Genomic DNA, 47,976 nt, shown 5'->3' with positions numbered 1-47,976 from the left:
GCCCTCGTCTCCACCCTCCTCGTCCTCGCCATCCTCGAACACTGGTTCATGGTCGTCCCCCTCAACGGCGCCAAACTCTGGCTCTGGTCTTTGCATCCCGAACGCCGCAGTCGCGTCATCGCATCGGATCTGCCGGATGATCCGAAGGAGCTGGTGGCCGATGTGGCCAAGCTGGTGCAGCGCTAAGCGGGGAATGCCCGGTTCACGAGCGAGCGGGCCGGCAGGGGGGCGCCGACACAGGCCGCCGCGCAATGCCGATGTAGGCTAGAGCCTGTCCCTAGCCGGCAGCGACGCGCAGCTGGTAGAGCTCGTCCTCGACGCAGTCGTCGAGTTCGGCTTCGCTCATGCCGAAAAATGCCGCGACCCACGGCTGACCAAGTCGCCATTCGCTCTCATCCTGCGCGTGCTGGAAGAGGCTGATGATGTGCTCACTGATGACACCAAGTGCGATCAGTGCGCAGCTTTCACCGGCGAGTCCGCTGTCGCTTTCCACCCCGAGAACCTGAAAATCGTGGTGCGAGCGAATCGCGCCAGCGAGCACAGCGGACAAGCGCCAGCTACGCGCCAGCAGGTAGCCGATGACCGCGTGGTCGACACCATGGCGCGATTCCTCGACGCTGGTAAACGAATGCTCGCTGCCATTGGCGAGTTGCAGTGTCGCCTTGTAATCGGGGAAGCGGCGCAGCATCAGGGGAATGCCCGCGTCGTGAAACAGGCCGTAGCAGTAAGCGAGGTCGCGCCCGACCCCTCCAAACCGTTCGGCAACGCGCGAGCAGGTAGCGGCGTTGAGCGCGGCGCGTTCCCAGAAACGCTCCAGGCGCGGTCCCCGGTCGCTGCTTCCCGCGCGTTTCAGCAGTTCGGCAACGACAAGGTTGAGGATTTGCCGGCTGCCCAGCATCGAAAGCGCATCGGTGATCGAATTGGCTTGCCGCCGCAGTCCGAGTGCGGGCGAATTGGCGACGCGAATGACGGCCGCGGCGAGCGCGACGTCACGGCTGATCAGCTGTGAGACGCGACGCGTATCAAAAGCATCGCTATTCAGCGTCGATTGCAACTCGCTGAGGATGGCGGGGCAAGGCGGCAGGTCGAAACCGCGCAGCAAGGGAGAGAGGTCGGTGTCGTCTGCAATCTTCATCAGGTATCAAAGCGAACTGCGCGGGAGTGTTGGAGCACATTAGCACTGCCGCGCGAGCGCGCCAATATCCATAAAGGCATATGGGCAGAAAACCGTTTGCATACAGCCGGACCTGATTTCGCCGCGCCCGGGAACGGCGACTCTGCGGATGCCTGGTGCCGGAGCTTACGCTTCATTCATGCCGCAACAATCGCAGCGCCGGTGCTACGGCTGCTCGGAAGGATGAGCAGCCCCTCCTATTCGAAATAGTTGCGCGCCGTCTCGAAGCGTTCGGCATAGTAGCGGCTGCTGAGACGGTCAATGCGTACGCGTCCATTGCTGGATGGGGCGTGCACGAAGCGCTGGTCGCCGATGTAAACACCGACGTGAGAAAAAGGCGCGTTGCGCGTGTTGAAGAACACCAGATCGCCCGGCTGCAATTGCTCGCGTGCTACCGGCCTGCCGCGGCGGGCGATATCGGCGGCGCTACCCGCAAGACGCAGGCCGGTGGCCTGCGCGAAAACGTAGGACACCATGCCGCTGCAGTCGAGACCTGCCTCGGGGTTCTTGCCGCCAAAACGATAGCCGGTGTCGATCAGTCCTAATGCGAACATCGCCACCTCCTGCCCGGCATGGCTGGCAAGCGGCCGCTGCGCAAGCGGTGTTTCGGCAATCGGCGGAGTACTGCAGGCCGCGAGCAGGAAGAGGGCGCAGCAAGCCGTCGTGGCGAGCTTCTGCGTTGCGGAAAAGCGGGTGAAATACTGCGTGAACATGTGCGGAGTATAGACTGAAGGCGAGCAAGCAACGGGTAGCCGGACCCAGCTCGAGACGAGCGACGTCATTTCCGGCGCCTGTCGTCCAGCCCGACCCGTATCAGGCGCAAGCCGGCCAATCTTCGCAGGAGGCAAAATGCAGGCAGGCAATACCGATCTTCTCCGAAACGCCTGCCTCATTGGCGGCGACTGGCTGCCGGCGCAGGGCGACAAGGTCTTCGCCGTACACAATCCCGCCAACAACGAATTGCTCGCGCAGCTGCCCGACTGCGGCGAGGTCGAAACGCGGCAGGCGATCACTGCTGCAGCTCTGGCGTGGCCGGCATGGCGGCAGCGCACGGCGCACGAACGTGGCGCCCTGCTCAAGCGCTGGCACGCGCTGATTCTTGCGGCGACGGACGATCTGGCCGCGCTGATCACCGCCGAATGCGGCAAGCCGCTGGCTGAGGCGCGCGCCGAGGTCGCTTACGGCGCGTCCTTCGTCGAGTGGTTTGCCGAAGAGGGCAAGCGCGCCTACGGCGAGACCATTCCGAGTCCGCAGCCGGCGCGCCGCCTGCTCACCCTGCGCCAGCCGGTCGGCGTCTGCGCGGTGATCACGCCGTGGAATTTTCCGCTGGCGATGATCACGCGCAAGTTGGCGCCGGCACTGGCTGCCGGCTGCGTCGTCGTCGCCAAACCGGCCGAGCAGACGCCGCTGACCGCACTGGCGCTGGCGGTGCTGGCCGAGCGCGCGGGGATCCCCGCCGGCGTGATCAATGTCGTCACCGGCAGCGCGGCCTCGGCAGCGGTGATCGGCCAGACCCTGTGTGACGACCCGCGCGTGCGCAAGCTGTCCTTTACCGGATCGACCGAGGTCGGGCGGCGGCTGATGGCGCAGTGCGCGCCTAGCATCAAGAAGCTGTCGCTCGAGCTCGGTGGCAACGCGCCTTTCATCGTCTTCGACGATGCCGACCTTGATGCGGCAGTCGAAGGTGCCCTGCTCGCCAAGTTCCGCAATGCCGGGCAGACCTGTGTCTGCGCCAACCGGCTGTACGTGCAGCAGGGAATCCACGACCGTTTCGTCGCGCGCCTTGCCGAACGCGTGCAGGCGTTCAAGCTCGGCGACGGCGCTGCGCCGGATACCGCGATTGGCCCCTTGATCGACGCTGCGGCATTGAGCAAGGTCGAGGCGCTCGTGGCTGATGCCGTGGCTGCCGGTGCCCGTGTGCTGAGCGGTGGCCAGCGTCGCGCGGAAGGTGGCAATTTCTATCTGCCGACCGTTCTCACCGGCATGACGGCGGCGATGCGCATCGCGCGCGAGGAGATTTTCGGCCCGGTTGCTCCGGTTTTCCGCTTCGCCGACGAGGCCGAGGCGGTCGCGCTGGCCAACGATAGCGAGTACGGACTCGCCGCGTATGTCTATACTCGCGACCTGAACCGCGCGCTGCGCGTTGCCGAGGCGCTCGAAACGGGAATGGTCGGCATCAACACCGGCATCATCTCCAACGAAGTCGCGCCCTTCGGTGGCATCAAGCAGTCCGGCATCGGCCGCGAGGGTTCGCGGCACGGACTCGATGAGTACCTCGAAATCAAATACCTGTGCATCGACGCCGGCTGATTCCTGCCGGCGCAATCAGCTCTTGCCGTCCAGCGCCTTACCCCATTCATCACACCCAGGAGCAAGCATGAACCCACGTAACGGTTACGACATTGAAGATCTGCAACCCGGCATGAGCGGATCGGTTTCGAAAACCGTCACCGAGGCCGACATCGTCCTCTTTGCCGGCATCTCGACCGACGTCAACCCGGTGCATATCGACGAGAGCTATGCGGTGACGACGCCCTTCGGCGGCCGCATCGCGCACGGCATCCTCTCGGCCGGCTTCATTTCCGCCGTGCTCGCCAACAAGCTGCCCGGACCCGGCACGATCTATCTCGGCCAGACGCTACGCTTCAAGGCGCCGGTACGTCCCGGCGATACGGTCACGGCGACCGTCACGGTGAAGGAAGTGATCGTCGGCAAGCGCCGCTGCATCCTCGACACCGTGTGCACAGTCGACGGCAAGGTGGTCATCGAAGGCGAGGCAACGATGCTGTGCACCAGCAGCGCTGCTGCCTGACAAGCTGACTGCAGGCGGCTCCCCGCGTCTGGCGCCGGGTGCTGCCTGCCAGCGCCGCTCGCCGCCGGCGAGCGGCGCTCACAACAGCACGATGTCGTACTGTTCCTGCAGGTAGCTCGGCTCCGCCTTGAGCGAGATCGGCTTGCCGATGAAGTCGGAGAGCATCGCCAGCGCGTGTGACTCTTCTTCCTGGAACAGCTCGATCACCGGCGGGCTGGCGAGGACGCGCAACTCGCGCGCGTTGAACAGGCGAGCTTCGCGCAGCAGCTCGCGCAGGATTTCGTAGCAGACGGTGCGCGCCGTGCGCACCTCGCCGCGGCCCTGACAGGTCGGGCATTCCTCGCACAGCACGTGCGCCAGCGACTCGCGCGTGCGCTTGCGCGTCATTTCGACGAGGCCGAGCGCGGTGAAGCCGTTGACCGTCAGCCGCGTGTGGTCGCGCGCCAGCGCCTTGTTGAACTCGGCCAGCACCGCTTCGCGGTGTTCGGCGGTGTCCATGTCGATGAAGTCGATGATGATGATGCCGCCGAGATTGCGCAGGCGCAGCTGGCGGGCGATCGTCTGCGCCGCTTCGAGATTGGTCTTGAAAATCGTGTCGTCGAAGCTCCTGACGCCGACGAAGCCGCCGGTGTTGACGTCGATCGTCGTCATCGCCTCGGTCTGGTCGAAGATCAGGTAGCCGCCCGACTTGAGCTCGACGCGGCGCGCCAGCGCTTTCTGGATTTCCTCTTCGACGCCGTACAGCTCGAACAGCGGCCGCTCGCCGGTGTAGTGGTCGAGCAGCGGCGTCACCGCCGGCGTGTATTCGGCGGCGAAGTTCGACAGCTTCTGGAAGTTCTCGCGCGAGTCGATGGCGATGCGCGAGGTTTCAGGATTGACGAAGTCGCGCAGCACGCGCTGCGACAGCGACAGTTCCTGGTAGAGCAGTGACGGCGGTGGCGCCGTTTTCGACAATGACTGGATGTCGCGCCAGACGGTACGCAGGAAACCGATGTCGTTGGCCATCTCGCTTTCGGTGGCGTTCTCGGCCATCGTGCGCACGATGAAACCGCCGGGTTCCTCAGGCGGCACCAGGCGCGTGATCTTCTCGCGCAGTGACTCGCGCTCGGCGTCGCCCTCGATGCGTTGCGAGATGCCGATGTGCTTTTCCTGCGGCAGATAGACGAGCATGCGGCCGGCGATCGATATCTGCGTCGACAGGCGCGCGCCCTTGCTGCCGATCGGGTCCTTGATCACCTGCACGACGATGCTCTGTCCCTCGTGCAGGATGCGTTCGATCGGGCGAGGCGGCTCGCCGGGCGCGCGCGGCTCGCGGATGTCGCCGACGTGCAGGAAGGCGGTGCGTTCGAGGCCGACGTTGATGAACGCCGACTGCATACCGGGCAGGATGCGCACGATGCGCCCGAGATAGACATTGCCGACCAGCCCGCGGCTGGCGTTGCGTTCGATGTGCAACTCCTGCACCGCGCCCTGATAGACGATGGCGACACGGGTTTCCTGCGGCGTGAAATTGATCAGGATCTCTTCGGGCATGGGCTCGGGTCTTGGGATAGGTGGCTGCGGGGTGCCGCACGGCAAGCGTGCGTGGCGGTGGCGATGCGCGTGTTACGACAGCCGCTGCGCGGCCGGGGTTGCACTTGCCGCCGTGGCCGCCGGTGCGGCGCGTAGAATGTTCGCCTGTCTGTCGCTGCATTGCTGGCTGACGCCAGCGACTCTCCGAGCATTTTACCGCGTAAGCACCGATGCCCACTGTCCCCGAACTTCTCGCTCCCGCCGGCTCGCTGGCGATGGCCGAGGCCGCCATTGCCTACGGCGCCGACGCGCTCTACGGCGGCCCGCCGCGCTACAGCCTGCGCGCGCGCAACAACGAATTCGGCGACACGGCGCGTCTTGCCGCCGCCATCGCTGCCGCGCACGCCGCCGGACGCCGCTTCTACCTCGTCGTCAATGCGCTGCCGCACAACGGCAAGCTGAAGAGCTTTCACACCGATCTGGCGCCATTGATCGCGCTCGGCCCCGACGCGCTGATCATGGCCGACCCCGGACTCATCGATCTGGCGCGCGAGGCCTGGCCGGACGTGCCGATCCATCTGTCGGTACAGGCCAACACGATGAACTGGGCGTCGGTGCGCTTCTGGCACAAGCTCGGCATCGCCCGCGTGATCCTCTCGCGCGAGCTGTCGCTCGACGAGATTGCCGAAATCCGCCAGCGCTGCCCGGAGACCGAGCTCGAAGTCTTCATCCACGGCGCGCTGTGCATCGCGCATTCGGGCCGCTGCCTGCTCTCCGGTTACTTCAACCGGCGCGACGCCAACCAGGGCAGCTGTACCAACGCCTGCCGCTGGGAGTACACGATGCACGCCGGAACGGCCGACGCCAGCGGCGATCCGCTTCCGCTCGATGTTCCGCAGGGGGCGCCAGCAGCCGGCGAGTGGCTGATCGAGGAGCGCGAACGCCCCGGCGAGCTGATGCCGATCGAGGAAGACGAGCACGGCACCTACATTCTCAATTCGAAGGACTTGCGCGCCATCGAACACGTCGCGCGCCTCGCCGCCATCGGTGTCGATTCGCTGAAGATCGAAGGCCGCACCAAGTCGGCCTACTACGCGGCGCGGGTGACGCAGTGCTATCGCCGCGCCATCGACGATGCCGCTGCCGGCCGCCCCTTCGACGCCTCGCTGTACGCGACACTCGATGCGCTCGCCAGCCGCGGCTATACCGATGGTTTCTACCAGCGCCATCACGCCGCAGCGACGCAGAACTATGCCAGTGGCGCTTCGGCCGGCGGCAGCAGCCGCTATTGCGGCGACGTCGTCAACTTCGATGCCGCACGCGGGCTGGCCGAGGTGGCGGTGAAGAACCGTTTCGCCGTCGGCGACCGCCTCGAAATCGTGCAGCCGGCGGGCAACCGGGAATGCCGCGTCGAGCGCATGGAAGACAGTGGCGGCACCACCATGCGGGTGGCACCGGGAGATGGTCATCGTGTCTGGGTGGCGCTGCCCGCTGACGCCGTCGGGGCGCTGCTGGCGCGCTTCGAGCCCGCGGCAGAGACGGGAAACGCGCCCGATCTGCTGCCGGCTGCGCCCGACGCCCGCTGATGGGGCTTTGTCGGCCACGACGGCGGCTGCCACAGCCGGCACCGAGCGGCGCCACGAACGCTCTCAGACCTTCAGGCCGAAGCTGCGCAGCAGTTGCGTCGTCTCGTACAGCGGCAGGCCCATGACGCCGGTGTAGCTGCCGGCGAGATGCGCGGCGAAAGCGCCGGCGCGGCCCTGGATGCCGTAGGCGCCGGCCTTGTCGAAGGCTTCGCCGCTGGCAACGTAGCGTGCGATGGTGTCGGCGTCGAGTCGGGCGAAGCGCACCTCGCTCACCGACAGCACACACTCGATGCGTCCGGCGTCGGCAACGGCGACGGCAGTCAGTACCCGGTGCGTCTGGCCGGAGAGGCTGTGCAGGATTTGCCGCGCGTGTTCGGCGTCGTCGGGTTTGCCGATGATCTCGCCGGCGAATTCGAGCGTCGTGTCGGCGGCGAGCACCGGCTGCGCGGTGAGCTTGCGCCAGCCGACGATGCGTTGGCCGTGTGCCGCCTTGGCACGGGCGACGCGCACGACGTAGGCGTCGGCGGCTTCGCCGGGGAAGGGTGTTTCGTCGATCTCCGGGTCTTCGCGCGGCGGGTTGCGGAAGGCGATCAGGTCAAAGGCGATGCCGACCTGCGCCAGTAGCTCGCGCCGGCGCGGACTGCGCGAGGCGAGGTGGACGCGCGCTGCCTTCTGCTCACTGGCAGCCGTCGCGGCGGGCGCCGCTGGTGTCGCGTCGGCGCTCAGTTCGTCCGTCCATGGCGTGCTGCCAGCCGCGGTCGGCGGGTTTTTGCGCTCGTTCATCAGCCCTCGCGGTGATAGGGGTGGTTGCGTACGACGCTCATCGCGCGATAGAGCTGTTCGCAGAGCACCAGTCGCGCCATCGCATGCGGCAGCGTCAGGCTGGAAAGACGGATGCGGCGCTCGGCGGCGCTCTTGATCGACTCGTCGATGCCGTCGGCACCGCCAATGATGAAGGCGGTGTCGCGGCCGTCCTGCATCCAGTCGCGCAGACATTGCGCCAGCGCCAGCGTTGTCAGGTCGTCGCCGCGCTCGTCGAGGACGATGACGCGCGGAAAAGCGCCCAGCGCCGCGCGCAGACGCACCGATTCGGCGGCGAGCAGTTGTTCGCGTGTCTTGCCGTGGCGCGGTTCCGGGCGGATTTCGTGGATGGCGAGCGGCAGTTCGCGCGGCATGCGCCGCTGGTATTCGTCGCAGCCGGCGGCGACCCAGTCGGGCAGCTTGTGGCCGACGGCGAGGATACCGAGCTTCATGCGCCGGTGTTAGCCGCCGTGCTGTCGCCGTTGCCTGCGGTTCTCGCACGCGGTGCGCGCAGCAGGCGCGCCGGCAGTTCGCCGCCCCACAGCTCTTCCAGATTGTAGAAGCTGCGCACGGCGGGCTGCATGATGTGCACGACGATCTCGCCGAGATCGACCAGCACCCACTCGCCGTTGTCTTCACCTTCGCTGGAGAGGACGCTGGCGCCGGCTTTACGCACTTCGTCCTGAACATTGCGCGCCAGCGAATTGACCTGCCGGTTCGATTCGCCGGTGGCGACGATGACGCGTTCGAAATGCGGCGTCAGCCGGCGCGTGTCGAGCACGGTGATGTCGTGGCCCTTGATGTCTTCGAGGGCGTTGACGACGATTTTCTCGAGCGTGCTGATATCCATGGGCGGTTTCAATTCCTGCGGTAAAGGTGTTCGTGGCGGATGTGCTCGATAACGGCGTCGGGCAAGAGGTAACGCGCGCTGCCGTTGTTGGACAGCAGCTTGCGGATCTGCGTTGCCGAAATGTCGAGCGCGGTCATCGCGAAGCTGACGATGCTGCCGGCCGGCGATTCGCCGAGTGCCTCGGGCGAAGTGCGGTAACGCTCGCGGAATACCTCGGCCAGCGCCGGCGGTAGCGTGCGCGCGTCGATCGGAAAACCCGGCCGGTGCGCGACGGCGATGTGCGCCAGCGTCAGCAGGCGTTGCCACTCGTGCCAGCCGGGCAGGCCGGCGAAGGCGTCAGCGCCGAGCAGCAGCACCAGCGGCCGTTCGCGCCCGCATTCGTCCTCGCCGCGCAGACGCGCGAGCGTCGGCACGGTGTAGCTCGGCTGCGCACTGCTCACTTCGGCGCTGTCGAGCGAGAAGCGTGCGTTGCCGGCAATCGCCAGTTGCACCATCGCCAGCCGGCTGGCGGCGCCGACCGAGGGCGTCTCGCGATGTGCCGGCTGGCCGGCGGGAATCCAGCGCACGCCGGCCAGCGCCAGGCAGTCGCAGGCTTCCTCGGCCAGGCGCAGATGACCCAGATGCACCGGGTCGAAGGTGCCGCCGAAGATGCCGAGCGGCGCGCCGCCCAGCGGGCCGGTGGCGGCCTTATTCATCCACGTCGGGACTGCGTTCGCGGACGATGAAGACATCGCGGTAGCTTGCGTAGAAGCTGGCGAACAGCGTCGGCGCGAAGATCAGCAGGAAAGGCAGCGACAGCATTTTCGTGATGCTGGCGAGGTTCTGCGGCAGAAAGGCGGCGAGCAGGCCGAGGACGACGCCGGGAACGATGGCGCCGAACAGCAGCGTCGCCGCGCCATAGCCGATGAACGCGCGCCAGTTGCGCAGACAGGCGACGAAGCTGAAGAACAGCGCCTTGCCGGCGGTCAGTCCCTGCCAGGCAACGAGCGCCGGCGCATACCAGTAGGCCATCAGCAGCGGCAGCATCAGCACCAGCGCAATCTGCGCGGCGTTGGCGAGTTCGCCGCTGTTGAGCGCGTCTTCGCTGGGCGCTTCGCCGGCCAGCATCCAGTGCAGCAGTACGCCGTCGTCGGCGAGCGAGCTGATCGCGAGAACCGTCGCCGTCGCCGCGAGGTAGCCGGCGCCGAGGACGAGCAGGGTGCGCGACTGCTGGCGAAAGCCCGAGAACAGGCTCAGCGGGCTGACCTTCTGCGCGCGGTCGAGATCGCGGCAGGCGTTCATCAGTCCGACCGAGAACAGCGGCAGCAGCATGGTCGCCAGCGCCGGCCCGAGCAGCGGAACGCTGTTGAGCAGCGCCATCAGCGTCCAGTAGGCGAAGACGAGGAAAACGAGCAGCGCCGGGCTGCGGCGGAAGATGGCAAAGCCGTCGGCCAGCCAGCGGAAACCTTGGCGCAGGGTGAGCGTCAGCGCTTGCATGGCGGGAGCGGCAGGGAACGGAAGCGGTGTGTCATGATCCGGTAGAAGAAGGATGCCGTGCCGCAGGCGTTCAATCGCGCGACCGTGCCAAAAGCCCGCATGGTAAGGCAAGCAGGCACTCGCCGCACGGTTCGCTCATGTTCTGCATGTCGCTCATGCTCCGACGAAGATGTCGCGGTACGCGGCGTACAGCGATCCGGCGAGCACCGGCAGCAGGACGAGGAAGCCGATGCCGGCCGGCAGCGCGGCGAAAAAGCAGAGCACCAGAGTGATCAGTCCATAGACGAGGAAAACGACGGCGTTCTTCAGACAGGCAGCGAAACTCGCTTTCAGTGCCGCTAGCGGCGCCATGTCGTGAAAGGCGACCAGCGCCGGCGCAAAGCAGATCGCCATGAGCAGCGGCACCGACAGCGCCAGCCAGATGAGCATGGCGAGCATCATGCCGCCGAAGGCGAAACCGAAGCCGGCCGGACGGCCGAGGGCGACAGCACCGGCCAGACTGCCGCCGGCGAGCAGGAAAACCACCGCACTGATCGCCAGCATGCCGAGCATGTAGAGAACGCCGAGCAACACGAGCGGGCCGGTGTTGACGCGAAAGCCGGCAAACAGGTCGGCGACGGTTGGCGATTCGCCAGCGGCGGCGCGACGGCTGGCGAACATCAGCCCGGCGCAAAACACCGGCAGCAACAGGTTGGCAGCAAGCTGGCCGATCAGCGGCACGATCGACAGACCGAACATGGCAACGATGAAGAGCACGGCGATGGCTACCCAGACGCCGGCGTTGACCATGAACATCGCCCAGCCCTGACGGAACCAGTCGAATGCGGCGCTCGGCGGCGCCCTGCGGCTGCTGCCGGCAAACGGGAGTGCAGGGAGGGGGAAGTTTTCCATGGCGGGCGCGTCGTCGAACCCGGCTCAGGCAGCCGGCGGGTCGATCCATACCTGCCGGCGGTTGGCGGCGATGTGCCCACGCAGCAGCCTGCGGTACTCGTCGGGGTCGCGCCGGGCGACAAGTTCGCCAGTGCGCGGCCGGTGTGCGTCGAGCAGTCGTGACAGCCAGAAACGCAGCGCGGCGGCGCGCAGCATCGCCGGCCAGGCAAGGTGTTCGCGTTCGCTCAGCGGGCGCACGGCGTGGTAGGCGTTGAGCAGCGCGACGGTACGCGCTGCGTCGAGTTCGCCGCCTTCCTCAGCGCCACGGCACCAGTCGTTGGCGGCGACGGCGAGGTCGAAGAGCAGCGCGTCAACGCCGGCGAAATAGAAGTCGAGCAGGCCGCTGACGCGTTCGCCGTCGAACAGCACATTGTCGCGGAACAGGTCGGCGTGGATGATGCCGCGCGGCAGTTCACCGCTGACTTGCTGCGCTTCGTGGCGGATTTCGTCGCGCAGCAGCGCGGCATCGTCGGCGGCGAGCAGCGGCAGCAGCTGCTTGGCCGTCTCGCGCCGCCAGGCGGCGCCGCGCTGGTGTTTCTGGCGCACGCCGCAGGATTGCGCGGCGACGTGCAGATCGCCGAGCAGGGTGCCGATGGCGGCGCAATGCGCAACGCCAGCTTGCGTGAGCGAACGGCCGCCGAGGCGGGTGACGATGATTGCCGGTTTGCCGGCGATTTCGCCGACGTATTCGTTGTCGCGGTTGGCAATCGGCGTCGGGCAGGGAATGCCATGCCGCGCCAGATGTGCCATGAGATTGACGAAGAAGGGCAGCTCCTCGCGATTGAACTGCTCGAACACCGTCAGTACATAGCGACCGTGCACGGTGTCGACGAAGAAGTTCGAGTTCTGCAGTCCCTCGGCAACGCCTTCAAGCCGCTCGAGCGCGCCAAGCGAATAGCGCTTCAGCCAGCTGCCGACCTGGTCTGGAGTGAGCGGGGTAAAGACTGACATGCTGGCGACTGGCGTGGGTGGCTGCGCTGAGCTGGGGCGGCGGTGGCGGCAGTCGAGGCAGCGCCGGCAAGTCAGGGCGCCGGCGCTGCGGCCGCCCGCGGCGGCCTCAGAAGGTGCCGATGATCCACTGCGGCACCTGGATGCCGTGGTCGAGCGAATCGGTGCGCGTGAAGCTGCCGTCGCCGCGGTTGTCGATCAGGTAATACGGCGGCAGGCCGTTGGCCGGCGTCACCTTGATCATGTACAGCTTGCCGTTTGCGCGGAACTCCTCGACGGTGTCGGCTTCGCGCTTCTTGATCGTCACCTGCGGTTCGAGCGCGGCGTCAAAGGGAACCATTTCCGGCGGCGGCGGGGGGACGGCGGGCAGCGGTTGCAGATCGCCCGACTGCTGGGCAAAGGCGCTGCCGGCGCAGGCCAGCAGCAGGAGCAGGGAGAAGGACGGGGGCAGCGATCGGCGCATGGCGGACTCTCTTGAAGATGACGCAGCAGGCCGCGAGTGCCTGTGTGATGCCGATTGTATTACAGGTTGAGGAGCATCTCCCGCTCGACCGGCAGCGGCGCAAAACCGCGCGTCTGGTAGTGGCGGAAGATCGCTTCGACGACGGCGTCGGGGTCGTCGATCACCTGGATCAGATCGAGGTCCTTGGCGTCGATCATGCCTTCACCGACCAGCCGCTCGCGCAGCCAGTCGAGCAGGCCGCGCCAGAAAGGCTCATGTACCAGGATGATCGGAATCTTGCGGCTCTTGCCGGTCTGGATCAGCGTCATCGCCTCGAGCAGTTCGTCGAGCGTGCCGAAGCCGCCGGGCATGACGACGTAGGCGCTGGCGAACTTGACGAACATGAACTTGCGCGCGAAGAAGTGGCGGAAGCTCTGCGAGATGTCCTGATAGGGGTTGCTGTGCTGTTCGCGCGGCAGCTGGATGTTGAGCCCGACGCTCGGCGACTTGCCGAAGAAGGCGCCCTTGTTGGCCGCTTCCATGATGCCGGGGCCACCGCCGGAGATGACCGAAAAGCCGGCGTCGGAGAGCTTGCGCGCGATGTTTTCCGTCAGCGCGTAGTACGGCGAATCCGGCGGCGTGCGCGCGCTGCCGAAGATCGACACTGCCGGGCGGATCGCGGACAGCCGCTCAGTGCCTTCGACGAACTCTGCCATAATGCCGAAAATCCGCCAGGATTCCCGTGCCGACAGCGCCTGCGCAGCCTGATCGGCGTCGGCGAGGCGGGGGATTTTTTCCTTTTCGCTCATTCGTTTTCGCGCTTTCTCGTTCGCTGGTCCAGTCGTTCAACTTCCCGGTCTACCCGATGCCCACCCTGCTGCTGGTCGACGGTTCGTCGTACCTTTACCGTGCCTTCCACGCCCTGCCCGACCTGCGCAATCGCGACGGCGAGCCGACCGGCGCCCTCTACGGTGTGCTCGGCATGCTACGACGGCTGGAAGCCGACCACAAGGCGGCGGACGTCGTCTACAAGGCCTGCATTTTCGACGCCAAGGGCCCGACTTTCCGTGACGAGTGGTATCCCGAGTACAAGGCGCAGCGGCCGCCGATGCCTGAGGATCTGGTGGCGCAGATCGCGCCGCTGCACGCGGCGATCAGGGCCTCCGGCTGGCCGCTGCTGATGGAGGCGGGCGTCGAGGCCGATGACGTCATCGGCACGCTGGCGCGGCAGGCGGCAGACGCCGGCATCGACGTCGTGGTGTCGACCGGTGACAAGGATCTGGCGCAGATCGTCGGCCCGCGCGTGCGTCTGGTGAACACCATGAGCGGCGAAACGCTCGACGAGGCCGGCGTGCTCGCCAAGTTCGGCGTCCCGCCGGAGCGCATCGTCGATTACCTCGCGCTGGTTGGCGACGCCGTCGATAACGTGCCGGGCGTTGCCAAATGCGGCCCGAAGACGGCGGTGAAGTGGCTGACGCAGTACGGTTCGCTCGACGGAGTGATCGCCGCTGCCGACGGGATCAAGGGCGTCGTCGGCGACAATCTGCGCGAGGCGCTCGCTTTCCTGCCGCTCGGGCGCAAGCTCGTCACCGTGCGCTGCGATCTCGATCTGCCGCTGGCGCCGGACGAGCTCACGCCGTCTGCGCCCGACCGCGAGGCTCTGGCGGCGCTGTACGCGCGCTACGGGCTGCGCAGCTGGCTGCGCGAAGTGGACGAGGCTGGCGTGCCGGCGGCGGATGCCACGGCCGCGGCGGAGAAAAAACCGGCGACTGCGTCGTCAGCGGAGCCGGGCGCGGCGGTGAGCCCGGCCGGCGATCTGCCGCTCGCGAACGACGGCGCGCACCGCGCCCATTACGATACGCTCCTCGACTGGCCCGCTTTCGAGCGTTGGCTGGCGAAGATCGAGGCCTGCGAACTCGTTGCGCTCGACACCGAGACGACCAGTCTCGATCCCTTCGCCGCGCGGCTGGTCGGCATCTCCTTCGCCGTCGCGGTTGGCGAGGCGGCCTACCTGCCGCTGATGCACAGCGGCACCGAAGCACCGCCGCAGCTGCCGCTCGACGCGGTGCTGGCGCGCCTGAAACCGTGGCTGGAATCGGCGCAGCACGCCAAGATCGGTCAGCACCTCAAGTACGACCAGCACGTCTTCGCCAACCACGGCATCGCGATCAAAGGCATCGCCCACGACACGCTGCTGCAGTCCTACGTGCTTGAATCGGGCAAGGACGGCGTGCGCGGGCACGACCTCGGCCAGCTGGCGCGGCGCCATCTCGGGCTGGAGACGATCGCCTACGAGGCGCTGTGCGGCAAGGGCGCCAAGCAGATCGGCTTCGACCAGGTGGCCATCGAGCAGGCGGCGCCTTACGCCGCCGAGGACGCCGACCTGTGCCTGCGCCTGCACGCGGTGCTCTACCCGCAGATCGCCGCCGACGCCGGCCTGTTGCGCATCTACGGCGAGATCGAGATGCCGGTGCGCGAGATCCTCTTCCGCATGGAGCGCAGCGGCGTGCTGATCGACGCCGGCCAGCTGGCGCAGCAGAGCCACGAACTCGGCACGCGCCTGCTGGCACTGGAGCAGGAGGCTTACGTGCTCGCCGGGCAGCCGTTCAACCTGGCGTCGCCAAAGCAGCTCGCGGAAATCCTGTTCACCAAGCTCGGCCTGCCGGTGAAGAAGAAGACGCCGGGCGGCACGCCGTCGACCGACGAGGAAGTGCTCTCCGAACTGGCGCTCGACTACCCGCTGCCGAAGCTGCTGCTGGAAACGCGGCAGCTGGCCAAGCTCAAGGGCACCTATACCGACAAGCTGCCGCGCATGATCAACGCCGCCAGCGGGCGGGTGCACACCAGCTTTTCGCAGTCGGCGGCGGTCACCGGGCGGCTGGCGTCGAGCGATCCGAACCTGCAGAACATTCCGGTGCGCAGCAGTGAGGGCCGGCGCATCCGCGCGGCTTTCGTCGCACCGCCGGGCAGCGTGATCGTCTCGGCCGACTATTCGCAGATCGAGCTGCGCATCATGGCGCACCTCTCCGGCGACGAACGCCTGCTCGACGCCTTCGCCCACGGCGAGGACGTGCATCGCGCCACCGCCGCCGAAATCTTCGGCGTGACGCCGCTCGAAGTCGGCAGCGACGAACGGCGCGTCGCCAAGGTGATCAACTTCGGCCTGATCTACGGCATGAGCGCCTTCGGCCTCGCCCGTCAGCTCGACCTCGACCGCGGCGCCGCGCAGTCCTACATCGACCGCTATTTCGCGCGCTATCCCGGCGTTGCCCGCTACATGGAAGAGACGCGCCTGGCGGCGCGCGAGCGCGGCTACGTCGAGACGGTGTTCGGCCGCCGCCTGTGGCTACCTGAAATCCGCGCCAGCCAGCAGGGTCGCCGCCAGGGCGCCGAACGCGCGGCGATCAACGCGCCGATGCAGGGCACCGCCGCCGATCTGATCAAGCTGGCGATGATCGCGGTTCAGGGCTGGATTGACGCTGCTGCGCTACGGACCCGGATCGTCCTGCAGGTGCATGATGAACTGGTGATGGAAGTGCCGTCGGACGAGCTAGTGCTAGTGCAGGAGAGGCTGCCGGGGCTGATGACGCGCGTGGCGACGCTGAAGGTGCCGCTGGCGGTCGAGGTCGGGGTGGGGGCGAGTTGGGGGGAGGCGCACTAGCAGCCACGTTGCTTGCTGCGCTGACTATCCCCCGACGATCTCCCGGATAGCAGCTTCCACCTGCGCTTCTTCAATATCCTCGACGGCAAATGTCTGCGGCTGGAGCAGGCGGTGCCTGACTTGCCAAGGATACCAGTGCGTACGCTTGAATTCCGAGTTCTCGAACAGGGCAACGATCGGTAGATCAAGGCCTGCCGCCACGTGCATTGCACCGCCGTCTGAGCCGAGGAAATAATCGCAGGCAGCAATTCCCGCGTTCAACTCTTCCAGTTGCCGCGTTGGCATGGCGACGACCTTGTTTCCTGAGCAGCGCTGGAGTAGTGCAGCTGCCTTCTCGTCATCGCCCGGGTGCATGGGGTTGTTTGCCGATCCAGGCGACCAGAAGATCGCAAATCCCAGATCGGGAATATCCGCCAGAGCATGTATCAGTGCAACGAACTTCTCCAGCGGCCAGCGCCTTGTTTTTTCCCGCGCACTGATATGAAGCGCCAACCAGCGCACACCGTGACCGCATTGTTCCAGCCGTCGGCGGGCGTCTTCCACGAGTCCAGCGTCTGGGAATACTCGCATTTTTCCGGGCGACTGTTCGATTCCCAGCATTTTTCCGGCCAGCGCAACAGCCTCAACTTCGTGCAAGCCTTCCGGATTTCCAGTGATGAAATCGCTCAGTCCGTCCGCCTTTTCGCCGCGAAGAGGGGGAAAGCCAAGTATCCGGCGTGCACCAGCCATTCTTGCCATACGCAACCCGTGCTGGTCGAAGCCTGGTTTTGCAAGAATGGCAAGGTCGAAACGTCGCCCACGCATGTCCGCGATCAGTTTCATGCGGGCATACAGCGCCAATACCCGGCCGCCGATTCGAGACTGATGCTTCAGCTTTTCGTAAGAAAACACTTCGTTGACGTCGGTGTTTCCGTCAAGTACGGCGCGGTTGTAAGAGTTTACAAGGGCGGCGATGTGAGCTCCTGGCAGTGCTTGCCGCAAGCTTCGCAGGAAGGGTGTGGTACAGACGAGGTCGCCGATGTTGTCACGGCGGACGACGAGAATGCGATGCGGGGAGCGAATTTTCATGGTTCGGTGAGTGGGGTAAAGTGCGTTGTTATTGGCACGCCAGCATAGAGTAAGACGTCGACAACTTGGCGCGAAGTTGCGTATCTATCGCCTATCGGTAGCACGCGAACCCGGCATACTCTACTGTCGATATGCCGGGTCGGGGCGCACAAGTCCTTATAATTGTCCGTCACGCGGTAACAGTTCTTCAACCAAATGCAAAAAATTCGATGACAAACGCCTCTTGCGAACTTCCCTTCGACCTCAATGGCCAACAAGTCTGTGCTCTGGGGTCGGCGCCGGGATCGATATTTCCGCCCGATAACGGCGAGCCTTGGACTATCGCCACGGTCAATGGATCTCAAGCAGTGCTGGGGACCTTCGGCATATCGGGGTCGCCAAAATTCACCGTTTTCAATACCTCGTTGATAAAGTCAAGCTTCAAGACCAATGTTGCAACGCGTAAGGCGTTGCGGGGTCTGGGTACAGAAAATCTAATCGTTCTTAGCGACGAGAATGCTTTGAGAAAGCGTCTTCATATCAAACTGCTGCTGTTTTTTTTGCGCTACCGCTACGGTACACTCAAGCTCCTGAACACCATGCGGCGCGTAGAAGTGATGGAAGAAGTGCTGCAAATGAGCTTGGCTGATGCGGAGAAGCCTTCTAATGGAATTTTTTTGGCATTTCTGGCGCTGCATTTAGGCGCCAGGCGCGTCGTGATGAGCGGTTTTTCACTGAGCAAGGCTGGTCATGCTTACAATAAACTGAATTTTTTACGTGGTCATGTCGACGCCGATCGCTTTGTTCTGGCGAGAGCGGTAAGCATCGGCCTCCCAATTTTTACCACTGATAGCGAATTCTCTGCGGAAAGCGGCGTGCCGTTGCTCTGAGTATGGCGGGTTTTTGCATTTGTCATTGCTGTGGGCGGATAAGAATATGGCGGCAACAGTCATCAGACTATTTTCTGCACTCGACTTCGCCCCGGTTCCTCAGGTTCGGTAGCTTTTGACTCTGGCCGGAACTCCAACGGCGATCGCGTTTGGCGGTATGTCTTTCGTAACTACCGCACCCGCACCGATCACTGCTCCATCACCGATAGTGATGCCAGCCAAGATAACGGCGTTTGCACCTATCCAGACGCCGCTACCGATTTTTATCGATTTCCCCACCGTTGGTTGCAGGCGAATCAGCTTCCCGGCAGCGTGCTCGTGCTGATAGGAAATTATTCTTGCCCCTGGACCAATCAACGTATCGTTTCCGATCTCTATTCCGCCAGTTCCGTCGATCACGGTCTGGTTATTGATTTCGACTCCGTCGCCAAGTTTTACTCCACCCGCTCCGCCCTTCAAATCCGCGTAACGATTTATGGTTACTCTTTGGCCAAACTCGATGCGACCTTTTCTCGACGCGTCCAGCGACGAGCTGTCGTGAATTTTGCAATTTCTGCCGAGTCGTATGTTCTCAAAGCCTTTAATATATACGCCAATGGAAACCCTGCTGCCGTTAGATATTCTGTGTTTGAGCGAAAAAATTATATTCCTGAAGGTTTTCATATAAATAGGTTTCTGGCTGAGTTGTGAATGGCAATCGTCTATCCGGTTCAGGTGGTGCTCGACCCCCGAGCTATGACAGCGCTCATCCCGCGGGCGATGGCCGCGATGAGGAAGAGCGCTTCTACCTCCCTTAGCGAGCGAGGGCGACGCCCCGGCGACGAAACTGAATCGAACTTGCGGTCCATTGGTGGCATTGTTTTCCAAGCCAGATGTGCGCGACAAACACGTTGTGCCAGACCTCTTGATTTTGCGCAAAGGCAATATTTTCGAGGGGATTGCCCGCATTCTCTTTGCTGCCCTTGATTAGGGCGCCTGTTTTCGCTCGGCGCTCACGACGAGCAAGACGCCAGTCAGGAAAAAGAAGATCTGCAGCATGTGGTCCTGGTTAACGCTGTCAATCAACATGCGTCCAGTGAAGCCTGTACCCAGGAAAACGAGTACGAGTCCGGCGAGGCGGCGCTCCCTGCCGAAGAACTCTTTCCATCCATGCCATATCAGGCTGGCCATAAAGGCGATCCATAGAAGTAAACCTGGTAATCCGACCGCGGAGCCGAGGTCTACGAAGCCACTATGGGAGTGGCCGCGGTAATGAGGATAGTGTTCCCTCAGTGCGTGACCAAAGGCGTTACGTCCGTATCCAACTCCGGCGGGGTGTTCAGCGATCACGCGCAAACCTGCCCGAATCCAGGAAATGCGATTGTAGGCAGACTCATCTGCGGGTTGTCCATTGGCAAGAAGCGGGCGCGGTAGTGAGGTTCTGTGCCACTCTTCGTGGTTGTCGATATCCCAAGCCAGTTGTGCGGTTTCGCCGAAAACCTTCCAGCGAGCGTCGGCTTGATAGCTGGCCCAAGAGAAAGCACCTATCAATGCGAGCACTCCGATGCCGATGGCAGCCGTGCGCTGCGGTCCGATCCGCGGGTACTGGTCATAGAGGTACAGGAAAAGTGCCGACAGTGAGAGGAAAATCAGGCCGATGGTGCCATTGCGGGCTCCCGCGAGGTACATGGCGAAAAGCGCTACGGACAGACAAACGAGATTGACCGTGAGCGGCACCGGCAAGAGCCGGCCGCGGCCCGTGCTTCTCCCGAGCAAGTCGACCGTCAGAAAAGCAAGCAGAATATTGAGGATAAAACTCATCTCAAGTTTTCCACCGGTCAGGGGGACGAGTCCGCGTAACAGTGCGCCTGTTGTCAGCCAGTGCAGTAGCGACTGTGCGACAGCGATCAAAGCCTGAAGGGAAAAAACGAAAACGATGCCCAGCATCAGTGTCGCGGCGTTTATGAAGCGGGTGGAGCTGGTACCGGATATGCCTTTCGCCAATAGAACTCCGGCTATCAACGCAGCCAGCGCCGGCAACCATTGTCCCTTGAGTTCACCGAGCGCCCAGCTTGTTTCAGGAGAAATGAAAATCGCCTGCATGACAAACCATATGCTCAGGATTCCCAGCAAGCCCAGAGGGATCCGAATGATCTTGATGTCCGACCAACGCAACTTTCCTATTTCGTTCGCCAGAAGAGCAAGCGTGCTGGCAATGAGAAAGTAGCGTAGCGCTATCGTCCCCTTTATTGACCAAACGAATAGAAGGCTCAATGCCGAGAGCAGAGCGAGTGTGAGCCGCATTTTCAGGAGGTCATCGAATCAATAGTTGGCGAACGCTTGGCCCGATGTCGGAGAGAACAGTTGAATCACTCGCATCTGACGTTCAGGTTCTTATATTTCTTGACCGTCTTGTTTGCGCGGGGAGTCTATTGGCAAGCCATTTTGGATTGCCCACGCCTTTAGGTATTTCAGAAAGGTGTATAGCGCGGCATAGGTTGCCGTAATAATCCCGAGAGCACCATCCTTGTATCCACCCTTACGAAAGTACCATTTAAGGAACGCGAATATTGGACTGATGGCTGCCCGCAGCAGGCTGGGGGAGATCGTTTTGTGGCGGACAAGTCGCGAGGTGTAGCCATTGACCTTGTCGAAAACCTCGTTCAGCGAGAAGAAGGTATCGTGCACGACGTGGCCCGGTATCGTCTCGGTCGTGGTGAAGCCAGTTGGTTTGTCATCGACCGGCTGATCGTTGAAACGGGCGGAGATACGATTGAACAGGCGCACCGGATTGTCGGGGGACGATACCGGGTAGATGGCCCGCACTTCACGCCCCAATACGTACCAATGGCGGGTGATCCGGTACGCTTGCCCGACGTCGTCGAGCCGCTTTTTCAGCTCATTGATGCGCTCGACCGTGGCCGGGTCAAGAAATTCGTCACTATCGAGACAGAGAACCCAGTCATTGCTTGCCAGCTCGATGGCAAAGTTCATTTGCCTTGAGTGGGTGTCGTAGGGTCGGTAGACCGGGGCGAGGCCCTGTGTCGAAAGATATTCCAGGGTGCCGTCGGTACTCCCGGAGTCGACAACGATCAACTCATCGGCGACCTCACGTGCGGGCTGCAAGCATCGTTCCAGCGTTCGCAAGGAGTTGAAGGTCAGGATGCAGACAGAAATCTTGGGCATGGGTGGGCGAAAAGGTTGGTGGGTTGCTTCCCGATGGCTACAACTAGCCTGCTCGACTGACGGCGGGGCGGCCGTGAAGCAGGCCTGACCATCGGAGAGCGCTTTGCTTGTAGAAGACTTGTCGCTCGCCGATTGGCACGTATCAGCCACCCACAAATCGCGCCGGTATTTTAACCCGCGGACCGAGGGAGCCCCCACGCGAAGACAAATGTCCGAAAGCAAGATTAGGGGTGGCGTCTATCGAACTGAAAATCGATATCATCAGGTCCGTTTGTCAAGGAGGCTATGTGGCTTCGCAGTTGATTAATCGATCTACCGCCGCTTTTACGCGAGTCAGCGGAATCGCCTGCATACAGGCTCCCGGGGTGAGACACTCCGACGGAGAGCGTCCACAGCGTCGTACCCACGTGAGTTCGCGGCGGAAAAGAAGTTTCTGATCGCGGCAGGGGAAGGGTTCCTCCGCGAGGGCGATGTAAATCGCGTCACGCCAGAATGTGCCTTTGCCATAGATGTCGATGGAACCGGGGCCGAAGAGCGCGATGGTCGGAACGCCGACGACCTTGCCCAGATGTGCTACTCCCGTGTCCGGGCATATCAGTAGCTTTGCGCTGACAAGAAGGGTCCAGAGTTGCGCCAAGCTTAGCGAGCCGCAATGGCGGGGATGCTGGTTTAGCGGATCAATTTCGTCGACCAGAGCAGTTTCTCCAGGGCCGACGCTCCACACCGGTGTGACGCCGAGTTCCACAAGATGCGCAGCCAAGGCACGCCAACGTTCCGCGGGCCACAGTTTCAGTGGCGTCGAAGCGCCGACGTGCAGCACGGCATACGGGCCGCCGGGAACGTGCGGTGGCTTGGCTGCCGGAGCCGGCCAGTCACCGGGTCGGAATGCCTGCGGTGCCGCGCCATCGATGAGTCCTGCCGCCATGTCCGCCCAGGTCGCCGGAACCGTCGAATGGGGATGCGATTCATCAACCATCCAGTTTTTCCAGGCTGGCCGATCGCCTTCGAAACCGACTATCCATTTCGCGCCGGATGCGCGGGCCAGCCAGGCATAGCGGTTGTCGCCGAGGACGAAAGCGATATCGAACGGGCCCTTGGCGAGAATCTGCCGCAAGGAAGAAAACGAGCGCAGGTCGTGTGGCTGAGCCACAAATCCATAGGGCCGCCCCGAAAAGAGCGTCGCTACGGCCGGGCGGCAGAGGATGACGCGCTCCGCATCAGGATAGCGCTGGGCCAGTTTTGCCAGCAGCGGTGCCAGGAGAATCGTGTCGCCAAGCAGGAGATGATGAGCAACAAGTATTTTCCTTACCGGACGCGACGCAGTTGGCCTGCGCCTGCGCAGGCTATTCGTCACGGCAAGGCCGATCGTCAGCAGCCGAGAGATCAAACGGCTCATGCGCGGCGGCGATCCGCTTCAATAAAACGACGCTTGCTCTGGCGTGCTGATTCAGCTGGGTGCGGAAGAACTGTCGCCGATTTCTTCGTGCAGGGGTTCAATTGCCCTCCGCGAATTGCAGGTGATGGAGTTGGAAGTAGGCACCTTTTCTGTCGAGCAACTCGCCGTGCGTTCCCGCCTCGATCACCTGCCCCCGTTTCAGGACAATGATGCGATCCGCGCTTTCGATCGTCGATAGTCGATGGGCGATCACGATTGTCGTGCGACCCTGCATCAGGGTTTCCAGTGCAGCCTGCACGTGGCGTTCCGACTCGGTATCGAGTGCGGAAGTCGCTTCGTCAAGGATGAGGATGGGGGCGTCCTTGAGAATTGCGCGGGCAATGGCCAGCCGCTGGCGCTGGCCGCCAGACAGTTTGACGCCTTTTTCTCCGATCTGCGTGTTCAAGCCTTCCGGCAGCATTTCGATGAACTCAAGCGCATGCGCAGCCAGGGCGGCCGAACGGATTTCCTCGATGCTGGCGCCCTGTTTGCTGCCGTAGGCGATGTTTGCAGCGATCGTGTCGTTGAACAGGACGACGTCCTGGCTGACCAGCGCGATGTTGTCGCGCAGGCTGTCAAGGCGGATGTCGGCGATCGCATGGCCGTCAATGCGTATCGAGCCAGTGTCGATGCTGTAAAAGCGCGGCAGCAGATTGGCGATGGTCGTCTTGCCACTGCCCGATTGCCCGACCAGCGCCACGCTCTCTCCGGGCTCGACCGAAAAACTCAGTTGGTCAAGCGCCCGTCGTTCTGCGCCAGGATACGTGAACGAAACTTCGGAGAACTCGACCCGCCCCCTGGCGCGGCCAAGCGTGACCGTTCCATTGTCGGGCTCGGGTTTTTCGTCCAGTACCGAGAAAACGCTTTCTGCGGCGGCCAGTCCCTTCTGAATCGGGGCGTTGACATCGGTAAGTCGCTTCACCGGTGCTAGCAGCATCAGCATCGCCGTAATGAAGGAAACGAATCCCCCGACTGTTGTCTGGTCGTTCCCAACCTGCCGCAGTGCGATCGCCATGATCGTTGCCAGCGCGATCGCCGCAAAAAACTGGACGATCGGACCTTGTGCCCCGGCAGCAATTGCGACGCGCATGTTCAGCCGGCGCTGCTCCTGGACCGAGCGCCGGAAACGATCGCACTCGTACTGCTGACCACCAAAAATCTTGACGACCTTATGGCCTTCGATCGCTTCCTGAAGTACCTGGGTAATCGTTCCCTGCGAGGCCTGAATGCCGCGCGATACACGTCGCAAACGGCCGCTGAAACCCTTCACGGCAACGGCGATGAACGGCACCATCGCAAACGCGACCAAAGTCAGTTGCCAGTTGAGATAGAGCAGCCAGCAGAGCAGGCCGATCACCGAAAGGCTGTCCTTGACCAGGGTGGTCAGTGCTCCGGTCGCCGCGTTGGCGACGCCATTGACATCGTAGGCGACGCGTGACATCAAGCGTCCCGAGACGTGATCACCATAATAGCCGACGGGAAGCTGGACGATTCTTGCGATCATCTCCTGCCGCAGTTCGGCGATGACGTTGTTTGACACCCATGCCATCGCGTAGTCGCCGCAGAAGCCGAGTGCCGCGCGTGCGATGAAAACGCCGACGATGGCGGCAGGGTAGAGCAGCCAGTCCCAACTCTCCTTCGCCGTCGTGAAGCCGTTGTCGAGCATGTTCTTCATCAGTGCCGGGAAGACTGGCTCGACGATTGAGGATAGACCCATGCAGACGAGGGCGACAACGAAAGCCACCCAGTACGGGCGGACATAGCTCAACAAGCGTAGATAGAGCTGCTTGCTGTTCAGTTCGGTAGGCGATCTAGGCTTCATTGAGCGGCGGATTATACGCTTGCCCTTGCCGGGCTAATTTTTGCGGCAGGCATGGGTAGTGCCCGACAGCGGGTACATGGGGTCATGGGCAAGACAGTGTCCGATATAGCGCCAGCAGCTGTTGCGCCATCGCGCCGAGCGAAAGCTGCTCGACCGCTGCGCGCGCCGCTCGGCGCCTGCTTGTGCTGCCGGCGCCGAGCGCCTCCATCGCCGCGGCGAGCGCGCCGATGTCAGCGGCGTGGACAATTTCGCCGCTCGCGCCGGCCTCTATCAATTCCGCCGCTCCGCACGCCGTCGACGTGATCACCGGCAGGCCACAGGCCAGCGCCTCCAGCGCCGCGTTCGGGCAGGGGTCGTAGAGCGTCGGCAGGACGAAGACGTCGGCCGCACCGTACCAGGGCTTCACATCCTGCAGCGGGCCGGTAAACAGGGTGCGTTCGCCGATGCCGAGCTTGCAGGCGAGTGTGCGCATCGCGGCAAGCTTGCGGTCGGCGCCGACGATAACGAGGCGGGCGCGGCGATCGCGCAGGCGGGCAAAAGCGGCGAGCAGCTGTGGCACGCCCTTGCGCTCAAAACCGCTGCCGACGAAGAGGAATAGCGGTACGTCGGCGTCGATGTCGTTGGCTGCGCGCATTCCTTGCCGGTGTTCTGCCGCCAGACGGGGATGGAAGGTGTCGAGGTCGACGCCGTTGTAGATGACGTGCAGCTTGTCTGCGGCAACGCCGTAGTAGTGGACGATTTCGTCGCGAATCAGCCGCGAATTGCAGATCACCGCGCGCAGATCCGGGTGCGCGAACATCGCGCGTTCGGCGTCGAGCACGTAGCGATGGTAGGGGCTGAGCGACAGTCCGAGGCGGCCGAGCGGGCCGCGCACGCGGCGCAGCCGGTCGAGCCAGGCGGCATGGACGCCGTCGCCGGCGCGGAAAATCATGCAGCCGGGGATGCGTTCGTGCGCCTGCGTGATATCGAAGTCACCGTTCTCCATGGCCGTCTGCACGCATTGCGCAAAGCCGCGGTCGCGGGCGACGCGGCCGCTGCCGGCAGGGTCGCAGATCAGCGTGCGGAAGCCTTCGCGCAATTCGGCGCCTTCCCAGCTGCGCGTGATCAGCGTCACCTCGGCGCCTTCCTGCGCCAGTGCGCCGAGCGCGCGCTCGACAAAACGCTCGGCGCCGCCGAAGGGGTTGTAGCGCTGGCGGATGACAGCGATCTTCATGCGGCGCTGGCGCCCTGCGGTGCGGCTGGCAGAACGTCGTCGATGGCACGCATCACCTGCTCGACCGACAGCGTTGTCAGACAATCGCTCACCTTGCCACCGCCGCAGCCGTCAATGCCGCAGGGCCGGCACGGGTGGCGGTCGCTGACGATGACGCGGTGGTGGCGCGGCGTGGGGGCTTCAGCGTCCGCTGCCGGCGCCTGCCACGGTCCCCATTCGCGGTCGCCGGACGGGCCGAACAGTGCAACACAGGGCGTTCCCATCGCCGCGGCGATATGCATCGGCGCCGAGTCGACGCCGACGAAGAGCCGGGCGCGAGCCGCAAGCGCGGCGAGTTCCTTGAGCGACAGCTGGCCGGCGAGGCTGATCGCCGGCTGCGTCAGACGCGACTGGATGGCGTCGATCATCGCCTGCTCGGCGGCGTCGGGCGCTGCGCTGAGCACAACGCGATGGCCGGCAGCGTGCAGCCGGTTGATCAGCGCCGCCATCTTGTCTACCGGCCAGCACTTGAAATGCCAGCGCGACGCCGGATGCACATGGACGAAATTCCCGTCAGCCAGCCCTTGCGCCGCGAGCAGCGTTCTGACGCGCGCTTCAGCGCCGCCGCCCGGCATCAGCGTGACGACGCGCTCGGCCGGCGCTGGGTAGAGCCCGATGCGGCGCAGTGCGTCGAGGTTGCGTTCGACCGTGTGGCGCAGCGCGTTCTTCGGTGCGCCGGTGAAATGCGTAAACGCCGATTGCCATAAGTGGCCTCGCCCGCGCATCTCTGGAGCGACGGCCCAGCGCGCACCGCATAGCCGGGCTATCCACGCTGCCCGCGGATGATCGGTGAGGTGGATGACGAGATCGTAGTGCCGGCCGCGCAGTGTCTGCAGCAGAGCCCATTCGGCGCGCGCCTGCGCCAGCGGGCCGAGCTTCTTCCAGTGGCGGTCGATGGTGTGCACCGTCTCGATCGCCGGGTGCAGCGTCAGCATTGCGGCGGTGTCGGCATAGACCAGCGCGTCGATGTCGATGTGCGGTGCGTGCGCCTTGAGCACGGAGAAAACGGGTGCGCTGAGCAGCACGTCGCCGTGGTGACGTAGTTTGATGACCAGCGCGCGGCGGACTTCGCCGAGCGGAACGGGATCCTTGACCATGGCCGCGATTTTAGCCGTTCAGCGTGTGCAGCACGGCTTTTCGGGCGCTGACGCCGGCTCCTGCGCCGCCATGCGTCGCATCGGCGACGAAATCGACGCGCGTCAGCGTGCCGAAATCGAGTTTCAGCGTGCTCCACGCGGCCAGCGGCAGTCCGAGCCATTGGCCGAGCAGCACGCGCATCACGCCGGCGTGGCTGACGATGGCGAGATCGCCCGTCTTGGCAGTGGCTGAGTCGCCAGCGGCGGATGGCACGCCGAATCCGGCGGCACAGGCCAGCACGCGGGCGCGCAGCGCCGCCACCGATTCTCCCGGCTGGTGATCGCCATCCGCTCCCGTGCCGGCGGGCGGGACGAAGTGTTCGAGGTCGGCGGCCCAGGCGTCGATCAGTGCCGCGTCGATGTCGTTCCAGCGGCGGCCTTCCCAGTCGCCGAAACTCTTTTCCAGCAGACGTTCGTCGTAGCGCGCCGTCACGCCGAGCGCCGCGGCGACGCCGTCGGCCAGCGGCCGGCAGCGCCGCGCCGGGCTGGCGACGATGCGCAGCGCGCTGCCGCTGGCAGCATCACCGACGTCGCAGCCGCCTCCGTCTTCACTTCCAGCTCCACCTTGCGCGGCGAGCAATCCGGCCAGCCGCCTTGCCGCCGCCTGCGTCTCCGCGGCGTCGGCCTCGACGTCGAGCCGTCCGTAACAGACTCCCGGCTCGATCAGCGGCCGCGCGTGGCGGATCAGGAAAACACGCACAGCAAGCCGCCGTAGAACGCCACTTCCGAGAGCTGCTGCACGGCGCCGAGGCAGTCGCCGGTGTAGCCGCCGAGTTGGCGCCGGTACAGGCGCGCCAGCCACAGCGTCGCCAGCAGCGCGAGAACGATGCCGCAGGCCACCGGCAGCGGTGGCAGGAAAACCAGTGCGGGCAGAACGAACAGCGCGCCGACGACCATCTCGCCGGGCGACAGCTTGCTCGCCACGGCTTTCGCCTTGCCTTCCTCGCGCGCGTAGTCGAGCGTCGCCATCAGCGTCGTCGCGCAGAAGCGCGAGATCGCGTGGCCGGCGATCAGCGCCGCCGGAATCAGCGCGGCGCCGAGTTCGAGCAGCGCGCAGAACTTGAAGATCAGGATCAGCACCAGCGCCGTCGCGCCGAAGCTGCCGATGCGCGAATCGCGCATGATGGCGAGGATCTTGTCCTTGCTCCAGCCGCCGCCGAAGCCGTCGACGGTGTCGCTCCAGCCGTCCTCGTGGATCGCACCGGTGAGGTAGATCGTCGCCGCCATCGAGGCGAGCACGCACAGCGTCAGCGGCCAGAAGAGATGCGTCAGCGCAAAAACGGCGGCGCCGATGCCGCCGACGAGCAGGCCGATTGCCGAAAAGTAGCGCGCCGAGCGCGCCAGCGCCGGCGCGTTGTGGCCAACCCAGGCCGGCGCCGGCAGGCGTGTGAAGAAGTAGAGCGCGGCGAAGAAATAGCCGGCCTCGCGCTTGAGCGCGCCGACCGGCGGTACGGCAGCGTCTACCGGACTGGCGGGTGCTGCGTCGCCGGGTGCCGGGCTGCCGTCTTCGCGTGCGCCTTCGCTCACCCGCGCGGTTCCTTGTCGCTGACGCCGGCCGACTCGAAGCTCGCCATCTCGTTGAGGAAGGCGGCGGCCGACTGCACCAGCGGCCACGCCAGCGCGGCGCCGGTACCTTCGCCGAGGCGCAGGCCGAGGTCGATCAGCGGTTCGGCGGCAAGCGACTTCAGCTGCGCCTGCGCGCCGGGCTCGGCCGAGTGGTGACAGAACACGCAGTAGTCGCGCACTTCCGGCGCCAGACGCACGGCGACGAGCAGCGCCGCGGTGACGATGAAACCGTCAATGAGCAGCAGGCCGCCGCGTTGCGCGGCGCCGATCATCGCGCCGGCGATCATCGCGATCTCGAAACCGCCGAATTCGGCGAGCACGGTCAGTGCGTCGGCGTCGGCCGGCAGCGCGGCGCGTGCCGCCGCACGTTGCAGCAGCGCACGCTTGTGTTCAAGGCCGCGGTCGTCAAGACCGGCGCCACGCCCGATGCAGTCGATCAGCGGCGTACGGGTCAGCTGGCTGGTGATCAGCGCCGAAGCGGCGGTGTTGCCGATGCCCATTTCGCCGAAGGCGAAGACGCGCGCGCCGCTGTCGGCGACGCGCTGCGCGATCTCGATGCCCTTGGCCAGCGCGGCGTCGCGCTCGGCGGCGCTCATCGCTGGTTCTTCAAGATAGTTGCGCGTACCGGTCGGGCTGATCTTGGCGTCGATCAGGTTGTCGCGCGGGCCGAATTCGTGCGCCACGCCGGCGTCGATGACGTGCAGGCGGATCTTGTTCTGCCGCGCGAAGACGTTGATCGCCGCGCCGCCGGCGAGGTAGTTCTCGACCATCTGCCAGGTGACGTCCTGCGGGAAGGGCGAAACGCCGGCCTTGGCGGCGCCGTGGTCGGCGGCGAAGACGAGCATCTGCGCTTCGCCGAGCTGGGGCGACAGCGTGTTCTGGATGCGGCCGACCTGCAGCGCCAGCTTTTCGAGCAGGCCGAGCGCGCCGAGCGGCTTGGTCTTGCGGTCGATCTTGTGTTGCAGGGCGGCGACGAGCGCGTCGTCAACGCGCGGAACTGAGAAATTCATGAGTGACCTTGGCAGAACGGAAAAAGGGCGGGCGGCGGCTGCGCACCGCATCTGCGACCGCCGGATGCGGCCGTGCCGGAAGCGTCGCGCGCGCCTGCCGGGCGGGCCGGCGAAGGCGCGATTATACGCGGCGGCCTGCATGCTAAGCTTTGCGCCATGAAAGAGCTGATCATCGGCGGCGCCCGCTCGGGCAAGAGCCGCCTCGCCGAGCGGCGGGCCCTCGAATGCGGCCTGCCGGTGACCTACATCGCCACCGCGCGTGCCAGCGACGACGAAATGGCGCGGCGCATCGCCATCCACCAGGAACGCCGGCCGGCCGGCTGGGGGCTGGTCGAAGCGCCGCTCGATCTGGCGACAACGCTGCGCCGCCACGCGGCACCGGAAACTTGTCTGCTGGTCGACTGCCTGACGCTGTGGCTGGCCAACGAACTGTTCGCCAGCGACGCGGCGGCGCAGGCCGACGCCGGCGAGCCGGTCGTCTGCCCGCGCTTCTTTGGCGCCATTGACGCGCTGATCGAGGTGTTGCCGACGCTGCCCGGACGCATCGTCATCGTCTCCAACGAGGTCGGCTGGGGAATCGTGCCGATGGCCGCCGTGTCGCGCGTTTTTGCCGACGAGCAGGGCCGTCTCAACCAGCGCGTCGCCACCGCCTGCGAGCGCGTCACGCTGGTCGCGGCGGGCTTGCCGCTGAGTCTGAAAGAGCCGTAACCGGCGCCGAAAACCGCAGCCGATCACTGGAGGAGTCGCCATGTACCAGCGCATCATCGTAGCCATCGACGAAGGTTTCATGACCACGCGCGTGCTCAGCGCTGCCGTCGATCTGGCGCAGAAATACGGCGCCCGTCTGCTCATCTGCCACGCCATAGACGAAACCATCTTCGCCCACCGCGAGGTCGAAATGATGTTGCCGAACAGCGTCGGCAAGGCCGAGTACCGCTTGCGTCTCGGCGCGCAGGGCTTTCTCGTCGAGGCCGCCGCGCAGGCGCGTGCCGCCGGTATCGAGGCCGAGGTGAAAGTCGTCGAGTCGGAGCGCAAGAGCGTCCCCGATCTGATCGCCGAGGCGGCCGGCGAATGGCAGGCCGACCTGATCGTCGTTGGCACGCACGGCCGGCGCGGCGTCGAGCGCTTCTTCGTCGGCAGCGTTGCCGAAAAGCTGGTGCGCAAGACCGATGTCTCGCTGCTGCTGGTGCGCGGCGAGTAGTTGCGCTGCCGTGCCACTACCGGCGTGATGTCTAAAAAAGCAATATAAACAACATATTATTGTTTTTCGTTGCGGCGCTCGCGCGCGGCAGTGAAATCAGCCAGCGCCGCCGTCAGCTTCGGCCAGACGAAGGCGGCGTCGACCGCTTGCGCCAGCCGGTCGAGATCCTGTTCGCGCCGCGCCGCGGCGTCGAAGCGCGTCGTCGTCGGCGCCGCGCCGGCCCATTCGAGCAGCGCCGCCAGCGCTTCCGCCTCGTCGAACAGCCCGTGGCAGTAGGTGCCGAGAATGCGGCCGTCGGCGGATATCGCACCGTCGGGGCGGCTTACAGGGGCAGCGTTTTTTGCGGCCGCATCAACGGTACTTTCGTCCGCGTCGGGCGCATCACACTCCAGCCACACTGCCGGGCGCGCCAGCGCGGTGCCGCTTGTTGCGCCGTGGTGAATTTCGTAGCCGGACAGCGCCGGGTTGCCGGCGAGCGCCAGCCGGCCGCGTACGCGGCGCAGCGTCTTCTCCGGCGCCAGCGTCGTGCGCAGATCGAGCCAGCCGAGTCCGGCAACGCTGTCTGGCGCACCTTCGAGGCCGAACGGGTCGTCGAGTTGCGTGCCGAGCATCTGCAGGCCGCCGCAGATGCCGATCAGGCGCCCGCCGTAGCGCAGGTGGCGCGCGATCGCCGCTTCCCAGCCGCGTTCGCGCAGCCAGGCGAGGTCGGCCTGCACAGATTTCGATCCGGGCAGGATGATCAGGTCGCAGGCGCCGCCAGCTTCGCTGTCGGGAAGCGGCTCCTGCGGGCCGACGAAGCGGAAATCGACGTCCGGGTGAAAGCGCAGCGGGTCGAAATCGGTGTGGTTCGAGATGCGCGGCAGCGCCGGCACGGCGACACGCAGGCGGCGCTTTCCGCTGCCGGTGGTCGGCGCGCGCGGCAGCGCGTCCTCGGCGTCGAGGTAGAGGTCCATCAGGTAGGGCAGCACGGCCAGCACCGGCTTGCCGGTGCGTTGTTCGAGCCAGTCGAGCCCCGACTGCAGCAGGCCGATGTCGCCACGGAAGCGGTTGATGACGAAGCCGACGACGCGCGCGCGTTCGCTCTCCGAGAGCAGTTCGAGCGTGCCGACGAGATGCGCGAAAACGCCGCCGCGGTCGATGTCGGCGATCAGGATCACCGGGCAGTCGACGACTTCGGCGAAGCCCATGTTGGCGATGTCGCGGTCGCGCAGGTTGATCTCGGCGGGGCTGCCGGCGCCTTCGACGACGAGCGTCTGGTACTGCGCCTGCAGCCGTCGCCAGGATTCGAGCACGGCGCCAAGCGCGCGCGGCTTGTAGGCGTGGTAATCGCGTGCATCGAGGTCGGTCAGCGCGCGGCCATGCACGATCACCTGCGCGCGCCGGTCGCTTGATGGTTTGAGCAGCACCGGGTTGAAGTCGCTGTGCGGCGCCACACCGGCGGCCTGCGCCTGCAGTGCTTGCGCGCGGCCGATCTCGCCGCCATCGACCGTCACCGCCGAGTTGAGCGCCATGTTCTGCGGCTTGAACGGCGCGACGCGCACGCCCTCGCGATGCAGGATGCGGCACAGCGCGGCGACCAGCGTGCTCTTGCCGGCGTCGGAGGTGCAGCCCTGCACCATCAGGTCGGTGAAAGGCGGAACGCGGGTGGGAATGCGATCCCGAGCGGGAGTGGCAGGCGGGTTCATCGTAAAATGCGGCTCTTTGGCGAGCGCCGATTCTCGCATGTTCGCCGCCGCTTCCTGCGGCCGCTCCGCACTTCCCCGCTTCCCCCAGTCCCGTCGCCGTTCCGCTTACCTTCCTGCCGATGCCCCTTTTCGCGCTCCCCGACGTTCTGCTGCTGCCGCTGGCCGGTCTGGCCGCGGTGCTGCTCGATCGTCTGTTCGGCGAGCCGCCGCGCTTTCATCCGCTGGTCGGTTTCGGCAAGCTCGCCGATGCGCTCGCCGGTGCGCTCAACCGTCCGCGGCAGAACACGCAGGGCGGCAATGCGGGCGGGACGATCACGGCGCAGGCAGGCGCAACACCGGCGGCGGCGCTGGCTGTTGCCAAGGCGGCACCGCTCGCTGAATCCTACCCGCCGTCGACCGACGTGATCCGCCGTGGCGCCGGACTGCTCGCCTGGGCGCTCGCCGTGCTGCCCTGGGTGGCGCTGGCCGCCTGGCTGTGCGCGCCGGCGCGGCTCGGCTGGATCGGCGACGTGCTGCTGCTGACGCTGGCGCTCGGCGGACGCAGTCTCGCCGAACACGCGGTGCAGGTCGGCGCCGATCTTGTCGCCGGTGATCTCGCTGCGGCGCGCCGGCATGTTTCCTTCCTCGTTTCGCGCAACACCGCCGAACTCGACGAGGAGGGCGTCGCCCGCGCCTGCGTCGAATCGACGCTGGAAAACGGCGCCGACGCCATCTTCGGTGCGCTGTTCTGGTTCGCCCTGCTCGGCGGGCCGGGCGCCGTGCTCTACCGGCTGGCCAACACGCTCGACGCGATGTGGGGCTACCGCACGCCGCGGCTGGCCGCTTTCGGCTGGGCGGCAGCGCGCCTCGACGATCTGCTCAACTACGTCCCGGCGCGGCTCACCGCCGTCGCCTACGCGCTGTGCGGCGCAACGCGCACGGCTTTCGCCTGCTGGCGCAGTCAGGCACCGCAGTGGGACAGCCCGAACGCCGGGCCGGTAATGGCCGCCGGCGCCGGCGCGCTCGGCCTTAGCCTCGGCGGTGCCGCCACCTACCACGGCCAGATCGAAACGCGACCGACACTCGGCGCCGGGCGCGCCCCGCGCGGTGCCGACATCGCCTCGGCGCTGAGGCTGGTGCGGCGCGCGCTGGCCTTGTGGCTTTCGCTCTGGTTCGTGCTCGCGCTTGCCGTTGCTTTCGTTGCGGGCGGGCCGGCAGTGGCGCCCGCAGCGGCAGCCGGATCATCGTCCGCATCGCTGTCTGCATCCGTTTCCAGCGTCGCATCAGAATCGGCGCCCGCGGCGTCTCTTTCCCGCACCGCGTTCTCCGTCAGCGCCATTGGCACGGCCAACCACAACCGGGGCGGCGAGCATGCTTGAGCACGGCGGGCGCTTGCGGCAGGCCGCTGCCCACTACGGCATTCCGCTCGCTGACTGGCTCGATCTGTCGACCGGCATCAATCCGCTCGGCTGGCCGGTGCCGCCGCTGCCTGCTGCCTGCTGGCAGCGCCTGCCCGAAGACGACGATAGTCTGGAACAGATCGCCGCCGCCGCTTACGGCCATCCGGCGCCGCTACCCCTGCCCGGTTCGCAGGCGGCGATCCAGACGCTGCCTTACCTGCTGCCGACCGGTCCGGTGGCGGTGCTGGCACCGTGTTACGCCGAGCACGCGCACGCCTTCGCCATCGCCGGTCGCGTGCCGCAGCGCTTCGCCGCCGAACAGCTGGAGGACCTTGCCGCCCGCGCGCGCGTCGTCGTCCTCGCCAACCCGAACAACCCGGACGGCGAGGTGTTCACGCCGCAACGCCTCGCTGCCGCCGCCGCGCGGCTCGCTGCGCACGGCGGCTGGCTGGTCGTCGACGAAGCCTTCGGCGACGCGACGCCGGAACTGTCGCTCACCGGCAGCGTCGACGCACTGCCGCGAACGCTGCCCGAGAACATCATCGTGCTGCGTTCGCTCGGCAAGTTCTACGGCCTGGCCGGCGCGCGCGTCGGTTTTGCGCTGGCGCCGCCAGCCTTGCGCAGCGCGCTCAGGGAGCGCATCGGTCCGTGGCCGGTTTCGGGTCCGGCGCGGCTCGCCGCCGCCGGTGCGCTCGCCGACCGCGACTGGCAGGTGGCGACGCGCGCCCGGCTGGCGCGTGACAGCGCCCGCCTAGCCGCGCTGCTCGCGCCTTTCGGCGCGGTGCGGCGCACGGCGCTGTTCTGCTGGCTGCCGCTGGCCGAAGCACCCGCCCTGCACGCGGCGCTGGCACGGCGCGGCATCCTGACGCGGCGTTTCGACGATCCCTGCGGCTTGCGCTTCGGCCTGCCCGGCGTCGAGGCGGAATGGCAGCGGCTGGCCGCGGCGCTGGCCGCAATCGCGAAAGAAAGCGTGATGGAAAACATGAAGGAACAGGGTGCATGAGCGGTAGTGAGCGAACAACAGGTGCCGCAATGTCCGGCGAGAACGCACGGGCTGCGCGGCGTGGCGCAGTGGCGCCGACGCTGGCCGTGCTGGCTGCGCTGCTGGCGGTCGGAGTGCCGCCGGCCGCTGCCGCACCGGCGGCGTCGACGGCCATCGTCGTCAGCGACGACGCCGGCAACACGCTGCGTCTGGCGCGACCGGCGCGGCGCATCGTCAGTCTGGCGCCGCACATCACCGAAACCCTCTATGCAGCAGGTGTCGGCGAGCGCGTCGTCGGCAGCGTCGACTACGCCGACTATCCCGAAGCGGCGAAGCGCCTGCCACGCGTCGGCGGCTATTCGCGTCTCGACGCCGAGGCGGTACTCGCGCTCAAACCAGATCTCGTCGTCGGCTGGCAGAGCGGCAACGCGCCGGCGCAGATCGAGCGCCTGCGCGCGCTCGGCATCCCGGTCTTTCTCTCGCAGCCGAACCACATCGAGGACGTGGCCAGCGCGCTCGAACGCTTCGGCGAGCTCGGCGGCGAGCCGGTTGCCGGCCACGCCGCGGCGACGCAGTTCCGCGAGCGGCTGGCGGCGCTGCGCGCGCGCTACGGCGAGCGGCCGAAAGTGCGCACCTTCTACCAGATCTGGAAACAGCCGCTGATGACCATCGGTGGCCGGCAGATCATCAGCGATGCGATCCGCCTGTGCGGTGGCGACAACATCTTTGCCGCGCTCGACACGATGGCGCCGACGGTGACCGTCGAAGGAGTTCTCGCCGCCAACCCCGAGGCGATCGTCGCCAGCGGCATGGACGCCGCGCGGCCCGAATGGCTCGACGACTGGCGGCGCTGGCCGTCGCTGACGGCGGTGGCGCGCGACAACCTGTTCTTCGTTCCGCCCGAGCTGATCCAGCGGCACACGCCACGCCTGCTCGACGGCGCCGAGCGCCTCTGTCAGGCGCTGGAAACCGCGCGTTCGCGGCGGCGTTGATGCACACTTCCACCCGAACGGCATCGGCGGCCTGCGCCGCCGCTGCCGACTTACCTGTCCATCGCGCTGTCGGCGATACTGCCGCATTCGCCGACGCCACTGCCGAGCCGTAGCGCACCTGACGCCCGGCCATACAAGGAGACACAACATGGAACACATGGAACATGATTTGCGCGCCGCCGCCCTCGAATACCACCAGTATCCGACGCCCGGCAAGATTTCCGTCCGCCCGACCAAGGGCCTGACCAACCAGCGCGATCTGGCGCTCGCCTATTCGCCCGGCGTCGCCGCCGCCTGCGACGCCATCGTCGAAGACCCGGCGACGGCCAGCCTGTACACCTCGCGCGCCAACCTCGTCGGCGTCGTCACCAACGGCACGGCGGTGCTTGGCCTTGGCAACATCGGCCCGCTCGCCGCCAAGCCGGTGATGGAAGGCAAGGGCTGCCTGTTCAAGAAGTTCGCCGGCATCGACGTGTTCGACATCGAACTCGCCGAGAACGACCCCGACCGGCTGATCGAGATGATCGCCGCGCTCGAGCCGACGCTCGGCGGCATCAACCTCGAAGACATCAAGGCGCCCGAGTGCTTCTACATCGAGAAGAAGCTGAAGGAGCGGATGAAGATTCCGGTCTTTCACGACGACCAGCACGGTACGGCAATCATTTCGGCGGCGGCGCTGCACAACGCGCTGCTCGTCGTCGGCAAGCGCATCGAGGACATCCGCGTCGTCTGTTCCGGCGCCGGCGCGGCGGCGATCTCCTGCCTTGACCTGTGGTGCGATCTCGGCGTCTCGCGCGCCAACGTCATCGTCTGCGACTCGAAGGGCGTCATCCACACGCAGCGCGCCGACAAGCTCGACGAAACCAAGGCGCGTTACGCGCGCGACACCGAAGCGCGTACGCTCGGCGACGCCGTCGTCGGCGCCGACGTCTTCCTCGGCCTCTCCGCCGCCGGCGTGCTCAAGTCCGAGATGGTGGCGACCATGGCCGAACGGCCGATCGTCTTCGCGCTCGCCAATCCGACGCCGGAAATCATGCCCGAGGAAGTGAAGGCGGTGCGCCCAGACGCAATCATCGCCACCGGCCGTTCGGACTATCCGAACCAGGTGAACAACGTCCTCTGCTTCCCCTTCATCTTCCGTGGCGCGCTCGATTGCGGCGCGACGCGCATCACCGAGGAAATGAAGCTCGCCTGCGTGCACGCCATCGCCGATCTGGCGCGTGCCGAACTGGTCGACGCCGGCCCCGCCGACCACATCCAGCATCGCTCCTTCGGCCCCGAATACCTGATCCCCAACCCCTTCGATCCGCGCCTGATCATGAAAATCGCGCCGGCGGTGGCGCGCGCGGCGGTCGAATCGGGCGTCGCCGCGCGGCCGATCGCCGACTTTGACGCCTACGCCGAAAAGCTCAGGGAATTCGTCTATCACACCGGTCTCGGCATGCGCGCGATCTTCTCCGCCGCCAAGCACGGGCCGCAGAAGCGCATCGTTTTCGCCGAGGGCGAGGACGAACGCGTGCTGCGCAGCGCGCAGATCATCGTCGAGGAACGCCTGGCGCGACCGATCCTGGTCGGCCGGCCGGCGGTGATCGAGTCGCTGCTCGCCGAGTGCGCGCTGCGCATCCGGCCGGGCGTCGATATCGACGTCGTCGACCCGGAAAGCGACACCTACTTCGAGGAAAGCTGGCAGGCCTACCGCAAGCTGATGGTGCGGCGCGGCGTCACGCCTGACATCGCGCGCCTCGAACTGCGCCGCAACAACACGCTGGTCGGCGCCATGCTCGTCCGCCTCGGCTACGCCGACGGCCTGATCTGCGGCGTGCGCGGGCAGTACGAGCAGCATCTGGCGATCGTCGCCGACGTCATCGGCAAGCGCCCCGGCGTGAACACTTTCGCCGCGATGAACTACCTGATGCTCACCGGCCGCTCGCTGTTCATCTGCGACACGCAGGTCAACCGCGACCCGAGCGCCGAGGAAATCGCCGAAATGACGCTGCTCGCCGCCGAAGTGATCGAGCGCTTCGGCATCGCGCCGAAGGCGGCGCTGCTCTCGCACTCCAACTTCGGCTCGTCGTCATCGGCATCGGCGCAGAAGATGAGCCGCGCCGCCGCGCTGCTCGCCAGCCAGTCGACCGGCAAGCTCGAAGTCGACGGCGAAATGCAGGGCGCCGCCGCGCTCGATGAGGACGTGCGTCGCCGCCAGTACCCCGAATCGAAGCTCAAGGGCGAAGCCAACCTGCTGGTCATGCCCAACATCGACGCCGCCAACATCTCTTACAGCCTGCTGCGCATGACTGGCGGCGAAGGCGTCACCATCGGCCCGATCCTGCTCGGCGCCGCGCGGCCGGTGCATGTGCTCACCGACACCGCAACCGTCCGCCGGCTGATCAACATGACCGCACTGGCCGTCGTCGACGCGCAGGAGAAGTGATATGGCGGCGCACATGAGCTATGAAGAACACCTCGACGAAGTGACCACGCTGATCACCGAGATATACGACGTCGCCGACGACGCGGCGATCCGCATGGTGATGCGCGCACAGGACGAGGAGTTTTTCTCCGGCCACGACGACGATCCGTCGATCTGCACGCTGGAGCGCGCGCACGAGGACGCGAGACTGGTGTTCAGGAAGTACGGGAAGTAGCGTTTTCGGACGTCCCGCCTCTTAACGGCCTTCAGCTTTCTCCTGAGCAGCCATTTGGCAGAACACAATTTCTGCTCAATGGAGATCTACGCAGCAGCCGCTGGTGACCTCAGGGTTGGTACGTCGTGCCGTAGATGCTCTTCCCAGGACCTATCGGCCATATTCGGCCAGTTAGGCGAGCCGAGAACTCGATGAAGGTAAAGCGCAGATCGCTCAGGGCGAGGGGGGTTTGTGCGCCAGCGCACGGATTGGATGGCAGCGTGCGCGTACCTTCAACCAAGGGAAAAGATCCGCTGAAATATGGTATCCGCTAAAAAGATACCTGCACTCCGGCTTCCGATCTGTTCCCAAAATGGCGATGGCCTGATCTGCCGACGCTGAGCATTTTCCGGATACTGATCACATCGAGGAGGTCCCTGGGACTCATCTTGGCGGATCTCTTAATCCAGCCAGGAGAAATCATCATGAAACTTTTAGAACTTGCTGTGGCAGCGCTAACGATATTCACCTTGAGTGCATGCGGCGGCGCAGCCGGTCCGGCTGGCCCGCAAGGCGCACAGGGCAATCAGGGTAACACTGGCGCAACCGGAAGTACTGGCACCACCACGGTGGTCGTTCCTCCCCGTTAAAAGCAGCTTAGTCGGCAGGTGCCGGCCACTCGACCGGGTTTGAGTACGCCTTGAATATTGATCGGATGCCTGCCCCGATCGCCGGGTTATGGCCGCTTGCTATCGTGATGACAAAGGAGTGCTCAGGCAGGCGGGTCGTTTGGCCAGACGTGGTGCAAACCAGTGCTCAGCGGGCGCGGCCTTCCGCATCTGGCGCAGGATCGGCACTTTCTGTCGTGCCCGTGGCATCGCTTCCGGCTTGATCTCCCGTACTGCCTTCGCCGTCGCGTGGCGTAATGACTGGCGGATTCGGCGCCAGCGTTGCTTGCCCCGACCGGACGACCGCTGGCGGTGCCGGTGGCGTGGCGCTGTCGATGCGCGCGTTGAGCTGGTAGTCGGCCAGACCCCAAGCGACGGCCAGTAGCAGGATGAGCAGGAAGAGAAGCAGTAGCATCGTCGCCGGGCGTCAGGGTGCGATGGCGGCGGCGTTCAGCCGAGCAGCCCTTGCAGGTGCGGCGCCAGCCCCTGTTCGTTGACGAAAGTCAGGCCGTACATGCTGCTCAGGCCGCGTGCCTGTTCGTCGGTCAGGTCGGTGGCGCAGAGGATGAAGTGCGCTTTATCGAGGCCGAGTTTCTTTTTCAGGCAGACGTATTTGTCGATGCTTTCCCTGAACTCGCCTGATTTGCATTCGATGCACACCGGCTCGCCGCCGTTGAGCAGGAAGAAGACGTCGAGTTCGTTCTGCTCTTCGTTAGCAAAGGTGATCGACAAATTGCGCGCGCATGACAGCTCTGCGTGCCGCTCCTTGCAGATCTCCAGCACCTGCATCAGCGCGAACCACTCGAGCCATTCGCCGTTGAAGAAGCGCTGGATCTTGACCGATTCCTGAATGCCGAGGCGGATGGTCTTCTCACCCTTCTGGTAGATGTAGCGCGAGAAGAACGAGTACTCGTGCAACTGGCGGCAGAAGGTGACTATCGCGAGGTTGTCCGCCTCCTTGTACTTGCCGAGTTCAACCTTGATTCCCCAGTGGCTCTTCGCCTGCGCGAAGCGCACCTGATCGAGCAGTGGCTTGAACAGCTCGTAGTTGTTACCGATTTCGAGCGCCACCTCGTCGAAAAAGCCGGTTGTGTCGACGGCTTCAAGGTTCGGCTGGATGCGGATGCGTCGCTTGCCGAACCATTCGTTGAGCGGCCCGTGCTGCAGGTCGGTGGCGATCAGCGCGGTGTTGTAGATGTTCAACGTTTCGAGCTTGGGCGGGCTGGCGGGGGCTGCCGGCGCCTTGCCGTTGTCTGCCGCTTCGCTGTTGCCTTGTGCATGTGTCGTCCGCAGTGCGAAGTAGCGCTCCAGCAATTTGCCGACGAAGAAAACCGTGTCGTATGCGGTGTTGGCGTGCCCACAGCGCGGGCAGTTGCTGCTGCTGCCGACATCGCTGGCGGCGACTTCTGCTAGATAGCCGCACTTGTTGCAACGATAGAGTCCCATCTGCCCTTCCCTGATTTCTTGTCCGGCAAGTATAGGGTAGGACAGCGTCGTAGCGGCGGCGCCAATGAAGAAGCCTTTGCAGCCGGGCGTGCGGCTGCTGCCGGCGTGACCGGACGGCTCAGCCGTCGAAAGCCGCGATTCCTGTCTGCGCGCGGCCGAGGATCAGCGCGTGGATGTCCTGCGTGCCTTCGTAGGTGTTCACCACTTCCAGATTGACCAGATGGCGGATGACGCCGAATTCGTCGGAAATGCCGTTGCCGCCGAGCATGTCGCGCGCGTTGCGGGCGATGTCGAGCGCCTTGCCGCAGGAGTTGCGCTTGAGCAGCGAGGTGATTTCCGGCGTGGCGCTGCCTTCGTCCTTCATGCGGCCGAGGCGCAGGCAGCCCTGCAGGCCGAGCGCGATTTCGCTCTGCATGTCGGCAAGCTTTTTCTGGATCAGCTGGTTGGCGGCGAGTGGGCGGCCGAACTGCTGCCGGTCGAGCACGTACTGGCGCGCCGTGTGCCAGCAGTCCTCGGCGGCGCCGAGCGCGCCCCAGGCGATGCCGTAGCGCGCCGCATCGAGGCAGGTGAACGGCCCTTTCAGGCCGCTGACGCCGGGCAGTTCGTTGTCGGTCGGGACGAACACCTCGTCCATGACGATCTCGCCGGTGATCGAGCTGCGCAGGCCGACCTTGCCGTGGATCGGCGGCGCCGTCAGGCCGGCCATGCCTTTTTCGAGCAGGTAGCCGCGGATGTCGCCGGCGTCGTTCTTCGCCCAGACGACGAAGACGTCGGCAATCGGCGAGTTGGTGATCCACATCTTGCTGCCGGTGAGGCGAAAGCCGCCGTCGACGCGGCGGGCGCGCGTCGCCATGCTGCCCGGATCGGAGCCGTGGTCTGGTTCGGTCAGGCCGAAGCAGCCGATCAACTCGCCGCGTGCCAGCGCCGGCAGGTATTTGCGCCTTTGCGCTTCGCTACCGAAGACGAAGATCGGCAGCATCACCAGCGAGGACTGCACGGAGAGCATCGAGCGGTAGCCCGAATCGACGCGCTCGACCTCGCGCGCGACCAGCCCGTAGCTGACGTAATTGAGACCGGCGCCGCCGTATTCGGGCGGCAGCGTCGGGCCGAGCAGGCCGAGTTCGCCCATCTCGCGGAAGATCGCCGGATCGGTGTGTTCGTGGCGGAAGGCGTCACGCACGCGCGGGCGCAGGCGTTCCTCGCAGAAGGCACGCGTGCTGTCGCGCACCATGCGTTCCTCGTCGCTCAGCTGACGGTCGAGCTGGAACGGGTCTTCCCAGGAAAAGCGCGGTTTGGCGGATGGCATCGGAATCCTTCCTGAATCGGGCGGGCGAGGGCTGCCGGCGATTGTAGAAGGAAAGGACTGAATTCTGGTGCCGCATCCAAGCGCCGCGTTCAGGCGCTGCGCTGGCGCGGCCGGGGGCGGCGTGTTTCGTCTCAGCGCAGCCGCTGCGCGAGGATTCCCAGCCATTCGTGCAGCGCCAGCGTGCTTTCGCGCAGCGCCCCCATCGATGGCAGCGAGGAGAGGAAGTCTGCCTCGTCGTTGTTGCTCGGGAAGAGGGTCGGTGCCGCAATGACCTTGAGTCCGGCGCGCTCGAATTCGGCCTGCGCGCGCTTCATGTGGAAGCGTTCGGTGACGAGCAGGACGGTGTGGATGTCGGCGGCGGCGAGCATCTTTGCCGACAGGTCGGCGTTGTCGCGCGTGTCGAGCGATTGCGTTTCGACCCAGCGCGCGTCGAGGCCGTAGTCGTCGTGCAGCGCGCGCGCCATCGCCGTCGCCTCGGCTTCGCCGCCGCCCGGCGCGCCGCCGCTGAGCAGCAGCGGCAGGCCGGTCTTGCGCTGCAGGTGGGCGCCGTAGCGCAGGCGCATCAGCGAATGCTCGCGCGGCACGCCGACGCCGCCGTATTCCGGTGCGTGCTGGCGGATGCCGCCGGCGAGGACGACGATGGCTTGCGCTTTCGCGATCTCTGCGGGCGACAGCACTTCGCCGCCGAGGCTGTCGCTCAGTCCGCGCGATACCACCGGCAGCGACAGCGCGAAAAGCAGCGCGATGCCGCTCCACGCCAGTGTGAACCCGCCAAGGCGCCAGCCGCGCCGGCGCGAACGCGCCAGCAGCAGGCCGAGCGCCGCCAGCAGCAGCGGCCCGACCGGCGGCAGCACGATGACGGTGATGAGCTTTTTCAGGAGGAACAGCATCGCGCAGGATTCCGGCCCTATATTCGCCCGTGTTCAGTCCGCCGTCAGCCGGCTTCTGCCTCGCCGCCGACCGCGTCGATCAGGTCGGCAAACAGCTTCGCCAGTTCGCCGGCCATCAGCGTGAAGTCGAGGTCGAAGCGCTCATCCTCGTTGCTGACATCGGTCTCGTTCTCTTCCTTGAGGATGTCGAGGAAGGCGACGCGCTTGATCGCGCCCGACTCGCCGAACTGGAAGGAAATGCGGTCGTTCCAGGTCATTCCCAGACGCGTTACCGTCTTGCCGGCGGCGATGTGCGCGCGAATCTCCTCGCCGTCGAGACTGTGTTTCGCGTAGCGCACGGTTGCCTTTTCCGGCGAGCGCAGTTCGAGGTCCTGGTCGAGCGAGAAGCCTGCCGGTGCTTCGTTGTCGGCGACCCAGCCGGTCATTGCCGCCACCGGCGAGCGCGCCAGATGCAACGGCTTGGCCGGCAGCGATTCGAGCGTCTTGTGCAGTGTTTCGAGGAATTCCTCGGCCTTGGCCGGCGACGCGGCGTCGACGACCAGCCAGCCGTGCTGCGGGTCGATCCAGCCGAAAGTGGTGCGGCGGCGGACGAAGGCGCGCGGCAGCAGTTCTTCGGTGATGCGTTCCTTCAGATCGCGCATTTCCTTGCGGCCGACCTTGCGGCCCTCGTTCTCGGCGATTTCCTTGGCGCGATCCTTGGCGAACTGCGTCACCACCGATCCGGGCAGCAGCTTCTGTTCGACGCCGAGCGCCAGCAGCCACTGGCCGTTGACCGCGTGCACCAGCTCGCCGCCGTCGCGCGGCGCGGCCCAGCCGAGCGTTTGTGCGTCGAGCCCGCCGCAGGTGGCGAGCGGGCGTTGCGCCAGCTGTGCCGACAGGCTCTCGGCGGTGATCGCCCAGTCGGTCGGCAGGCGGTAGAGCTGTAAATTCTTGAACCACATGGGGATTTGCTCCGGGTAAGGCGGTGAGTGCGACAACAGGGGGGCAGCGATTATAGCCCCGGCGAACGGGCCGGCGCGCGTGTCGCGGCGAGCGGGCTGGCGTCCTTGACATAGAGTTCGGGGATGCCGGCGAGGCGCTCGACGAGGAAATCGATGAACACCCGCACTTTCGGCGGCAGCCCGCGACGGCTCGGGTAAACGGCGTTGAAAGCGACGCGCGGCGCTTCCCACTCGGGCAGCACCGGTAGCAAGGCGCCGTCGGGGATCGTTCGCCGCACGAGGATCGCCGGCAGCAGCGCGATGCCGAGTCCGGCCAGCGCGGCGGTGCTGACAACGCCGGGATCGTTGCCGACCAGCCGCGCCGAGAGGAAGACCTCGCGCGTTTCGTTGCCGCGGCCGAGCGGCCAGAAATAGCGGCCATGCCGGCAGAACCGTGACAAGGTCAGTGCCGAATGCTGCGCCAGCTCCTCGGGCGTGGTCGGCGTGCCGTGCTGCTGCAGATAGGCCGGGCTGGCGAACAGCGCCATGCGGCTTTCGCCGAGCAGGCGGACGGCGGCCGACGAGTCGGCGAGCGGGCCGATGCGGATCGCCAGATCGAAGCCTTCGCCGATCAGATCGACGGCGTCGTTGCGCAGTTCGAGCTGCAGGTCGATTTCCGGGTGGCGGCTCATGAACTCTGGGACGACCGGAACGAGAATGCTCATGCCGAAGGAAAACGCCGCCGACACGCGTAGTGTGCCCCGCGGTTCTTCCTGCACGCGGCCGACGGCGTGTTCGGCGTCGGTGATCTCCTGTGCGATGCGGCTGCAGTACTCGTAGTAGATCGCGCCGGCCTCGGTCAGCGAAACGCGCCGCGTCGTGCGCTGCAAGAGGCGCGTGCCGAGACGTTCCTCGAGTTCTTGGATGCGCCGGCTGATGGTCGTGCGCGGCAATGCCAGCGCGCGGGCCGCGCCGATGAAACTGCCCTGTTCGACTACCTTGGCGAAAACGAGCAGCTGGTTGAGGTCGGTCGCCATTGTTCTCTCAATGAAACAATCAATCCCGAAAAAGCCAGCTTATCCCGCTTGCAGGCACGGAGTAAAGTAACGTCCCCGCCAAACCTTGCGCCTTCTCCGATGCCCTGTTCACTTCCGCGCACTGCACTTCTTGCCGCGCTGCCGCTGCTCCTGCTGACGGCGTGCGCGACGCCGGGCGACAGCGCTTCACGCGCCAGCCCTGCCGATCCGGCGACGCTGGCAGCGCAGCTCAGCGCGGGCGACGCGCCCTGGCCGCAGGAGCGCTGGTGGTCCGCTTTCGGCGACGCCGGGCTCGATGCACTGGTTGCCAGCGCGCTCAGGGAAAGCCCGTCGCTGCGCATCGCCGAAGCGCGGCTGGCGAAGGCGCGCGCACTTGCCGACAGCGCCGGTTCGCTGCGCTTTCCCGACGTGTCGTCGAGCCTGCAGGCGACGCGCCAGCGCTACACCGAAAACGGCATGATCCCCAAGCCGTACGCCGGCAGCATCCTCACTTCGGGCGAACTGGCGCTCGACTTCGCCTACGACTTCGATTTCTGGGGGCGTAACCGCGACCGCCTCGCCGCCGCCGTGTCGCAGACGCGCGCCGCCGGTGCAGAGCGTGAGAGTGCGCGTCTGCTGCTCGTCGCCGCTGTCGTCCAGTCCTGGCTACGCCTCGACCGCAGCTACCGCGTGCTCGACATCGTCGAAGCGCAGCGCACGCAACGCGAACGCCAGTTGCAGCTGACGCGCCGCCTCTTCGACGCCGGGCTGGCCGCCGCCGGTGACGTGGCGAGCGCCGACGCTGCGCTGGCCGCGGCACGGCAGGACATGCAGGCGCAGCGCGAGCAGATCACGTTGCAGCGCCACCAGATCGCCGCGCTGGCCGGATTTGGCCCCGATTTCGCGGCGACGCTGCCGCGCCCGCAACTGCCCGACCCGGCTGCCGGTGGCGCCGCCCTGCCCAGCGTACTGCCGGCCGACCTGCTAGGCCGGCGCCCCGATCTCGTCGCCGCACGCTGGCTGGTCGAGGCGGCGCGCGGCAGCGCCGCGGCGGCGCGCGCCGAGTTCTATCCGAACGTAAACCTCATTGCCTTTGCCGGTTATTCGAGCATCGGCCTTGGCAATCTGCTCAAGTCCGGCAGCGGCATCGCCGGCTGGGGTCCGGCGATCAGCCTGCCGATCTTCGACGGCGGCCGCCTGCGCGCCGGTCTCGACAGCGCCAACGCCGACCTCGATCTCGCCATCGAGCAGTACAACCAGACCCTGCTCGACGCCGTGCGCGAAGTGGCCGATCAGGCGGCGAGCCTTGCCGCGCTCGCCGGGCAGCAGGGCGAGGCGCAGCACGCGCTGGCGCAGGCGGCGAAGACGCGCGAACTGACGCAGATCCGCTTTGCCGCCGGTCTGGCCAGCGAACTGACGCTGCTCGCCGACGACGACGCCTGGCTCGCCCGCCGGCGCGCGCTCGTCGACGTGAATGAACGCAGTCTGGAAACCCGTCTTGGCCTGATCAAGGCGCTTGGCGGCGGCTACGATGCCGCGCCGCAATCCCGAACCCACGAGGACGCTCCCGCGAGCGCAGCCCAATGAGCGAACAGAAAGAAACCCCCTCAACCGCCATCGCCGACGGCCGTCGTCGCCAGTTCGTCACGCGCGCGGTCATCGTCATCGCCGTCCTCGGCGTCCTCTATCTGGCCTGGTGGCTGCTCGTCGGCCGCGTGCACGAACATACCGACAACGCCTACGTTGGCGGCAATCTGGTGCAGGTGACGCCGCAGGTCGGCGGCACCGTTCTTGCCATCGCCGCCGACGACACCGACTACGTCGAGGCCGGGCAGGCGCTGGTCCGCCTCGATCCGGCCGACGCCCGGCTGGCGCTTGAGCAGGCCGAAGCCGATCTGGCGCGCGAGGTGCGCAACGTGCGTAACCTCTACGCCAGTCGCGCCGCCGCCGCCGCGCAGGTGAACCTGCGCGAGGCCGAACTGCAGCGCGCCAGCGAGGACGAGCGTCGCCGGCAGCTGGTTGCCGGCAGCGGCGCGCTTGCCGTCGAGGAGATCGAGCACGCCTCCGCCGCCGCCCGCGCCGCCGCCTCGGCGCTCGCTGCCGCGCGCGAACAGCTCGCCGCCGCCGAGGCGCTGACCGAAGGCACGACGCCGGCGGATCACCCGAACGTCGCCAAGGCCGCCGCGCACGTGCGTGAGGCGCATCTCGCCTACACCCGCGCCATGCTGCCGGCGCCGGTGTCCGGCTACGTTGCCAAGCGCAGCGTTCAGGTTGGCCAGCGCATCCAGCCCGGTACGCCGCTGATGGCGATCGTTCCGCTCGACGGCCTGTGGGTCGACGCCAACTTCAAGGAAAGCCAGCTTTCGCGCATGCGCATCGGTCAGCCGGTGAAACTGACCGCCGACATCTACGGCAGCAGCGTCGACTACCACGGCAAGCTGCTCGGCCTCGGCGCCGGCACCGGCGGCGTCTTCTCGCTGCTGCCGGCGCAGAACGCCACCGGCAACTGGATCAAGGTGGTGCAGCGCGTGCCGGTGCGCATCGCGCTCGACGCCAGGGAGCTGGCCGAGCATCCGCTGCGCGTCGGCCTGTCGATGCAGGTCGAGGTCGATGTCGGCGATGCGTCCGGGCCGGTGCTCGGCACCGTGCCGCGCGCCGATCCCGCCTACGAAACGCGTGCCTTCGGCGCCGAGGACAAGGAGGCCGAGCAGCGCATCGCGCGCATCATCGCCGCCAACCTCGGCAAGGGCGGGCGGTGAGCGAAAGCGGCAGCGGCACCGCCAGCGGCGCCGGCCAGCCGGCGGCAGCCTCGCCACCGGCGGCACCGACGCGCTCGCCGCACACGGCGCCCTTGACCGGCACGCCGCTCGTTCTCGGCACGCTGGCCTTGTCGCTGGCGACCTTCATGAACGTGCTCGACACGACCATCGCAAACGTGTCGATCCCGGCCATCGCCGGCGACCTCGGCGTGTCGCCGTCGCAGGGCACCTGGGTGATCACCTCGTTCGCCGTCGCCAACGCCATTGCTGTGCCGCTGACCGGCTGGCTGACGCAACGCTTCGGCCAGGTGCGCCTGTTCGTCACTTCGGTGCTGCTCTTCGTCGTCGCTTCGATCCTGTGCGGGCTGGCGCCGAACCTTGAGCTGCTGATCGCCTTCCGCATCCTGCAGGGCGCCGTCGCCGGGCCGATGATTCCGCTCTCGCAGGCGCTGCTGCTCTCGTCGTATCCGCCAACGAAGAGCGGCATTGCACTGGCACTGTGGTCGATGACGACGATGGTGGCGCCGGTGGTCGGGCCGATCCTCGGCGGCTGGCTGTCGGACAACATCTCCTGGCCGTGGATCTTCTACATC

45 protein-coding genes and 1 pseudogene (1 of these 46 cut by a window edge) are annotated in these 47,976 nt (G+C 65.9%); 16 read left to right on the top strand and 30 right to left on the bottom strand.

The window, feature by feature from the left end:
* The coding region (locus tag GGD90_RS05025; protein WP_184414933.1) for a DUF3623 family protein at positions 1-186 on the top strand (186 nt) is incomplete at its 5' end.
* Between the two features lie 91 nt (positions 187-277).
* On the opposite strand, the gene GGD90_RS05020 is transcribed toward GGD90_RS05025, so the two are convergent.
* Complete coding sequence (locus tag GGD90_RS05020) at positions 278-1,135, bottom strand: HDOD domain-containing protein (RefSeq protein ID WP_153114701.1); 858 nt, start codon at positions 1,133-1,135, stop codon at positions 278-280.
* 236 nt (positions 1,136-1,371) lie between these two features.
* A complete protein-coding gene (locus tag GGD90_RS05015; protein WP_228273588.1) occupies positions 1,372-1,956 on the bottom strand; it encodes a C40 family peptidase in 585 nt (194 codons plus the stop codon).
* A 67-nt stretch (positions 1,957-2,023) separates the two neighbouring features.
* Between GGD90_RS05015 and GGD90_RS05010 the strand changes: the two genes are divergently transcribed.
* The gene (locus GGD90_RS05010) at positions 2,024-3,484 is read left to right on the top strand and encodes an NAD-dependent succinate-semialdehyde dehydrogenase (protein WP_153114700.1); all 1,461 of its coding nucleotides are present in this window, start codon (positions 2,024-2,026) and stop codon (positions 3,482-3,484) included.
* A 67-nt stretch (positions 3,485-3,551) separates the two neighbouring features.
* The gene (locus tag GGD90_RS05005; protein WP_153114699.1) at positions 3,552-3,986 is read left to right on the top strand and encodes a MaoC family dehydratase; all 435 of its coding nucleotides are present in this window, start codon (positions 3,552-3,554) and stop codon (positions 3,984-3,986) included.
* Positions 3,987-4,064: 78 nt separating this feature from the next.
* Here the strand turns inward: GGD90_RS05005 and rng are convergent, their stop codons facing one another.
* A complete protein-coding gene (rng, locus tag GGD90_RS05000; protein WP_153114698.1) occupies positions 4,065-5,519 on the bottom strand; it encodes a ribonuclease G in 1,455 nt (484 codons plus the stop codon).
* Between the two features lie 209 nt (positions 5,520-5,728).
* On the opposite strand from rng, the gene trhP reads away from it, so the two are divergent.
* The gene (trhP, locus tag GGD90_RS04995) at positions 5,729-7,084 is read left to right on the top strand and encodes a prephenate-dependent tRNA uridine(34) hydroxylase TrhP (protein WP_153114697.1); all 1,356 of its coding nucleotides are present in this window, start codon (positions 5,729-5,731) and stop codon (positions 7,082-7,084) included.
* Positions 7,085-7,147: 63 nt separating this feature from the next.
* Here trhP and GGD90_RS04990 read toward each other — a convergent pair whose 3' ends face one another.
* The 9 genes from GGD90_RS04990 to GGD90_RS04950 form a co-directional block, all read right to left on the bottom strand.
* Positions 7,148-7,867: a Maf family protein gene (locus tag GGD90_RS04990; protein ID WP_153114696.1), complete on the bottom strand. Its 720-nt coding sequence runs from the start codon at positions 7,865-7,867 to the stop codon at positions 7,148-7,150.
* Positions 7,867-8,337, bottom strand: coding sequence for a 23S rRNA (pseudouridine(1915)-N(3))-methyltransferase RlmH (gene rlmH / locus GGD90_RS04985; protein WP_153114695.1), 471 nt, complete (start codon positions 8,335-8,337; stop codon positions 7,867-7,869). Before rlmH ends, GGD90_RS04990 begins: the two co-directional genes overlap by 1 nt.
* Positions 8,334-8,735, bottom strand: coding sequence for a ribosome silencing factor (gene rsfS, locus GGD90_RS04980; protein WP_153114694.1), 402 nt, complete (start codon positions 8,733-8,735; stop codon positions 8,334-8,336). Before rsfS ends, rlmH begins: the two co-directional genes overlap by 4 nt.
* Positions 8,736-8,743: 8 nt before the next feature.
* Positions 8,744-9,430, bottom strand: coding sequence for a nicotinate-nucleotide adenylyltransferase (gene nadD / locus GGD90_RS04975; protein ID WP_153114693.1), 687 nt, complete (start codon positions 9,428-9,430; stop codon positions 8,744-8,746).
* Positions 9,423-10,211, bottom strand: a complete 789-nt coding sequence (locus GGD90_RS04970; RefSeq protein ID WP_153114692.1) for a BPSS1780 family membrane protein — start codon at positions 10,209-10,211, stop codon at positions 9,423-9,425. Before GGD90_RS04970 ends, nadD begins: the two co-directional genes overlap by 8 nt.
* Before the next feature lie 153 nt (positions 10,212-10,364).
* Positions 10,365-11,102 carry a BPSS1780 family membrane protein gene (locus GGD90_RS04965; protein WP_153114691.1) on the bottom strand — a complete coding sequence of 246 codons (738 nt, stop codon included), beginning with the start codon at positions 11,100-11,102 and terminating at the stop codon, positions 10,365-10,367.
* Positions 11,103-11,126: 24 nt separating this feature from the next.
* Positions 11,127-12,092, bottom strand: a complete 966-nt coding sequence (locus GGD90_RS04960; protein WP_153114690.1) for a homoserine kinase — start codon at positions 12,090-12,092, stop codon at positions 11,127-11,129.
* A gap of 106 nt (positions 12,093-12,198) precedes the next feature.
* Positions 12,199-12,552: a DUF2782 domain-containing protein gene (locus tag GGD90_RS04955; RefSeq protein WP_153114689.1), complete on the bottom strand. Its 354-nt coding sequence runs from the start codon at positions 12,550-12,552 to the stop codon at positions 12,199-12,201.
* A 59-nt stretch (positions 12,553-12,611) separates the two neighbouring features.
* Positions 12,612-13,340, bottom strand: coding sequence for an LOG family protein (locus GGD90_RS04950; RefSeq protein WP_153114688.1), 729 nt, complete (start codon positions 13,338-13,340; stop codon positions 12,612-12,614).
* Between the two features lie 56 nt (positions 13,341-13,396).
* On the opposite strand from GGD90_RS04950, the gene polA reads away from it, so the two are divergent.
* A complete protein-coding gene (gene polA, locus GGD90_RS04945) occupies positions 13,397-16,192 on the top strand; it encodes a DNA polymerase I (RefSeq protein WP_153114687.1) in 2,796 nt (931 codons plus the stop codon).
* A 24-nt stretch (positions 16,193-16,216) separates the two neighbouring features.
* Here polA and GGD90_RS04940 read toward each other — a convergent pair whose 3' ends face one another.
* The gene (locus GGD90_RS04940; protein WP_153114686.1) at positions 16,217-17,260 is read right to left on the bottom strand and encodes a glycosyltransferase family 9 protein; all 1,044 of its coding nucleotides are present in this window, start codon (positions 17,258-17,260) and stop codon (positions 16,217-16,219) included.
* A gap of 209 nt (positions 17,261-17,469) precedes the next feature.
* Here GGD90_RS04940 and GGD90_RS04935 point away from each other — a divergent pair, with 209 nt between their 5' ends.
* Positions 17,470-18,129 (top strand): hypothetical protein, encoded by a 660-nt coding sequence (locus GGD90_RS04935; RefSeq protein ID WP_153114685.1) that lies wholly within the window; start codon positions 17,470-17,472, stop codon positions 18,127-18,129.
* A 99-nt stretch (positions 18,130-18,228) separates the two neighbouring features.
* Here GGD90_RS04935 and GGD90_RS18390 read toward each other — a convergent pair.
* The 10 genes and pseudogenes from GGD90_RS18390 to cobT form a co-directional block, all read right to left on the bottom strand.
* A pseudogene (locus GGD90_RS18390) lies at positions 18,229-18,390 on the bottom strand (DapH/DapD/GlmU-related protein); the annotation flags it as partial.
* A gap of 705 nt (positions 18,391-19,095) precedes the next feature.
* Entirely contained in the window at positions 19,096-20,412 is a 1,317-nt protein-coding gene (locus GGD90_RS04925) for an O-antigen ligase family protein (RefSeq protein ID WP_153114683.1), read from the bottom strand.
* A gap of 90 nt (positions 20,413-20,502) precedes the next feature.
* Positions 20,503-21,294, bottom strand: a complete 792-nt coding sequence (locus GGD90_RS04920) for a glycosyltransferase family 2 protein (RefSeq protein WP_153114682.1) — start codon at positions 21,292-21,294, stop codon at positions 20,503-20,505.
* 283 nt (positions 21,295-21,577) lie between these two features.
* A complete protein-coding gene (locus tag GGD90_RS04915; RefSeq protein ID WP_153114681.1) occupies positions 21,578-22,690 on the bottom strand; it encodes a glycosyltransferase family 9 protein in 1,113 nt (370 codons plus the stop codon).
* Positions 22,691-22,787: 97 nt separating this feature from the next.
* Positions 22,788-24,551 carry a lipid A export permease/ATP-binding protein MsbA gene (gene msbA / locus GGD90_RS04910; protein WP_153114680.1) on the bottom strand — a complete coding sequence of 588 codons (1,764 nt, stop codon included), beginning with the start codon at positions 24,549-24,551 and terminating at the stop codon, positions 22,788-22,790.
* Between the two features lie 82 nt (positions 24,552-24,633).
* Positions 24,634-25,764 (bottom strand): glycosyltransferase family 4 protein, encoded by a 1,131-nt coding sequence (locus tag GGD90_RS04905; protein WP_153114679.1) that lies wholly within the window; start codon positions 25,762-25,764, stop codon positions 24,634-24,636.
* Positions 25,761-26,900, bottom strand: coding sequence for a putative lipopolysaccharide heptosyltransferase III (gene rfaQ / locus GGD90_RS04900; protein WP_153114678.1), 1,140 nt, complete (start codon positions 26,898-26,900; stop codon positions 25,761-25,763). Before rfaQ ends, GGD90_RS04905 begins: the two co-directional genes overlap by 4 nt.
* Before the next feature lie 10 nt (positions 26,901-26,910).
* Complete coding sequence (locus GGD90_RS04895) at positions 26,911-27,639, bottom strand: histidine phosphatase family protein (protein ID WP_153114677.1); 729 nt, start codon at positions 27,637-27,639, stop codon at positions 26,911-26,913.
* The gene (locus GGD90_RS04890) at positions 27,624-28,466 is read right to left on the bottom strand and encodes an adenosylcobinamide-GDP ribazoletransferase (protein WP_153114676.1); all 843 of its coding nucleotides are present in this window, start codon (positions 28,464-28,466) and stop codon (positions 27,624-27,626) included. Before GGD90_RS04890 ends, GGD90_RS04895 begins: the two co-directional genes overlap by 16 nt.
* Positions 28,463-29,515 (bottom strand): nicotinate-nucleotide--dimethylbenzimidazole phosphoribosyltransferase, encoded by a 1,053-nt coding sequence (cobT, locus tag GGD90_RS04885; RefSeq protein WP_153114675.1) that lies wholly within the window; start codon positions 29,513-29,515, stop codon positions 28,463-28,465. The genes GGD90_RS04890 and cobT overlap by 4 nt, the downstream gene beginning before the upstream one ends.
* Before the next feature lie 156 nt (positions 29,516-29,671).
* Here cobT and cobU point away from each other — a divergent pair, with 156 nt between their 5' ends.
* Together cobU and GGD90_RS04875 are read left to right on the top strand one after the other, a co-directional pair.
* Positions 29,672-30,223, top strand: a complete 552-nt coding sequence (cobU, locus tag GGD90_RS04880) for a bifunctional adenosylcobinamide kinase/adenosylcobinamide-phosphate guanylyltransferase (protein ID WP_153114674.1) — start codon at positions 29,672-29,674, stop codon at positions 30,221-30,223.
* Between the two features lie 40 nt (positions 30,224-30,263).
* On the top strand, positions 30,264-30,716 hold the full coding sequence (locus tag GGD90_RS04875) for a universal stress protein (protein WP_153114673.1): 453 nt from the start codon (positions 30,264-30,266) through the stop codon (positions 30,714-30,716).
* A 56-nt stretch (positions 30,717-30,772) separates the two neighbouring features.
* Here the strand turns inward: GGD90_RS04875 and GGD90_RS04870 are convergent, their stop codons facing one another.
* Positions 30,773-32,335 (bottom strand): cobyric acid synthase, encoded by a 1,563-nt coding sequence (locus tag GGD90_RS04870; RefSeq protein ID WP_221227666.1) that lies wholly within the window; start codon positions 32,333-32,335, stop codon positions 30,773-30,775.
* A gap of 185 nt (positions 32,336-32,520) precedes the next feature.
* On the opposite strand from GGD90_RS04870, the gene cbiB reads away from it, so the two are divergent.
* The 5 genes from cbiB to GGD90_RS04845 all read left to right on the top strand — a co-directional run bounded on the left by cbiB (position 32,521) and on the right by GGD90_RS04845 (position 38,399).
* Positions 32,521-33,759 (top strand): adenosylcobinamide-phosphate synthase CbiB, encoded by a 1,239-nt coding sequence (gene cbiB, locus GGD90_RS04865; RefSeq protein WP_153114671.1) that lies wholly within the window; start codon positions 32,521-32,523, stop codon positions 33,757-33,759.
* Positions 33,752-34,783, top strand: coding sequence for a threonine-phosphate decarboxylase CobD (cobD, locus tag GGD90_RS04860; RefSeq protein ID WP_153114670.1), 1,032 nt, complete (start codon positions 33,752-33,754; stop codon positions 34,781-34,783). The genes cbiB and cobD overlap by 8 nt, the downstream gene beginning before the upstream one ends.
* A 29-nt stretch (positions 34,784-34,812) precedes the next feature.
* Positions 34,813-35,754, top strand: a complete 942-nt coding sequence (locus GGD90_RS04855) for a cobalamin-binding protein (RefSeq protein WP_153114839.1) — start codon at positions 34,813-34,815, stop codon at positions 35,752-35,754.
* A gap of 157 nt (positions 35,755-35,911) precedes the next feature.
* Complete coding sequence (locus GGD90_RS04850) at positions 35,912-38,185, top strand: NADP-dependent malic enzyme (RefSeq protein WP_153114838.1); 2,274 nt, start codon at positions 35,912-35,914, stop codon at positions 38,183-38,185.
* Between the two features lie 13 nt (positions 38,186-38,198).
* Entirely contained in the window at positions 38,199-38,399 is a 201-nt protein-coding gene (locus tag GGD90_RS04845) for a hypothetical protein (RefSeq protein ID WP_153114669.1), read from the top strand.
* Between the two features lie 795 nt (positions 38,400-39,194).
* Here the strand turns inward: GGD90_RS04845 and GGD90_RS04840 are convergent.
* The 6 genes from GGD90_RS04840 to GGD90_RS04815 all read right to left on the bottom strand — a co-directional run bounded on the left by GGD90_RS04840 (position 39,195) and on the right by GGD90_RS04815 (position 44,645).
* Complete coding sequence (locus GGD90_RS04840) at positions 39,195-39,461, bottom strand: hypothetical protein (RefSeq protein WP_153114668.1); 267 nt, start codon at positions 39,459-39,461, stop codon at positions 39,195-39,197.
* Between the two features lie 35 nt (positions 39,462-39,496).
* Positions 39,497-40,492, bottom strand: coding sequence for a DUF1887 family protein (locus tag GGD90_RS04835; RefSeq protein ID WP_153114667.1), 996 nt, complete (start codon positions 40,490-40,492; stop codon positions 39,497-39,499).
* A gap of 118 nt (positions 40,493-40,610) precedes the next feature.
* Entirely contained in the window at positions 40,611-41,798 is a 1,188-nt protein-coding gene (locus GGD90_RS04830) for an acyl-CoA dehydrogenase (protein WP_153114666.1), read from the bottom strand.
* 131 nt (positions 41,799-41,929) lie between these two features.
* Complete coding sequence (locus GGD90_RS04825) at positions 41,930-42,688, bottom strand: YdcF family protein (RefSeq protein ID WP_153114665.1); 759 nt, start codon at positions 42,686-42,688, stop codon at positions 41,930-41,932.
* Positions 42,689-42,732: 44 nt separating this feature from the next.
* The gene (locus tag GGD90_RS04820; protein WP_153114664.1) at positions 42,733-43,629 is read right to left on the bottom strand and encodes a recombination-associated protein RdgC; all 897 of its coding nucleotides are present in this window, start codon (positions 43,627-43,629) and stop codon (positions 42,733-42,735) included.
* A 50-nt stretch (positions 43,630-43,679) separates the two neighbouring features.
* Positions 43,680-44,645, bottom strand: a complete 966-nt coding sequence (locus GGD90_RS04815; protein ID WP_153114663.1) for a LysR family transcriptional regulator — start codon at positions 44,643-44,645, stop codon at positions 43,680-43,682.
* A 99-nt stretch (positions 44,646-44,744) separates the two neighbouring features.
* Here GGD90_RS04815 and GGD90_RS04810 point away from each other — a divergent pair, with 99 nt between their 5' ends.
* The 3 genes in view from GGD90_RS04810 to GGD90_RS04800 are tightly spaced (each overlapping or abutting the next) and all read left to right on the top strand, a layout consistent with a single transcriptional unit that may run on beyond the window.
* A complete protein-coding gene (locus tag GGD90_RS04810; protein WP_153114662.1) occupies positions 44,745-46,211 on the top strand; it encodes an efflux transporter outer membrane subunit in 1,467 nt (488 codons plus the stop codon).
* Entirely contained in the window at positions 46,208-47,383 is a 1,176-nt protein-coding gene (locus GGD90_RS04805) for an HlyD family efflux transporter periplasmic adaptor subunit (protein ID WP_153114661.1), read from the top strand. Before GGD90_RS04810 ends, GGD90_RS04805 begins: the two co-directional genes overlap by 4 nt.
* Positions 47,380-47,976 carry the beginning of a DHA2 family efflux MFS transporter permease subunit gene (locus GGD90_RS04800; protein ID WP_153114660.1) on the top strand. 1,017 nt of this gene lie beyond the right edge of the window, so 597 of the gene's 1,614 nt are visible here — the first part of the coding sequence; the start codon lies at positions 47,380-47,382; the stop codon falls past the right edge of the window. The genes GGD90_RS04805 and GGD90_RS04800 overlap by 4 nt, the downstream gene beginning before the upstream one ends.

Source organism: Rhodocyclus tenuis (genome assembly GCF_014197755.1).
GTDB lineage: Bacteria > Pseudomonadota > Gammaproteobacteria > Burkholderiales > Rhodocyclaceae > Rhodocyclus > Rhodocyclus tenuis.
This window is presented reverse-complemented; position numbering and strand designations above follow the sequence as displayed.

Coding starts and splice junctions, on each gene's coding strand:
- GGD90_RS05020 (WP_153114701.1), bottom strand. CDS start 1,135: ATGAAGATTGCAGACGACACCGACCTCTCTCCCTTGCTGCGCGGTTTC.
- GGD90_RS05015 (WP_228273588.1), bottom strand. CDS start 1,956: ATGACGTCGCTCGTCTCGAGCTGGGTCCGGCTACCCGTTGCTTGCTCG.
- GGD90_RS05010 (WP_153114700.1), top strand. CDS start 2,024: ATGCAGGCAGGCAATACCGATCTTCTCCGAAACGCCTGCCTCATTGGC.
- GGD90_RS05005 (WP_153114699.1), top strand. CDS start 3,552: ATGAACCCACGTAACGGTTACGACATTGAAGATCTGCAACCCGGCATG.
- rng (WP_153114698.1), bottom strand. CDS start 5,519: ATGCCCGAAGAGATCCTGATCAATTTCACGCCGCAGGAAACCCGTGTC.
- trhP (WP_153114697.1), top strand. CDS start 5,729: ATGCCCACTGTCCCCGAACTTCTCGCTCCCGCCGGCTCGCTGGCGATG.
- GGD90_RS04990 (WP_153114696.1), bottom strand. CDS start 7,867: ATGAACGAGCGCAAAAACCCGCCGACCGCGGCTGGCAGCACGCCATGG.
- rlmH (WP_153114695.1), bottom strand. CDS start 8,337: ATGAAGCTCGGTATCCTCGCCGTCGGCCACAAGCTGCCCGACTGGGTC.
- rsfS (WP_153114694.1), bottom strand. CDS start 8,735: ATGGATATCAGCACGCTCGAGAAAATCGTCGTCAACGCCCTCGAAGAC.
- nadD (WP_153114693.1), bottom strand. CDS start 9,430: ATGAATAAGGCCGCCACCGGCCCGCTGGGCGGCGCGCCGCTCGGCATC.
- GGD90_RS04970 (WP_153114692.1), bottom strand. CDS start 10,211: ATGCAAGCGCTGACGCTCACCCTGCGCCAAGGTTTCCGCTGGCTGGCC.
- GGD90_RS04965 (WP_153114691.1), bottom strand. CDS start 11,102: ATGGAAAACTTCCCCCTCCCTGCACTCCCGTTTGCCGGCAGCAGCCGC.
- GGD90_RS04960 (WP_153114690.1), bottom strand. CDS start 12,092: ATGTCAGTCTTTACCCCGCTCACTCCAGACCAGGTCGGCAGCTGGCTG.
- GGD90_RS04955 (WP_153114689.1), bottom strand. CDS start 12,552: ATGCGCCGATCGCTGCCCCCGTCCTTCTCCCTGCTCCTGCTGCTGGCC.
- GGD90_RS04950 (WP_153114688.1), bottom strand. CDS start 13,340: ATGAGCGAAAAGGAAAAAATCCCCCGCCTCGCCGACGCCGATCAGGCT.
- polA (WP_153114687.1), top strand. CDS start 13,397: ATGCCCACCCTGCTGCTGGTCGACGGTTCGTCGTACCTTTACCGTGCC.
- GGD90_RS04940 (WP_153114686.1), bottom strand. CDS start 17,260: ATGAAAATTCGCTCCCCGCATCGCATTCTCGTCGTCCGCCGTGACAAC.
- GGD90_RS04935 (WP_153114685.1), top strand. CDS start 17,470: ATGACAAACGCCTCTTGCGAACTTCCCTTCGACCTCAATGGCCAACAA.
- GGD90_RS04925 (WP_153114683.1), bottom strand. CDS start 20,412: ATGCGGCTCACACTCGCTCTGCTCTCGGCATTGAGCCTTCTATTCGTT.
- GGD90_RS04920 (WP_153114682.1), bottom strand. CDS start 21,294: ATGCCCAAGATTTCTGTCTGCATCCTGACCTTCAACTCCTTGCGAACG.
- GGD90_RS04915 (WP_153114681.1), bottom strand. CDS start 22,690: ATGAGCCGTTTGATCTCTCGGCTGCTGACGATCGGCCTTGCCGTGACG.
- msbA (WP_153114680.1), bottom strand. CDS start 24,551: ATGAAGCCTAGATCGCCTACCGAACTGAACAGCAAGCAGCTCTATCTA.
- GGD90_RS04905 (WP_153114679.1), bottom strand. CDS start 25,764: ATGAAGATCGCTGTCATCCGCCAGCGCTACAACCCCTTCGGCGGCGCC.
- rfaQ (WP_153114678.1), bottom strand. CDS start 26,900: ATGGTCAAGGATCCCGTTCCGCTCGGCGAAGTCCGCCGCGCGCTGGTC.
- cobT (WP_153114675.1), bottom strand. CDS start 29,515: ATGAATTTCTCAGTTCCGCGCGTTGACGACGCGCTCGTCGCCGCCCTG.
- cobU (WP_153114674.1), top strand. CDS start 29,672: ATGAAAGAGCTGATCATCGGCGGCGCCCGCTCGGGCAAGAGCCGCCTC.
- GGD90_RS04875 (WP_153114673.1), top strand. CDS start 30,264: ATGTACCAGCGCATCATCGTAGCCATCGACGAAGGTTTCATGACCACG.
- GGD90_RS04870 (WP_221227666.1), bottom strand. CDS start 32,335: ATGGTGCAGGGCTGCACCTCCGACGCCGGCAAGAGCACGCTGGTCGCC.
- cbiB (WP_153114671.1), top strand. CDS start 32,521: ATGCCCCTTTTCGCGCTCCCCGACGTTCTGCTGCTGCCGCTGGCCGGT.
- cobD (WP_153114670.1), top strand. CDS start 33,752: ATGCTTGAGCACGGCGGGCGCTTGCGGCAGGCCGCTGCCCACTACGGC.
- GGD90_RS04855 (WP_153114839.1), top strand. CDS start 34,813: ATGTCCGGCGAGAACGCACGGGCTGCGCGGCGTGGCGCAGTGGCGCCG.
- GGD90_RS04850 (WP_153114838.1), top strand. CDS start 35,912: ATGGAACATGATTTGCGCGCCGCCGCCCTCGAATACCACCAGTATCCG.
- GGD90_RS04845 (WP_153114669.1), top strand. CDS start 38,199: ATGAGCTATGAAGAACACCTCGACGAAGTGACCACGCTGATCACCGAG.
- GGD90_RS04840 (WP_153114668.1), bottom strand. CDS start 39,461: ATGCTACTGCTTCTCTTCCTGCTCATCCTGCTACTGGCCGTCGCTTGG.
- GGD90_RS04835 (WP_153114667.1), bottom strand. CDS start 40,492: ATGGGACTCTATCGTTGCAACAAGTGCGGCTATCTAGCAGAAGTCGCC.
- GGD90_RS04830 (WP_153114666.1), bottom strand. CDS start 41,798: ATGCCATCCGCCAAACCGCGCTTTTCCTGGGAAGACCCGTTCCAGCTC.
- GGD90_RS04825 (WP_153114665.1), bottom strand. CDS start 42,688: ATGCTGTTCCTCCTGAAAAAGCTCATCACCGTCATCGTGCTGCCGCCG.
- GGD90_RS04820 (WP_153114664.1), bottom strand. CDS start 43,629: ATGTGGTTCAAGAATTTACAGCTCTACCGCCTGCCGACCGACTGGGCG.
- GGD90_RS04815 (WP_153114663.1), bottom strand. CDS start 44,645: ATGGCGACCGACCTCAACCAGCTGCTCGTTTTCGCCAAGGTAGTCGAA.
- GGD90_RS04810 (WP_153114662.1), top strand. CDS start 44,745: ATGCCCTGTTCACTTCCGCGCACTGCACTTCTTGCCGCGCTGCCGCTG.
- GGD90_RS04805 (WP_153114661.1), top strand. CDS start 46,208: ATGAGCGAACAGAAAGAAACCCCCTCAACCGCCATCGCCGACGGCCGT.